Source organism: Streptomyces sp. NPDC025833 (genome assembly GCF_055558055.1).
Genome location: NZ_JBVHNF010000011.1, coordinates 282,849 through 338,260, shown reverse-complemented (window position 1 = coordinate 338,260; position 55,412 = coordinate 282,849). Strand labels below are relative to the sequence as shown.

Genomic DNA, 55,412 nt, shown 5'->3' with positions numbered 1-55,412 from the left:
GCGGTGTTGAGGGGCGTCCGCCACAGCGAATGCTCTTATCGCTGCGGATGCGGGCGCGCTCCTTGCGTTGGGCGACGAGCACGTCGGGGTGGCGGGCGTTGGTGTCGTGCCAGCGCAAGTAGCAGTGCAGGGACTGGGTTTGGGCAGGGTGGCCGCGGTAGTGTGAGTTGGCCAGGGGGACGGCGCAGTCGTCCGCGTGCACTCGCCAACGGGTGCCCGGCCGCAACGACTCCGACGACACGTCGAGCGGGCCCGCGAGCTGTCCCCGCACGCGCACGCCACCGTCTCGCGAGGGCGATGGTGACCTGCTTGCCCGCGTAGGATCATCGCGGACACCAACGAGCCGGCGGGCCGTACGGTTGTCCGCGCCCGCAGGGGCGCGCGTAGTCGGGAGAGCGCCTCGGACGGCTATCGCCGCGCGCTCGCCGCGCACCAGGAGGTGGCCCCGGTGCCGCGGGTGGGCCCGCATATCGCGGAGGCGATGGAGTGGCAGACCGTTGTGATGCGGGAGCTGTCCCGCCGGGCGTTCCCCGAGACCGATGTCGTGGTGGGCAGCCCGCCCGGTGGGCGACCTGATCGCGGTTTCAGGCTCATGCGGAGCGGATGGAGAGGGTGGACGGGCTGGGGATTGCCGTCTTCTGGGTGGGGAGGACACCGTCGGCGAAGGTGGCCGCGCTGGTAGAGCTGGCAAGGGCGCTGTCGGTGGGCGAGATGAAAAACATCGCCGGGCCCCGCCGCACCGCGATGACCGTGTGCCTGCTGGCGCAGGTGCTTCGGCGACTGCGACACCGCCACCCTTCACATCCCGCCCGGCCCGTACGACAGCGCGCTTCACCTTCCTGCGGGCGGTGTCTGACAGGCGGGGACAGCCGGGGACTGGCGGCCGATCGAAATGCAGCCGGAACAGGCAATCGCAGGCATCTTCGCTCGACGGGACCGCAGAAGTGCGCGTGCGTAAGGGCGGATCGGCTGGCCTGAGCCAGTCCTACCGGCTGGAGGGAACCACCGGCCCCCGGGCGATCAGGACGTCGGCTTCGCGGCGCCAGCCGAGGGAGGAGTAGAGGCGCTGGCCTTCCCGGCTGGCGATGAGAAGACCGGTACGGGCGCCCTGGGCCACAGCGGTCTCAGTCAGGGCGCTCATCAAGGCGCGGCCCAGGCCGCGTCGCCGGTGCGCCGGGTCCGTCTCGATGCGATCGGCGATCGCATCGGCGCCGACCACGGCGATGGTGCCGCGCGCCGCCACCTCTCCGGAGGAATCATGGAGGGAGGCAACCGTGACTGGTCCCTCCGTGTGGACCTCGCGCTCGTACTCCGCGGTGGGCGCGTGCTGCGGGTGCCTGGTCAGATCGGTCGTCATGAGCCACTCTGACCGGTGGAGCAACTCCAGTCCGGCCGCACTGACGACGGCTTCGACAGTGACTGGGTGCAGTGTGGGTACCGTGAGCCAGGTGGTCTGCCTCGCGGCGGCGACAGTTGCCGCCAGCCGTGCCAAGGACTCGGGCTCCTCGTCCGCTCGCAGCGCGAACACCTCGACCTCGCGGCCGGGTTGGTCGCACTTGGACCGCAGTCCGTCCCCGACGGGCTCGACCGGCATGGCCTCGGGCAGGGAGCGAGCCACGGTCCAGCCTTTCAGCCAGCGTCGTATCAGTTCTGGTTCGATCTTCGTCATCCGGCGATTAGAGCATGACCTCAATCGGTGGACGGGCGCATAACCATCCCCCGTCGGCCGCCGCCCGGTGACGCCGTCCTCCATTTGTCGGTCGGTCGGAAACCGGCAATAGCCTAGGGCCGTGAGATGTCTTTCAGAGGACAGGGACGGACCGCACGTTACCTGACCTGTCGATTACCTTCCGTGAAGGGCTTGGTCGGCAAGCGCCTCCTTCACGACTGCCGATGGCTGTCTCCCGACCGCCGGGCCGCGGATCGCGCGGCCGGTCACCGGTCGCGCGGCTGCGCCTCGCCGGTGTCGTCGGCGGTCGGCCCGGGGTCCGGTACCGGCTCGGCTCGTCAGTACAGGCCGCTCGTGTTCTCCCGGTAGGTATTGTCAAGGATGTCGTCGAGGAACGATCCGAACCCCGACCGGAGACTCAGGCCCTTCCCCGGCTCATAGGCGAACAGGCCGGGACAGACGCCCTCGTCGAGGCTGCTGTCCACGAAGAGGGCGTACGAGAAGCGGTCGGGCTTGGCCCCGCCGCTCGGTGGCTGGCGCACCACGCGGTGAGCCACCGCGGCCACGGGTGTGGCGGTGCGCCGGGTCAGGATCTCCATCGCGCAGCCGAAGTTCACGATGAAGGTGCCGGGAAGCGGGTCGATGGGGTGCCAGGCACCGTCCCGGTCCACTTCGAGTCCGCCCTCGGTGGAGCGCAGCACTGTCACCCAGCCCGAGTCCTTGTGGATGTTCAGGCCCCGCGCGGCCACTTCCGGGCGGAAGTGGTTGAACGTCAGGGTGTGCGTGCCCCGGGGGGTCAGGCTGTGTCCGGTGGCCTCGTCCCAGAGGGCGCGCGGCAGGTCGAGGCGGGCGAGCACCGCGCGCTGGACGCCGACCGCGAAGTCGCGCATGTGCTGGGCCTGCCGCGCGAGTTCGGCCGGATAGACCTGGTCCCACCAGGCACTCTCGAGGAAGAACTGTTCGGTCTGGTCGGCGTCGCGGCAGAAGTAGCCCTGGTGGCGGCCGAGTCGCTCGGCCGTCCAGAGGCGAAAGCCCCGGTAGGGGTCCGGGCGCTCTCCGGCGGGGTCGGCCGGGTCGCGGGCGGGCAAGTAGAAGGAGCGGGCGAAGCGGTCCCCGGCCGACAGGTCCAGGCCGGCGGGCCGGCGCACGTAGAAGAAGCCGTCCCGCAGGGCGCGCCGGAAACCGTCCTCTGCGGTGAAGCACAGCTCGCCGTCACGCAGTTCGGCCAGCTGCCAGCCGTGCAGCGGGAGGCTGTGCGGTTGTTCTGCGGCCATGTTCATACCCGGGAGTGGAAGTCGTAGCCAAGCCTGCCCGCCTTCTCCACCGAGAAGGCGCGGAAGCTCTGGTACTCGCGCAGCCTGCCCTCGGTGTCGTACTGGTAGAGAGGCATGTCGTAGCGGGGCCCCATGTAGACCGTGAACGAGGAGCGGTGTGCCGCGCCCGCGTCCGGGCGCAGTTCCGGCACCCGGTGGTAGACGGCCGTCACCGGCCTGGGGAGCTTCCTGGTGAGGATGCGGAAGGCGTCGCCGAGGTTGACGGTGAAGTGGCCGGGGCGTTCGCGCACCGGCAGCCAGCGGCCCTCGTGGAGGATCTCGTAGCCGGGCTGGTCGGTGCAGATGGTGGTGATGAAACCGCTGTCGGAGTGCTCGACGATCCCGGCGCGGTCGCTCAGGTCCGCACGGTAGTGGTTGACCGTCGTGTAGCACAGGCCGGTGCCCCGCGCGGCGCCGCCGGTGATGAGGTCGCGGTCGGCCTCGGGCACCCCCGCCGCGTCGAACGCGCCGCAGAGGACATCCAGGGTCAGCCGCCGCATGCGCCGCAGCACCGCGGTGACCTCGTCCGGCAGGTACTCCTGCCACAGGGAACTCTCCACCTGGAGCTGCTCGACCTGGTCGGGCCGGTCCTCGTAGCCCAGTTTGGAGGCGGGGTGGCCGTGCTCGCGGTGGCCCCGGTGGCGGTCGGCCGGGTCACCGGTCGTCGGCTGGTAGAAGGTGCGGCAGAAGTCGAGGCCGGCGCGGACGTCGAGGTCCGCGGGGACGGCGACGTGGAAAGCGCCGAGGTTGAGAGCCCGTTCGGTGTCGTCCGCGGAGGCGAACCGCAGGGTGCCCGCGGTCACCTCGGCGATCGGGAGGACGAGATGCGCTTCGTCCTGCCGCTTCGTCCGCTGTGCCTGCCGTGTCTGTGTCGTGTCCGTCATAGTGTGACTCCTGTCTGGTCGGTTACGACCGGTGCCGTGCTGGTGTCCCGGTCACAGCGAGCCGTCGTTGTCATACGTCCGGCTCACCTCCTGGGCGGCGAAGTCCGCGACCGACTGCACGGGGTGTGCCGTGCCGTCGTCGAGCCGGTAGACGGTGTCGTCGAGGGCCGAGTCGAGGAACACCACGTACGAGAGGCGGTCGGCCCGGCCCGCCGGGCGTTCGGTGGAGACCACGCCGTGCACGTTCGCGCGCACCGGTCGCGGCAGGGCGGAGGTGAGGACCTCCAGGGTGCTGCCGAAGTTCACGATGAAGTGGCCCGGTTCCGGGTCGACGGCGCCCAGCTCTCCGTCGATGAGCGCGAGGAGGCCCGGTTCGAAGGAGCGGAGCAGGGTGATCCACCCGGAGTCGCGGTGGAACTTGCAGCCGCGGGTCTCCTTCTGCGACCGGAAGTGGTTGAAGGCGAGCATCTGGTGACCGCCGTTGCCGGCGAGGCCGCCGGACACCTTGTTCCAGAGGTGCTGCGGCACGTCCAGGTACCGCAGCACCGCGCGCAGGACGGTGACGCCGAGGCCGGTCATCCGGTGGCCGAGTCCGGTGACCTCCGGCGGCAGCAGTGACCAGTTCGCTCGCTCGATGTAGAAGTTCTCCCACTGGTCGTGCTCGCGGTCGAAGTAGCCCTGGTAGGTGCCGGGGACGTCGACGTGGCGGTAGCCCCGGTAGGCGTCCAGTCCGTCGCCGGCCGGGTCCTCGTAGAAGTGCGCGGAGAACCGGTCCCCGGGGCCGGTGTCGAGGCCCTCGGGTATCCGCAGCAGGAAGAAGCCCATGGCCAGGGCGCGGTCGAAGCCGCCTTCGGACTCGAAGCGCAGTTCGTCCCCGTCGACCCAGGAGCGCTCGAGGTCCACCGGCGGGTAGGCGGCCCGGGCCTGCCGCTCGCCGGGCATGGGCGGCAGGGTGACCGGGGTCCGGGCGGTGGTGGGGTGGAAGGGGGCCCGCTCGGCACGGGAGTTGGCGGTGGTCATGGGGTCGGCTCCCTCGGGGATGCGGGGTCGCTCGGAGTGCCCGGGTCGGGCGGCGCGCCGAGGTCTGGCCGGATCGTGACGGTTCCCGGGGCGGCCGGGCGCGGCATGGACGCATGGTGCTTCAGCCGCAGGTCGGTGCCTTGCGTGGCGACCGTGTAACGGCCGTACAGCTCGGCCAGGACGACGGACTGCATCCGTACCGAGAACAGCCGGCCGGGGCACTTGCGGGGGTTGCGGTCAGCGTTGATCATGCTGAACGAGTTGATCTCGTACCGGCTGCGGGAGAGCAGCGAGGGCAGTGTCTCGCGGTCGGAGCGGACGATGGCCTTGATGTTGGCCGGGGCGAAGCGGTGCGGCTCGGGGAAGACGGCGGGGTCGCGGTTGGCCTGCCGCCGGTCCAGCCACATCATGGTGTCCGGCGGGAGGGTCACCTCGACGCCCCGGTGGCGCAGGGTGGTCGGCACGGTCGTACGGCGCCACAGCGCACTGGGGTTGCTGCCGCCGAGGCGTATGGCCTCCAGGACGGCGAGGTCGATGACGGACAGGGCCTTGTCCGTGCGTGCGGAGGTGTCTGCCGGCCGGTGCCCGGCCGGGCACCGGGCTCCGGTGCCCGGCCCCGTGCCCTGGCTGGCCTCCGCCACCACCGCGTCCTTGACCCGGGGGGTGGCCTCCACGTAGCCGATCGCCCACATCAGGCTGAGTGCTGTCGTGTCGTACGTGGCGACGATGACCGTGCCCAGTTCCTTGATCCGCGCGGCGTCGAGCGCAGCCACCGACCGCCGGGTGAAGGGCAGTTCCCACAGGGCGAAGTGGCGCCGGATCACGTTGTGCTCGGGTGCGTCGGCCAAGGCGTCGAAATTGTCGTTGAGGAGGTCGGACACGAACGGCACGATGACGTCGGCCTCGCGCATCGCCGCCGGGTTGTCGTTGCTGATGACGTCGGAGGCGAGGTCGAAGAAGCCGCGCACCACGCGGCCGTAGTCGGCGGAGTCCAGATACTCGGGCAGGGGCCGCTGCCTGAGGTCGAGGACGCCGGGGATCATGCTGTCCACGTACGCCGTCAGGGACAGCGTGAAGTCGTCGAGCGGGACGGGCCGGCCGGCCGCGCGGCCCAGGTGGTCCGCGGTGTACCGCCGGACGGCGGGTTCCAGGCCCCGCACGAACGTGTCGTTGCCGAGGGAGCGCTCGATCGCGGCCCGCTTGCCGGGGCGGCCCGGGTGGTCATGGGGCAGGGAGCCCATGAAGTCGCCGAACAGCCGGCTGTTCGCGTCGGTGGAGGGCGCGAGGACGCCGTCGGCGACGAGCGGCTCGTTGGTGATCTGGTAGACGGCGAGCCTCCGGCCCATCCAGAACGTGCACAGTCCCCCGCTCTCCTCGGCACGGGCGCTGACACCGGAGGCACGGAAGTAGTGCGAGGCGGGCTCCCCGCGCACCACGGTCGCCTCGTGGAACGCCGGAGCATGGCCGTGCAGCCGGCTCGGTCCGTCGTGGTGGGCGATGACGCCCGGGAAGGGCGCGCCCGGGGCCTGCGGCAGGGCGACGGTCCTGCCCGGGCGCGGGGCGGCGAGGCGGTCCGCCGGAACGCTCATGCCGTACCGCCTCCGCCCGGGCCGGCGGCCTTGGTGATGCCGAAGTCGGTGTGCCGGTCGGACCAGGTCCGCTCGTTGAACTCGCGCAGGAACTCCTCGGAGCTGCGCACCGGCGCGGCCGAGCCGTCCCGGCGCACCTGGTAGAGGTCGCCCGTGGCGGGCGGGTTGGCGAAGGCCGCGAAGGAGAAGCGGTCCGCTTCGCCGGGGGCCGGGGCGCACCGCCGCACCTGGTGCAGGATGGCTCGCACCGGGCGGTCGAGGGCCGCGGTGAGCAATTCGAAGGCGCCGCCGAAGTTCACCACGAAGTGGCCGGGCACGGGGTCTACGGGCACCCAGGCGCCGTCGACGGAGGCTTCCAGGCCGGGCTCCTCGTTGTAGAGCACGGTGACGAATCCGGTGTCCTTGTGCGGGGCGCAGCCCGGCTGGGCGCGCTCCGGCCGGTAGTGGTTCGCCGCGAACCAGTGGGTGCCGAGGCCGTCGACCGCGCCACCGGTGATCTCGCTCCACAGCGACGGTACGATGCCCAGTTCGGTCATCGCCTCGCGCAGCACCAGGAGCGTCAGCGCGCTCATGTCCTCGGCCATGGCGAGCAGTTCACGTGGAAAGTGCCGGGCGCGCCCGGGGCCGTCGATGAGCACGTGCTCGGTCTGGAAGTGCTCCCGGTCGAAGTAGACACCCGGCACGTCCTTGAAACCGCGGTACGCCCGGGTGGCTGCCGGTCCCTCGTCCGGCGTCCGGTGGAACTCGCGGCACAGGGTGATGCCCGGGCCCGGGTCGAAACCGGCGGGCACGGCGAGGACGAAGCAGCCGTCCCGCAGCGCCCGGGACAGGCCGTCGGGGGCGTCGAAGCGCAGACCGGTGCTTGTCACGGCGGCCCGCTGGAGGGTCATGGTGTCGACGGTCATCGGCGCACGCCCTTCGCGGTGGAGCGGTCATCGGGCCGTTCCGGCGCCATGGCGTCGGTCGGTGTGTGCGATGCGTCCGGCGTGTGCGGCACGTCCGTACCGGCGTAGATCTCGTGGTCGTTCTCGTCGATGAGTTGGCGCGAGCCGCAGACACGTTCGAGGCCGCTGCCGTGCAGGTAGCGGTAGATGCCCTCGTCCTCGCCGGGCAGGCAGCCGCTGGAGCTGAAGTGCCCGAAGCTGGACCGGTCGTCCTGCTGGCGGGCGACCCTGTGCATGATGGCGGCCACCGGCATGCGGCTGCCCGCGGTCAGGATCTCCATGGACAGGCCGAAGTTGACGACAAAACAGCCGGGGTCGGGTGCGACCGTCTCCCAGTGGTCCTCGCGGCTGACCTCGAGGCCGGGGGCGGTCGTCCGCAGCAGGGTGAGGAACCCGTCGTCTTTGTGGGAACTCAGCCCGATGTCCGGATGGGCGGGACGGTAGTGATTGAACGTCAGATGGTACGAGCCGGCGGCATGCGTGCAACCGCCGGTCGCCCGCCGCCACTCCCGCTCCGGTATGCCCACCGCGGAGAGGACGGAACACAGGGCCTGGCGCGAAAGCCGGGTGAGCGACTCGCCCAGGGCCGCAATCTCCGGCGGATACACGGCGTCCCAGAACCGGCGTTCGAGCAGGAACTGCTCGATCTGATTGATCCGCTGGTGGAAACCGAGCAGCGGATCACCGAAGCGGTCGCTGCCGATGTCGCGGAACCGGCCGTACGGCCCGACAGCCGGCCCCTCGTGGAACTGACGTGCGAACGCGTCGCCCGCCGCCACGTCGAGCCCGTCCGGGATCTCCAGGAGGAAAACGCCGTCCTGGAACGCCCTCTCGCGCGCCTCGGAAGAGCTGAATTCCAGCATCCCGCCGACCGTGCGAGCCTTTTCGAGACGTGCCTCACCGCGTACGGGACGGTCGGGTGAACGCTTCTCGTAGACGTCCTGGTATATCTTTCCCCGCCGTATCTCGGGTACCAGGTCACGCGTCTCTGCTGTCATGTTCACCGGCCTTTCAGGTGGAGGGACACCACGGCAAGTTCACGCAGCTCTCTCGGGGCCCCCGGGTGTTCGCCCTTGGATATTTCGGACAGGGTGCTGAACGATCCGGGGTACACCATGACCGGCAGCCCCTGTTCCTTGAGGCAGGCGAATATGGCGAACTCTTCCAGGAAGTAGTCGCTGGACATCCGGACGCGTTTTTCCCAATCACCCTCGCTGATTCCATCGGCTCGCTTCCGATGGTAGGCGTGACCGAATGATTCGACCGAGGACCGGAACGCTTCGTTCTCCTTGAAGAACGCCCGCAAGTTGTCGTGGAACTCGACATATCTCTCACCGGCCTGCACTTCGTCACAGGTCAGGACCGTGAAGTCGGTGCTCGCGCGGTACTCGTCGAACACCTCCGCAGAGGCCTGAACGAAGCTTCGGCCGAGCTCCAGCGCCCGTTCCGCGGCGCGGTCGGCAGCCAATCCCTGGGTCGACTCCAGGGTGAGCCGATGAATACTGTCACCGATGAGCACGGTGCATCGCCCGAACCTCCGGGAGATCCACTTGACCATGCTCGCGAGTTTAGGGGGAGTGAAGTTGCTGTTCTCCAGGCTTACACCGAGAAAACAGGTGTCGTGCTGCTCGAAGGTGCTTCTGCTCGACTCCGGAGAAACCGAGGCGATCTCCGCCTTGTAGCGCGTTCTGCGGGTGGGTGCTGCCCGGTTTTCCGCAGTAGCGGTCACCTGCGCGTTTAACGACATAACATCCGCCTGATCCGTGGGGGGGGGTGCGGGAATCACGTTCGTCTGCCGCCTGAAAATTACTAGCAGCAGGTTCAACGGGTAGCCAAGGCCCCGGGTGGGGATCAGGCCTCTGTGTCGCACGGCCGCTTTCCCCGGGCGTTTCACGGCAACTGACCAGGCACTTGTTCGATGTAGCTGACACGAACCCGGACCGGCCCCACGGAGGACGCCCTTTCAGGCACGCCGGCCACATTCGGCGAGCCGCGCGGTGGTGCCCGTCCGTCCGCGGGGCGCCGGACGCGCGCCGCTCAACTGGGAGTTCACCGTGGCGGGTGCCGGGAGCGGGACGCCACGCCGACGGGAGCGGCACGTACCCGGCGCGACCGCGGCATGACCGTTCGCAGTCGCGCTCGTGATGGCCGAATGCTTCTCGCACTGCGCGCAAAGGCCCACGTACTCGTTCTTCGACCTGTATTCCTCACATACGCTGACTTGCCCCTTACTCCGGTTCGAGCGGGGGCGGGTTGGCAAGTGCCAGGAGGTCGGTTACGGTGAAGCTGTTCCACCGCTCGTCGAGGCGAGGGCCCATGTGCGTCAGCCATGCGGCGGCCCCGAAGACGTAGCGGATCGGACTTCCCGTGGGGAGCCGTTTGCCGTCGGCCCCACTTCTTCCTCTCCCGTGGCGGCGCTCCGCGTCCGGAACGCTCCTCTGCCGCGACTCCTCCCCCCTGACCACCGGCGTCTCGTGCCGCCGCACGTCCGTGCGGCGGCGGTAAGGACCGCCCCGAAGAGGGCCGACCATGAGGAGAAGAGGACGATCGTGAGCAAGAGCACGACCTTGGGGGACGGCGTCGGCGGCGTAGCAGCGCCGTTCCACACCACCCGGCGCTGGGCGCTCGTCGCCATGTCCGTGGGTGTGTTCTGCATCCAGCTCGACTCGTTCGGCCTGAATCTCGCCCTGCCGCAGATCGGCCGTGACTTGCACGCGGGCGGAGACGGCCTGCAGTGGGTGATCAGCGCGTACCTGCTGTCCACCGGCACGCTGATGCTCGGAGCGGGACGGCTCGGTGACCTGTTCGGCCGGCGGCGGCTCCTGGTTGCGGGACTCGTCATGTTCGGCGTGTCCTCGCTGGCCTGTGCGCTCGCCCCGACCCTGGCCGTCCTCGTGGGCGCCCGGGTGGCCCAGGGCGCGGGGGCCGCGATGATCATGCCGGTGGGGCTGTCCCTGCTGACCAACGTCTACCCGGCTGAGCTGCGGGGTCGTGCCACGGGTTGGGCCCTCGGCATCGGCGGGATCGCCACCGCCTGCGGTCCGTTCATCGGCGGCGTCCTGACCGAGTCCGTCTCCTGGCGTGCCGTGTTCTGGCTCAACGTCCCGCTCGCCGTACTCGGCGCGGTCTGCGCCTCGCGTACGGCAGAGAGCTACGACACCAGCGCGCCCCGCAGCGTCGACTGGAGGGGCCTGGCCGCCGCCACGGCCGCGCTCGCCGCGCTCTGCGTCGTCATCGACCGCGGACCGCGCTGGCCGTGGCCCGCCCTGCTGGCGGGTGCGGCCATCACGGCGGTCCTGCTGATGCTGTTCGTACGGCGTGAGCGGGCCGCCTCCCACCCTCTGGTGGAGCTGTCCCTGTTCCGCAATGGCCCGTACATGGCGCTGACCCTGGCCGGTGCCGCGGTCAACACCACGACCGTGATGTTCCTGTTCGTCGTTCCCCTGACGCTCCAGGGCCAGTGGGAGCTGTCGGTCGTCCTCGCGGGCACCGCGTTCCTCGCCCCCGCGTTGACCATGGCCCTCGCCGGGCCGATCGCCGGGCGGGTGCCGCCGCGAGCCGCGGTACGGCTGATGGCGGGCTGTCTGTGCGGGGGGGCGCTGGTTCTGGCGTGTCTCGCCCGGGCCTCTTCCCTCTCCTTGTACGTGGCCGTGGCCACCGTGGGCGGTGCGGTTCTCGGAGTGGCCAACTCGCTGACGCTCATCGCCACCCAGGCGGTGATCCGCCCGGAGCGGGCCGGAGAGGCGTCCGGGGTCACCAAAACCGTCATCACCGTGGCCGCCGGCCTCGGTGTCGGACTGGCCGGGGCCGTCACCGACCAGGACCACGGGGTGGGTTCGGAAGCGGCCGCCGACACGGCGCTTCTGATCACCGCGGCGGGTTGTCTGGCGGCGTGCCTGGTCCTCACGGTGTGGAGCAGCCTACGGGAGGGCGTGGTGCGGGCCGGGTCGGGGAAGTCGGAGGGCTGACCCGGTGCCGTGGACGGTCCCTCGCGCGGTCGTCACCGGCCTGGGGAATCCGTGGCGCCGGCCTCAGGCCTGCCCGCCCGCGAAGCGACGGCCCTCCAGCGGTCGCCGGGGCCCGGACCGCAGCCCAGCACACCGGTGCGGCGGCGGTGGTCCCGTATCGGTGAACGGACACCGGACACCGGGCGCCGTTGCCGGGTAGCGTCGGCCCTCGACCGGCTCAGCGGACGGAGTCCGGCGGACACGGTGAGTACCAGGGATGGCAGGCGATTCTTCGGTGCAGGGCGGCGGGATGCCGTGGCGCGCACTGCTCGCGTCATCGGCCGCCGCGGACGGCGCGGTGTGTGCGCGGACTGGTCCGGTCGTACGGCGCGTACGCCGCTGACGCGCCCCCGGCGCCGACGGGTCTCCCCGTCGGCCCGGACATCTACCGGCGCGTCCACGCGAACTGGGCCGGGGAGATCCGCCCACAACCCGACATCAGCAAGGTCCCCACCCATACTGACTTCGGCTTGTCAGGGTGAGGCCGGTTCGTCGAGGGCCAGGCCAGGCCGGTTCCGGCTATGAAGCCGTCGAGGGTGTCTGGCCGGTACTGCAGGCGCTTGAGTCTGTTGCGTACAAGTGCTTCGAGTCGGTCCAGGGCGACGACGGCGAGGTTGGCCAGGCTGCGCTTGCGCTCGAACTTGGCTTGCCCCTCCAGCTGCCGCCGAGTCGACCCACTGGAGATCGCCGACGCCGTAACCGTGCCGAGAACGCCTACCCTTGCACCGAGTAACGCCGCAAGTCCCTGGTCCACACGCGGGATTGTCCACCGGATGCGTAGTCCTGAAAGCGGGTCCTGCCGTCAGGTGGTCGGGACCCCGGTTCTCCGTATTCGCGAGCGAGGGTTTCGGCCGCCAGCGTTGGTGACCCGCTCCAGGTCACCACAGCCCGTCTCGCGTCCGAGGCTGGAGGAGGCTGGAGCCGATGTGCCCCTGGTAACCACACACAGTCACCGGCAGGGCGGGTCCCACGAGGAACTGGCGACAGTCGAATAGGCGAGCCCACCAGTATCAACCCCCGTGAGTCCCTCGAGTTCACGCAAACTGAGGGGTTCTCGGTGGGAACTCAAGGGTCTGTCGCCTTGATGTCAGAGGCCCTGCTCCTGCCCCCGATCGCCATGCCCCCGGCAGTCCCGCTGCGCACCCGCGTCGCCCCGCTTACCGACGGCCGCATCGGGTTGACCCTGTTGACCACCCTCCTCGTCTACACCGGCCTGTACACCGTCTACTCCTTCATCGGCGAGAGCCTCGATCGCGCCACCGGCGGCAGCGGCATTACCCTCGCCGCGCTGCTGTGCGTGTGGGGCCTGGCTGCCACCGCGGGAACCCTTGGCTCGGGCGGCCTGATCGACCGCTTCGGCAGCCGCCGCATCATCAATGCCGCGATCACCGTCGCCGCAATCGACTTCGCACTGCTGCCGTGGATGAGCGCACACCTGACCTCCACCATCGCGACACTCCTGGTCTGGGGCGTGTGCGGATGGGGACTCCTCGCACCGCAGACCCACCGCCTGATCACCACCCTGCCGGCAGCGGCACCTCTGCTCACCGGCCTTGCCTCAGCCACGGTCTAAATCGGTGTCTCGGTCGCGCCCCTGGTCGGGCAAGCTGGGATGGCGCGGTTCGGCGCCCACTGGCTAGGCGTTGTCGGTGCCGTCTTCATCGCGCTCGGCCTCGGTGCGGCTGAAGCGGCGCACGCCGTCATCCGTCGACGTGCGCCGCAGAACGCACCCTCAGCACAGACGCAGCCACTGCCGTCGTCGAAGTAGCGCTCTGCCTCAACACCCCGGAAAGCAAGGACTGAGCTTTTCAGCGTTGCCGCTCTGTGGTGAGGACGGTGGCGGCGCTTGACGAGAGCCGGTTCGGACCGCAGCGGGCGTGGCGGAAGATCCGCCACGCCTTGAGCTTCGCAACGCTTCGTTCAACTGGCGCCCGGGCTGCCGACAGGGCTCTGTTGACTGTCCGCTGGGTCGGGGTGAGCTGCCCGAGGGGCGGGCGTCTGACCGGTGGGGTCGCCCAGGGGCCGGCTCCGATGTAGGCGCGGTCGGCGAGGACGGAAACGCCCTGGCGTTCGCAGATCCGGATGATGCGGTGGGTGCGGGCCGCGGTGAGGTCGTGGGTGCGGCCGGGCAGGGCGGGCGAGATCCACAGCAGGTTGCCCGAGGGGTCGGCGACGACCTGCACGTCCGGTCCGTGCCGGCGGTGCTTCTGGGAGAAGTCAGCCCGGCTGTCGCCGACGCGGTCGCACTCGGCGAGTGTGCCGTCGAGCAGGACGTGGTCGGGGTCGCCCCCGCAGGATCCGCAGCAGTCCGGGCGCCCGGTGGGACAGGTGGCCGATGACGGCGGTGGCATAGGCGTGAGCGGTGCCGACGGATATGCCGAAGCCCGCGGCGATCTGCATGAGCGGGTCGTGCCGAATGACGCCGGCCTGGACAAATCCCTCCGTTGCGACCGCATCATGATCAAACGGTAAGGGGAGAGTCCCCCCATTACCTTCTTGATCGGCCCCGCAATGGGGTTCCCGGCCTCCGGGCCCGGCATGACTGGTCCCCCCTGTTGACCATGATCTGGGGGGTGGTGTCACCGGTTCCGGAGGCACTGGTAGACCGCTGATTAGGGGCATGACCACCGGTTCCCCCGAGGGACTTGGGAGGCTCTTCGTCATGTGGATGCCGGCAGCTGGTGCCGCAGGTGAGGCCGGGACGCTCGACCGGAGGACGCACGTGATCGACACCAGTGACATCGGCGCCTTCCTCGGCCTGGACGTCGGCAAGGGCGAACACCACGCCACCGCCGTCACCCCGGCCGGGAAGAAAGCCTTCGACAAGCGGCTGCCCAACAGCGAACCCAAGCTGCGGGAACTCTTCGAGAAGCTGCAGGCCAAGCACGGCACCGTGCTCGTGGTCGTCGACCAGCCCGCCTCCATCGGCGCCCTGCCCCTGACCGTCGCCCGGAACGCGGGTTGCCAGGTGGCCTATCTGCCAGGTCTGACCATGCGGCGGATCGCCGATCTCTACCCCGGCGAGGCCAAGACCGACGCCCGCGACGCGTTCATCATCGCGGACGCCGCCCGCGCGATGCCGCACACGCTCCGCGCCCTCGAGCTGGAAGACGAGACCGTCGCCGAGCTGGAGATGATTGTGGGCTTCGACGACGACCTCGCCGGTGAGGCGACCCGCATCAGCAACCGGCTGCGAGGCCTGCTCACCCAGATCCATCCCTCGCTGGAGCGGGTCCTGGGCCCGCGCATCCAGCACCCGGCCGTGCTGCTGATGCTCGACCAGTTCGGCTCGCCCGCCCAGTTGAGGAAGGCCGGGCGCCGCAGGCTGGTCAATCTGATACGGGCCAAAGCCCCGCGGATGGCCGAGCGTCTGGTCGACGACGTCTTCACTGCGCTCGACGAACAGACCGTCGTCGTTCCTGGCACCGACGCTGCCGCGCTGATCGTCCCCAGCCTCGCCAACCAGCTGAAATCCGTGCTCGACCAGCGCAAACTCCTTGCCGCCCGGATCGAGGAACTGCTGGAGGCCCCCCCTCTTTCCAAGGTCCTGACCTCCATGCCCGGGATCGGGGTCAGGACCGGAGCCAGGATCCTCATCGACGTCGGCGACGGCAGCAGTTTTCCCTCCGCCGCCCACCTCGCGGCCTACGCAGGACTCGCCCCGGCGACCCGAAGCTCCGGATCCTCGATCCGGGGCGAACAACCCTCCCGGCGAGGAAACAAGCAGCTCAAGCGGGCCTTCTTCCTTTCCGCGTTCGCGGCCCTGGCCGACCCCGCCTCCCGCGCCTACTACGACAAGAAGATCGCCCAGGGAAAGCACCACACCCAAGCCCTCCTCTGCCTCGCAAGACGCCGAGCCGACGTCCTCTTCGCGATGCTCCGCGACGGCACCTTCTACGACCCCCAACCCGCCCCCACGGGTTGACGAAACCCATAGGGGCCCCCCCGGGGAACGGGAGTTGGCCTCGATATCGGGCATACGGACGGTCCCGCCCCTGCCGGACTGGTGGCTGCGCCGACAAAGTGATCGTGTGCATGACCTGCTGCGGTATCGGTGGCCCCGGCGCGGACCGAGGGACGTCGACGATCAGGGCAGCGTTCTGCGGGAAGTGGTGGCCCTGCTTCCCGCGCTGGTCGGCCGGGTCAGGCAAGTCCATCACGGCAGCTCACAGGGGGACGGCTGTCCGGGCCGACGAGGCGCCCGTGATCCTTCTCTCGCGCGATCCGCCGAATTCCCCCGGGCGGTGACCCCGGAAAGTGGCGTGCTCGGTCTGCCCGCCGTAATTGGAGTAGACCACTCCGTCGGCGCACGGTCGGTAGAGCAGCCAGGGGCGGCCGGCTCGGCGAACCCGGGGCCAGCGAGGCCCTGGTCGCCGACCGTGCAGCATCCTGGCCGCCGATGAGCAGCTGGCACCCGATTGCGGAGCCTCGGGCGTCTGCCCGGGGCCTAGCTGGGAAGCCTGGCGCCAGGAGAACGCCGACCGCGCGCCTCGGTGTGTGGTTCGGCACTCGGGCGGATGATGTTGTCCCGGCGGCCGTGACGGCTTTCCGGAGGACAGCTGCGGTCGTTCGCATCCCAACCCCACGGGGCCGGGTTACCACTTCCTTACAGAACCAGGCGTGTCTGCCGCCTGGATACACTGCCCGCCGGGAGGATCTTTTCCTCTGGCTGTGCCGGGTCGGTCGGCAGGCGGCTTGATGTGAAGGAGCCCGAGAGTGGATGCCCCACATGCGGTGGGCGGGCCCGCGCCGATGGAGCCCGGGAGGGCAGCGTTGGAGGTGAGCCCGTTGCCCGGTCGTTCCGGGATACGCGCTCGCGGTGAGATCAGCGCCCTCACTCGCCCGTCTTGGGAGCAGGCCCTGTCCGAGCTGGCCCGGCGGCACGCGGGCGTGTCGTACGTGGAGCTGTCGGATGTGGCTTTCATCGACGTGGCCGGGGTGACCGCGCTCGCGGTCACTGCCATGAACCTGTCCGACGGTAGGGTTGTGGTCGAGGATCCCCCGCCGCAGCTGCCGCGGGTTTTGGAGATGTTCTGGCCGGGCGTGGACCGGATTGAGGTGGCTCTGTGATGAGCACGGTGACCACTCACGAGGGGTTCGTGCACCCTGCCCTGTTCTACCGCACCGAGCAGGAGTACACGCAGCAGACGGTGTCCTTCCTGCGCGAGGGTCTGACCAGGCGCGAGCCGATGGCCGTGGCAGTGCCCGGTCCCAACCTGGAGCTGATCAAGGTAGGTCTGGGCGGGGACGCCGAGGACATCCTGTTCCTGGACATGGCCGAGGCCGGCCGCAACCCGGGGCGAATCATCCCCAAGGTGCTGCGCGGATTCGCCGACGCCCACCTGAAGGGGCGCGTGCGGATCATCGGCGAGCCGATCTGGGCCGGGCGCAGCGCGGTGGAGTACCCGGCGTGCGCGCAGCACGAGGCGCTGATCAACGCCGCGTTCGAGGGTCGGGCGGTGACGATCCTGTGCCCCTACGACGAGGTGCGGCTGGATCCGCAGGTGATCGCCGATGCGCGGGTCACCCACCCGACCCTCATCAGCGGGGAGGGCCGTGAGTCGGTCAGCGACACGTACGACTGGCAGGCGGTTGTCGACCGGTACAACCAGGTGCTGGCGCCTCTACCGGACGCCGCAGCGTCCTCTTACGGTGCTGAGGACCTTCCGGCGATCCGCCAGTTCGCTCTCGCTCAGGCGACGCGGCTGGGCCTGGCGGGGGAGCGGCTGATGGATGTGGAGCTGGCGGTCGCGGAGCTGACGACCAACAGCGTGGTCCACGGCGGAGGCCGCGGGACACTCGCGGTCTGGGCCGAGCAGGGGCAGCTGGTGTGTGAGGTCCGCGATGCGGGCCGACTGACCGATCCACTGGCCGGTCGCCGCCCTCCGGAGCCCGGCCAACTGGGTGGCCGGGGCCTGATGCTGGTCCACTACGTGGCCGACCTTGTGCGGCTGCACACCGGCGATGACGGCACGACTGTGCGCTTCTACCTCAGCTTGTGACGGCGCGGGCGGCCACCCTGGCCGGCCCCTGGAATGGCATCCGTACGCGCTACCAAGGTGGATCATCTTGGGGTGATGCGTGGCCATGAACTCACCCATCAGAAGTGGGAGTTGCTCGCTCCGCTGATACCTCGGGCCACGGCAGGCCGGCCCCGGGTGGCAGACCGGCAGGTCATCAACGGAATGGTCTACAAGATCCGCACCGGGATCTCCTGGCGTGACCTGCCCGAACGCCACGGACCGTGGCAGATGGTCTACACCCGCTTCCGTCGCTACGCCCTGGACGGCGTGTTCGCCCGGGCCCTGCAGCAGATACAGGCCCAGACCGACGCCACCGGTGACATCGACTGGCTGGTCCAGATCGACTCCACCATCGTCCGCGCTCACCAGCACGCCGCCGCCACCGGCCGAAAAGGTGATCGCGGACAAGGCATACAGCTCCCGCGGCTTCCGCAGCTACCTGCGGCAACGCGGCATCGCGCACACGATCCCCGAAAAGATCGACCAGCAGCGGCACCGACACCCTCGCGGGAGCCGCGGTGGCCGGCCACCAGGCTTCAACCGGGAGATCTACCGCCGCCGCAACCTCGTTGAACGCTGCTTCAACAAGCTCAAGGGCTTCCGCGGCATCGCCACCCGGTACGACAAGACCGCCACTTCCTCCGAAGCAGCGGTCACACTCGCGTCACTTCTGCTCTGGGCAAGATCCGTTTGAAGACGGACCCTAGTGACGGTGGCCCTCCCCTTCGGCTTGCGCTGACCTATTGATCAGAACGGTGCAGGTTCTCATCACCCAGCAGGTGTCTTCACCAGGGTCGCCTGGTCCGCCTCAGCGGTCCTGGCCGCCTCGGCTGCTTCCCGGAAGGTGACGACCACCTCGCCGTTCTCCCGCGCCCATGCGGTGAGCATCCTGATGGGCTCCTCCAGGGTTCGCCCGAGATCGGTCAGGCTGTACTCCACGCGCGGCGGCGCCTCGGCGTATGCCTGCCGCTCGACGAGTCCGTTGGCCTGGAGCCGGCGCAGTGTCTGGGTAAGTACCTTGCGCGAGATGCCACCGCTCAGCTCGACCAGCTCGCCGTGACGCAACGGGCCGTCGGTCAGGGCGAAGAGCGTGACCATCGACCACTTGCTGGCAATGATTTCCATGGCCAGCAGAGCGGGGCAATCGGCGAGGAAGGTGATTCCGGGTCGCAGACTCATACGCGAAGGTTACCTGTAGGTACCTAACGGCCGACTAGCGTCGTCGAGGTGCGCACGCCCCTTACTCGCATCTCGCATGATTGAGGTTTCAGCCGTGTTCGTCTCCCTTGTCGTCGTCACCGTGGTCATGTCGGCGGTCCTCCTGGTATCGGCCGGGGCCAAGTCTCTGCGGACGCGGCACATCACCGAGCAGATGTCCACCCTCGGAGTACCGCAGAGCATGATGGCCTTCCTGATCGGCGCCCAGATCGCGGGCGCGGCCGGTGCGATCGTCGGGCTCTGGTGGGGGCCCATCGGAATCGTCGCCGCAATCGGCCTTACGCTCTACTTCGCCGGGGCGGTCGTCTCCCACCTGCGCGTCGGCGACCACAAGGGCGCACCGCCGGCGGCAGTCCTCACCGTGGCCTCCGTCGCCATGATCGTGCTGCGCGCAGCCACGCTCTGATTCGCTGTGACGACACGGACCAGCGGTCACATCCGTTTCCCCGGCACCGGTGACGCCTCGCGGTCGTCAGTCGGCACCGCTGCGCCGAATCGAACCGCGCGCCTCGTGTGACGATGCGTCCTGCACCACGGCCTCGGAAGGGCACGTCCGCCGACCCGTGGGTGCACGTACATCAGTCCGCCTTGTTCGCTGAAGCATTGGAACAGGAACTGGGTAACGAGGTGGGCCGCGGGCCGTCGTCGTGGAGCCGTCCGTACCAAGTCGCCGACCAACAGAGATGACCAGCTTCCGCAGTGCCGGGCGGATCCGGTCCTTGATCACTGGTCCGGAGCTGGCCTTGTTCCACGCCGAGTGGACCCGAGTGAAGATCAGCTCCTCCTCGATCGGGCCTTCTGCTTCGACGACGCGCAGCGCGACGTCGGCCACCACGCCGACGGCATCGGGATCCTGAAGTGCGATGTCGTCGAGCCCGCGGCGGCGGGCGGAGTCGAAGCGGATGTCGACCAGCGGTCCAATTGTGCTGCTGTCGTCGGGAACTTGGCTTCCAGAACGTCCAGAACGTGAGCCATCTGGGCCGTCACCGCCTCGGTGTCGGGCTGTTCGAACACGGTCCGCAGCAGCGCCGCCACCCAGGGCTGGGCCGACTTCGGAATTTGGCTCAGGAGATTCCTCGCGATGGGGTGCCCCGCGCCCGTTCAGGGCGTGGGGGAGGGTGCAGCAGCGCTGCCAGGACGCGCCGGGCAGCGTGGCGCCGATCGCGTCGACGAGGCCGGCGTGGGCATCGGAGACGACGAGCTGGACGCCGGACAGGCCCCGGGCGACGAGCGAGCGCAGGAAAGCCGAGTTAGCCCGCGCCGTCCTCGGCGGTCGCGATGAGTCATCCTTCTCTTGCGCCGTCCTTCCCCTGAACCGGCCACTTCGGTGCTCCGGGCTGCGGCTCGCCGTTGGTCGGGTTGCGGTGTTCTGGGACGTCAGTCCCAGCAGATGCCTCTCTTGTTACGGATGCGGGGAACTACCGGACCTGCTCAGTGCCAGGTGTTGTCGTTTCCGGAGGTCTGGGTCGGGAGCCGGTAGCCGAATTCCTCCCGGAGCTTCGGGGCGGCCGCATCCGAGCGCATCGACAGCGCGAGGAGCGCGGTCAAGCCGAACGTCCAGATGCCCGCGACGATCACTACAGGCGCGATATCAGTGGTCCGGGGGATGAGAGTGCCGAGTACTCCTGCGCCCAGCAGCGCCCAGACCGTCGTGGCCGCGTGTACTTCGGACGCCTGAGTCGCTGTCGCGGTGATCGCGTGCGCGCGGTCGATGGCGGTCACATCCGTTCCGCCGCGGCGTACCCGCACGAGGGTGCGTCGCAGTCGCCGGACCCGGAGCACCGAGATGCAGGGGACGAGGAGCAGGCACAGGAGGCCGAGTCCGGCGCCGCCCAGCTGCACCTGCTTCCAGATGGGAGCCGTGGGCGAGAGCGAGGGGCTCATCACGGCGAGCACGGCGATGACAAGGCTCGCGAGCACAGGGATGCTCGCGCGGTCGAGGTCGATGGCCTCGGCGCGGTCTCGGGCCTTGACCTGCTGCCGCAGCTTCGTGTCCGCATCGCCGAGGAGGAGCCGCGCGTGGCCCTGTTCGCCCAGGGCCTGTGCGGGAAGGCGCTCGCCCGCCGTGCGACGCCACCTCCGGTCGGCGGCGATCAGAGCGAGGACGAGTGGGACACACAGCACGCCCAGGACGAGCAGAGTCATCGCGATCGCCGGCCAGGCGGACGCGGCGAGCAGGACGCCGGCCGTTGCAAGGAGAAGGGAACCGATGACGACGCTGGTTACGACCGCCGGGAAGAACGGCGTGCGGCTGACGGGGCCACGCACCTCGACCGCGTTCCCCAGCGAGGGGGAGCCCTCGGCCGCCGCATACATGTCCGCGAGCGCCAGTTGCTGGAATGTCAGGCCATAGCCGAGAACGATCAGGAAGACGGCGATACCAAGACTCGCAGCGATGAGGGGGCCGCCGAACACCGGCACGAAGGCCGGTGGGTCGTCGGGAAAGCCGAATCTGCCGATGAGCGCGAGGACGGGAAGCAGACCGAACAGCGCCCCGCAGCCCGCAGCGGCCGCGCCCGACACGCGCACCAGGCTGCCGGTGATCAGGACACCGCGGGTAGGCGGCAGCTCGACGCCGCGGTCGCGCCGCTCATCGCCCAGAGGGCCCCGGTTCGCTCTCACGATTCCAGATTCTCACGGCCTGCGGCCGGCCGGGACCCTGCAAGTTCCTGTCCCAGGCAGCGCCCCCGCGGCCTTCTCCTCGCTGCCCTGCTCCTGCCAGACCAACTCCACGTAGTCGCAGGCCCGCAGGAACTGCTCCGGGGCGAGCCGGGTCTTCGGCGACGTCGTCTCCATGACGGCTCCTTGCTGTTCGCTGGCCGGGTGCCCGCTGCGCCCGGCCGGTCGCCCTCCGGTGCGCGCCCGGCTCTGTGGACAGAGACCGCGCTCCGGGACGCGATGCGGGTATGACTCCGGTCACGGACAAATTCCGATTGCAAGGGGCGCTCAAGGAGGAATCGGGCGCAGGTTGTCGGTGGTCATCAGACCGCGGTCAGGGGTGCTTCCTCACGGTGGCCCCGGCCCGTGCGCACAGCCGCACGCGGGCCGGACGATCGCCGACCCGGCCGCGTACGGCCGGAGAAACCCGAGGGAACGATGACTACCGCACCCGAACCGCACACTCCGCCGGCCCCGGCGGCCACCGCTGCGACGGCGGGCCCTACGACAAGCCCCGCGACAAGCCCCGCTCCCAGCCCTGCAACCTCCAGCCGCCGACTGACGGTTGTTGCCGATCAGATCCCCGATTCGCCTGCTCCGGCCGGTTGCAACTCCCCTTCTCCAAGTACTGATGTACCTGGAAAAGCATCCCGGGCCCGGAAGACCGCGGCGATGAAGGCCGGCGCGGACCTCCGCGGCGAGGTCCTGCTCACCCTCGCTCAACTGCGCCTGGCCACACCCCACCAGCTCAAAGCACTGCTGCTGCCCCATCAGCAGGACACCGACCACGTCCGCCGCGCGCTGTGCAACCTGCTCGCCGAATCCCCGGCCCTGGTCAGCCGGACCCACCGCGCCCAGCAGAGCTACTGGTACTGCACCCCGGCGGGTCTCGCCGAAGCCGCCGCCTCCGGTGAGCTCGCGCCGACGACCGGCCGGACCACGGGCAAGCGCATCGCGGTCAGCAAGACGGCCCTGCGGGAGTACGGCCTCGCCCTGGTCGACACCGTCATCGCCTTCCACCAGGCGGAGGTGGCCGACCACGCCGACTGGCGGGTGGAAGTTCGCCACCCCACCCCGGCCGGGAACCTCCTGCCCGACGCCGTGGCGCTCCTGGCCGACGGCTCCAGCGCCTTCGTGGAGATCGACCGCACCATGTCCTACGCCCGCCTGCTCGCCAAGCTGGAGCGCTACGACGCCTACCGCGCACCGAGGACGGCCGGCTGCGCCGTTCTGACCGTCCACCTCCCACCCGCCCACGCCTGACGGCTCCTCGACGCCCCACCGTGCGGGTGCCGACGAGCAGCAGTTGCGCGCGCTCACCGCCGGGGGTCTCGGCGAGGTCTACTTCCGCAGCAGCGGCCGCCGCGCGGGCGGCCTGGAGGTGGAGCTCACCGACATCGACTACCTCGACCTCGGTCTGTAGAGCGGGCCGGTCGGCCGGTGCCTGGGCGGTGCTGCCGGCCCATCAGGCGTAGGGCCGTGCCCGCGGTGGAGTTGGCGGCGGGTCCGGTGCCCAGCGGGCGGCGGTCGGTCATCGCCCGATCCTCGCGGTACGGCCAGAGTTCTTCTCCACTGCCCCGTCGAGGCCGCGGACCGGGTGCGCCGTGCACTGTGACGCGCTTGGCCCGCCGTGTCCGTGTGGTTTTGCGCGTCGTGCCCGTCCGCGGGGGCCGGAAGGGTGCGGCGGGCCGCCGTGACGAGTGCCCGGACGGGTGGGTTGGGGTGTTGGTGAGGGGTGGACTCCGCGTGCGGCGGTCCCGATTGTCGGAGGGGGCGTGTACCCTTCGCCAGCTCATTGTCGGAGGAAGCAGAAGTGGTTTTGCACAACGGTGAACCCCTGGCAAATCACCCGAAGATGACCGGCCGCATGTGCGAGTGTTCACCCAAACCGATGTGATGTCGCTCACGCCTCACAGCGGGAAAATCGGGAACTACCAGCGCCTTTTCCTAGCCGGCCCGCATGAAGGGCGGCAAGTGGCATCTGGGTACTCGTCCCACACGGCGGTAAGGCAAGGCATAGTGGGGGACATCGCCGCCGACATGTGTGACGAGCATCACGAAAGCGTGTTGCTTGTTGCGTACATGTCGGTAGCCGCACGACCGGGCCAAGGAAAGAGCCCCACCTGACGCCGGCCAAAGCATCCCGGTAGGGCTCTTCCTCGCACACCGCGTGCAACGCGGCCGACCTGTCGGTCGGTCAGGCCCCGGCCCTCGGGCCGGGGCTTTCCGCTACCAGGGCCAGTTCAACGCGATCTCGTAGACCGCGCGGACCACAAACCCCAGCCACCGGGCGGCCCGCTCGGGCCGTTCCCGCTTGCTGCAACAACGGCAGTGCCCCTCAGACTCATCCAACTCGGTCATCGGGACCCATCACCACCCCTGCTCCTCAGGAGCTGCGGATTTCGCAGCACCGCGAGGCCCACGGCCTACGTGGACCCCGCGCGGAGACCCACGCGATAGGCCCTGGGGGTAAGAGGTGAGGCGACTTTACCGGAGCGGAACCGCTCCCGTTCCCCGCCAACTACTGCACTAGCAAAAGCGAATTGTCACTCTGTGCCATGCCGAGCGGTCGCATGGCGGCCGGACCCCGAAGCTCAGCGGCCCCTCAAGGCCCCTAGCTGCGTGATGATGTGACAGTACGTCTGATACGCGGTGCCAGTTCCCGACGCCAGCGTGCTGAAGATCACACGGAAACGGCCGTAGCGAGTGAACCTGCGAGTCCCGCGCCGCTGAACACGACGCCAGAATGATCCATTCGCAATTGCATCGAGTTGTGCGCTCTGCCTGCCCTTCGGCGCCTATTCCGCCTGCATCCGGAATCAGTAATTCCAGGTTGCGGGGCCGTACCGGCGGCGGACCGGCACAACCCCGCCCGCGCAGACTAGCGGCCGGCAGACGCCATTGGCGGCGCTACCGCAGACGAAATCCGTCGCGTGCACACGTCATCACCGAGCACCGGCTACACCACACCACCATCGCACCCGCGCCTCGACGTCGGCCTGTGGAGCGGGGCTCCGGGACTGCGCGGCCGAGGCGGCGGCCGCCTCTGGCCCGGGTGGGGTGTGGCTGCCCTGGGTCAGGGGCTGCTGCCAGGGGTTAGGGGGTTCGCGGAGGAGTGCGGCGAGGCCAGTGGCTGTGGCGGCGGGCAGAGAACGGCCGTCCGCCCCGGGGGAGTGCCCGGGGGACCGGCCCGTCTCCGGGAGGCCCGCAGCCCAGAAGGCGGGGATTGCCGAACGCCGGCGCCGTGGCTGCAGGGGCGCCCCGGCCAAGCGGTGAGCACCGAGGTTGTGCGGCTGGCACCGTTCGATCAGGCGTCCGGTCACCCGGCCCGCTGGGTTGTCTCCCCGGCCTGGGCGGGTACCGCGGGCAGGGGGGCGGTGCAGGAGGCGCAGCGTCGGGCCTGGGCCGGGACGGGGCTGAGGCACTCGGGGCAGTCTCGCTTGGGGGCTTGGACGTCGTGGTGGGGAGCGAGGCGCTCGTGCAGCTTGTTGATCGGGAGTACGACGAGGAAGTACAGGGCGCTGGCGATGAGCAGGAAGCTGATCGCTGCGTTGATGAAGGCTCCGTAGGGGAACTTGATGGCCCCTACGGTGAAGGTCTTGCGGGCCATGTCGCCGGTGGCACCGGTTGCCAGCCCCACGAGCGGGGTCAGAAAGGCGCTGACGAAGCCGTTGACGACGGCGGTGAACGCCGCTCCGATGACGATGCCGACTGCCAGGTCGACCACATTGCCGCGCAGGATGAAACTGCGGAAGCCCTTCACTTTTTCACCCCTTCAAGGCCCAAGATCGGCGGGCGGCACCCCGGTTCCTCACCCCGGATGCCCTGCCACGTCTCACCCATGCCTGCTGGGTGGCGGCACCACGGCCACCGCCGGCTCGCCGAGGCCATCCTCTGCATCGGTGTCGTCCGTGTCACCCAGCTCGGGCCCGTGGGCCGTACGGTCCCTCCTGGCCGGGCAGCGCAACCCAGGCCGGCGCGCCCTCGGTGCGGTGCCTGCCTTAGAGCCCACTCTTTCTCCTCGCTGACCGGCCGGGAAGGCCGACGGCAATATGCGATCGACTGCGCAAGTGCTGGCCATAGGCGGACCCGCCGGGCTCGTCGAGCCCGGTGGGCCTGCTTGTAGGGACGCGGCATGGGCTCGACCATCGGGCATCGGCCGCACAGTGCGCGGCGTCATTGCTTGTGTGGTGCCACGACCTTGCTGATCACCGTGCTTTTATGCGCCACCCGATGCGGGACTCTGCCGGTACCTCCCCGTTGACGTGTCGGGCTCGGGTCAGTCGGGCGGGTCGACCTGTGATTGGAGTTGCTGCCAGCAGCGGTGGACGTGCTGCTCAGCCTCTCGTACGGCGGAGGAGCCGTGGTCGGGAAGCGCGGCCGGAGACGATGGGGCCTTGTACGTGTCCGCGTGGGGTGTGCTGCGGTGACGCGGCGGGTGAACAGCGCAGGCGTGTTGTGTTCGGCCGCTCTGGTGGAGGACTGCTGCCCGGGCGACCAGGATGGCGGCGATGACTGCTGCGGCGGTCAGCGCGGCGGCCGCGTGCTGATCGGACATGGCTGTGAGCGTCCTTCGTACGGGTGGTGGTCCGGATGCGGGAGGGCCGGTATCCGTGTCGTACCAGCCCTCCCGTCTCTTCGTGCGCGTCAGCCGGGCCAGGTCCCGGTAAAGCGGCGACCGACGGTGGCGCCGGCGCGGTCGACGGCCGCCTTGACTCCGGCGAAGATTGCGCCCTGGATCGTGGCGGCGAGCAGCACCTCGCGTCAGGAGCGGTCTTCGTCGGTGGCGTCCGGGGCGTCCGGGGCGTCCTCGTCGTGGCCGAATATCTTCCGCGTCTGCTTGAACAGCGCTCCCGCGGCCATGCCGCTGACCGCCCTGAGCGTGAGACCGACCGGCTTGTAAGCGATCCTCGATGCCTTCACCCGGCTCATCCCTTCCGGCGGCGGCAGGTCAGCCACGCCACGGCGGCCACACCCGCCGCGAGCAGCACCGTGCGGTTGCCCCGCGCCGACTGCGCTCCCTGGGCAGTCCTCTGACGCACCGGCTCGGGTACCTTCTCCTGCCACAGCTGACCGGCCTGAGCAGTCCTGGCCCGGGCCTGCCCGGCCACCTGGGCGACCTTGTCCCTGACAGGCTCGGGCAGCCGCTCCTGCGCCTGGTGAGCCAGTTCAGCGGCCTTCGCCTTCAGTTCTCCGGTCTTGAGAGCGGCTTGTTCCTTCAACTCGGCGGCCTTCGCGGCGGCCTGCTCCTTCAACTCGGCGGCCTTGTCCTGGGCGCGCGCCTTGACGTCGGTCTTCGCCGCGAGCGCCTCGACCGTCTCTCCGAGCTCGCTGCGGGTCTGCTCGACCTGCTCGCGCAGTGCCTGGAGGCTGGAGGCGGTGGACTCGTCCTGGGGCGGCTGGGTCATCGGTGTGCGCTCTCCTTGATCTCGGCCACGTTGGCCTGCACGTTCTCGAGCGTCCGCTCTGTCGTGGGTGGCGCGGCCTGGTCGACCTGCTTCTTTCCACTCATGGCCAGCACCGCGGCGATCACACCCAACAGCGGCGTGCCAGCCCTCAGGGACCGGGCCGGGTTGGGGCGTCTGGTCGTCGGCCGACTGGACGGTCATGGCAGACGGCCCTCTGGCCTGCTCCTTCGAACCGGCGGCCTGGGGATCGTTGCCCGCGGCGCCACCTGTCCGCCATCCGCCGCGGCCTGCTGTGCTGGATGGGCGGTCCGGTCCATTGCGCCAGGAGGGGTGGTGCTCGTTCATGCCGCGGCGCAGCGGGCATACGGGGAGGCATGCGTTCAGTCGGCCGGCAGGCACGGCAGCATGTGCGGGCGCCTGCGGCCCTACGGCTCGGAGGTTGACCATGCATCTGGCTGAGCTGCTCGCGGATGCGATGCGCCGGCATCACCTGAGTGCCGAGGCGCTCGCCTACGCCACCGGAATCCGCACCCCACGGATCCGAGCGTTCATCGAAGACGGGAGCGAAGGCCCTGTTCGCCCGACGTCCAAAGAGGTCACAGAACTGGCTACGGCACTGGCCCTGCCGCTGGATGAGGTACTCCAGGTAAGCCAGGAACGCTGTGCTGTAACCACTGTCGGCCGCTGAGCGGGACACATCAGCCAGTTGACCCCACACTCCGGCTGGCGGTTCAGTGCGTGAGGTACCCGGACGAGGGCATGTGCGGCGCCTGCGTTGCGGGCCCATTCCCTCATGACGTGGAACTGCTCGGTGGGGCGCTGCTGTTCGCCGTGCAGGGCGTTGAGAATCACCAGGCCGCCCGTGAGCGGGGGTACGGCCCACTGCATGCGGACCAGGTGCCACTGCGCCCTGTCGGTGTCGATGGGGTGCTTGGCGGCCTGTTCGGCATCCTGCGGGTCGGAGGAAGCTGCAAGCTGGATCTTTCTGCCCAGTACGCGGCTGTACGCGGTGGCTGCGAGGGCGGCGCCGGTCAGGACCGTACGGGAGTCCACTTCGCCCAGCCGGAGCCGGCGATCCTCGCAGTGGTCACCCAGGTGCCTCCCTCGTCGCGAGCCGCACCGTTCAGCCGACCGCGCCCATGAGGGAGCCGACGAATCAGGAGGCCGGCCCGACATCGTGCAGGCTGCGCAGCACTCCGTAGCTGACCACTCGCGGTGTTGGAGACGCGACCAGGTATCCGCCGAAGTTTTCCGCCGCACCATGCGAGCCCAGCGGGGCGGTTCCCCATTGTCCCGGGACACCAATCCGCGGGCCCGGACATGGTGCGCCCAGGCTCCGCCACCGATGGGTTCTCGACCGCTGCTGACCTGGTGTGGCGTCAGGAAGCACCCTGCCGCGGCATGGCATGGCCGTGGTGAAAGCGCGTCGCTGGCTCTTCTCGGGGGTACCGGCACCTGCTGGCCCTGTCGGTGGAACTGCTGCCCGAGCCGACCCTGCGCTTTGTGATCGGTCTGCTGGTCAGACTGATACGCCCGCAAGCATCCCCGCGCCGACGTCGCCGCGAAGATCGACGACGCCGTACGGAAGCGGTGGCAGCCGCTCGTGCGCAAGCGCCGGCGGAAGCAGGCGGCCACCAGCACCGGGATCACGGTGGAGACCCGGGCCCGGTTCGGGTACACCGCGCCGGTCGGCACACGCGCGCATCGCATCGGCCGGCCAGCTGTCCGCCATCTACTGGATCAACCGACCGTGCGCCACCTATCCGTCCTGGACATCGACTGGCTCGGATAGCCCCCTCAACCCCGACGGCCCCGACCGCGCCCGGCGCACCGGACTCAGGACGAACCAGCCTGCTCGCCGCCGCGGGGCCTCACCGCGGTCAAAGTGTGCGCCACCGGCCGCTCCTGTCTGAGGGCCTCCCATCCCTGCGCGGGGCGAGCGAGCGCGGAGATCCCTCACGGGCTTGTCGGCCCGCTTCCGGTGCGGCCACCGACGGCAGACGCACCCCGTCGTGCCGGCAGCGCGGGGATTACTGCCATCGAGGCGTCGGCGTACCGAAAAGCGGCCCCGGAACCCGCGACCAGGGCGGCACCCTGGATCTGCACGAGGACAACGGCCAGATCGTCCTGCGCGAAGTCGGCCTCTTCGACGCCTTCCTCGCCGCATGCCGCCCCGAGGGCCAGCAAATGCGGCAGATAGCCCTGGACGGCACCGTCCTGTTCGGCCACGCCCCGGACGAAGGCGATCTCTTGAAGCCCGAGATCGATCGCGGCCACCTGCGCGACCTGCTCCTGGACTCCCTCACGCCGGGCACCGTCCGGTGGGGCCACACGCTGGCCGCGGTCGACGGCCCCCCCGTCCGGCCCCCGGCACCTGCACTTCACTGACGGCACCACCATCGAAGCCGACCTGGTCATCGGCGCAGACGGGGCCTGGTCCAAGGTGCGCCGCGGCGCCACCGCGACTCCCTGATCCCCACCGGCTGATCCGTCCGGTCCTCAGGGCCCCTGCGGCCGGGGAATCGGCGATCACAGGCCTTGCCATGGGGCAGCGGCACCGCGTCACCCACGCCAAGAGGTAGGGGGGGGCGCTGCCGTCGGGCGGTAGCCAGCGGTGGCCCTTGAGGAGGACGCAGAAGCCCGCGCCGTCGTACGGGTCCAGTCGCGCGCACCAGCTCCCGCTTATCCGCAGCCGGTGGGACCACGGGTGCCCGAGGTGCACGGCAGAGAGAGCGCATCGATCACCACATCCATCCAGACTGTCGTATGAAAGATGAGCCGCATTCGTATTTTCTTGAGCTGGATGCATATTGAGACGATCGTTCGACCTTCCTTAAGGTCGATCGTGTGACGAACGAGAATGAGAGTGCGCAGAGCATGGTGCTGGGGGACGTCGAGGTCATCCGGGTTGTTGAGTGGCACGGACCGTTCCTGCCTGCCTCCGGCATGTTCCCGGGAGTTGCCGCCGATGTGTGGAAGGACAACCGGGACTGGCTGGTACCGGACCACTGGGAGCCGGACAGCGACTTGGTGGTGCTTGCTCTGCAGAGCTGGGTGCTGCGCAGCGCGGGCCGGACCGTTCTCATCGACACCGGAGCGGGGAACGGGCGCGAGCGACCGGGCATGGGGCCGTTCCACCACTCCCGAAGTGATCTCCTCGGCCTCTTGGCTAGGGCCGGCGTCCGCCCGCAGGATGTCGACGTCGTCGTCAACACCCATCTCCACGTCGATCACGTCGGCTGGAACACCGTCGACGAGGACGGGCAGTGGGTACCGGCGTTCCCCAACGCCCAATACCTCATTCCGGCCGCCGACGACTTCCACTACGGTCCGGATAACGCGTACGGGAACGGCGCGCGGGAGGTCGACCGCCTCATATACGAAGACAGCATCGCGCCCATCCACCAGGCCGGACAGGCCGTGCTGTGGGACGGCCTCCACCGGATCGACGAACACCTCACCCTGGAGTCCGCACCCGGTCACACTCCCGGCTCATCCGTACTGCGGCTCGCTTCCGGCAGCGACCGGGCCGTCTTCGTCGGAGATCTGCTGCACAGCCCGGTGCAGATCCTTGAGCCCTGCTGCAACAGCAACGCCTGCCTGGCCCCGGAACAAGCGGTGACCAGTCGCCGTCGGATTCTGGGGAGGGCGGCTGATGAACGGGAGTTGCTCGTTCCCGCGCACTTCGGTGGCGCGAGTGCCCTGGAAGTACGACGGGACAGTGACAGGTTCGCACTCGGCCCATGGGCGACGATGGGCCGGAAGAAGAGTGCGTCCGCCTTCGAATGAGCCGTGGCCTCACCCGCCCACCGCCCCACCGCCTCCGAAACCCTCGACGCCCAGGCGGACGGCGCGACCGTCGCCACCTGCGTCAGCCCGGGAGTCCACGGCTGAGCCGGGTGCATCGGCATCCGGCACGGAACCACCCTGGAAGAGGCGGGGCGGCTGTGCCATGTCACCGTTGCGCCCGTCATGGCTGGCCCTCACACCGCGTCCGGCGAGCAGAGTCGCGTACCTTGCTCGCCGCCACGCCACGGTCGGGGCACCAGGTCCGGGGGAGCGATGACCACACAACCCGCTCCCCTGGGCCGCCTGGCCACGCCTCGAACACGGACCCCACCTGCCGACCGACGACGTCGCGGACCTTGTCGATGAACAGCGGGTCGGTGGACAGCTTGAACGTCTGTGTCCGGTGCGGGGCCAGGGCGAACGCCCGCCAGTCGCACAAGCCGTCCAGTCCCCGCTCGATGAAGCGACGCCGCCAGGTGCGGACCGTGTCCGCAGTGATCCGCAGCCGGCGGGACACCTCCATGATCGAGTGTCCCTCGGGGCCAGCTGATGCTCCTCGCCAGCCTGTGGGCACACAGAAGGCTCCCGGCCTCCGCGGAGCAGCCGCCCACGCCCGATCCGGTCTGGCTGACCGGATCGGGCCTGTGTGCCGGGCCGCTCCCCACGCCGGCTTCAGCACACATTCCGTGATTTACACCCGGGTCACTTGACGTTGACCGCAGACCAGGCCGCCGCGACCGCGTTGTACTCGGCGGAGCCGCTGCCGTACAGGTCCTTGGCCGCGTTGAGGGTGCCGGTGCGGGCGCCCGCGTAGTCGGTGGTGGACGTGAAGTACGTGGTCAGCGCGCGGTACCAGATCGCGATCGCCTTGTCCCGGCCGATGCCGGTGACCGTGGAGCCGTCGTATGTCGGGGAGTTGTAGGACACTCCGTTGATCGTCTTCGCACCGCTGCCCTCGGACAGCAAGTAGAAGAAGTGGTTGGCGACGCCCGACGAGTAGTGCACGTCGAGGTTCTTCACCGAGGACGACCAGTAGTCAGCCGAGCTGCCGTCCTTGGAGGGCTTGTCCTGGTAGCGCAGTGGGCTGCCGTTGCCGCGAAGGTTCAGCTCTTCGCCGATCAGGTAGTCGGGCTTGTCGGTGGACAGGTTGCCCTTCCACTCGACGGCCGTGCCGAGGATGTCGGAAGTGGCCTCGTTCAGGCCGCCGGACTCGCCGGAGTAGTTCAGGCCGGCGGTGGCGCTGGTGACGCCGTGGCTGAACTCGTGGCCGGCCACGTCGAGCGCGGTGAACGGCTTGGCGTTGCTGGTGCCGTCGCCGTAGGTGATGCTGAAGGTCGAGTCGCTCCAGTAGGCGTTGTTGTAGCCGTTGCCGTAGTGGACCTTGCTCAGCTGGCCCTTGCCGTCGTTCTTGATGCCGTTGCGGTTGAAGGTGTCCTTGTAGAAGTCCCAGGTCGTCGCTCCGCCGAACTGCGCGTCGACCCCCACCGTCTGGCGGTTGGACAGGGCGCCGTCGCCCCAGGCGTTGTCGGTGTCGGTGTAGGTGGTGCCGCTGCCGCTGGTCTTGTTGCCCAGGTCGTTGGTGTAGATACCGCCCCGGCTCGGGTCCTTCAGGGTGTAGGTGGTGCCGGAGACTGAAGTGGTGAGCGGGACCGAGCCGACGTAGTAGCCGGTACCGGTGCCGGTGGCCGCAGCGGTGGGCTTGGCCTTTGCGGTCTTCCCGTCCGTCGTGGTGTACCCGGTCGGGGCGAAGGAGGCGATGGTCTCCGTCTGGAACAGGACCGTACCGGTGTGGGCGTCGGTGACGACCAGGCGGTGGCTGGGGGTGCCGTCGGTCTGGGTGCCGTCGACGGCGGTCCGCCAGCCCAGGCGCGGGGAGCCGGACGCGGCGTAGACGACCAGCTCGGGCTTGGCCGCGGTGGCGTCCTTGGCAAGACCCTTGGCGGCGTAGCGTCCTTGGGCGGTCCACGTGCGAGCGGCGGCGAGGGCCTGTGCGCGCGCCTTGTCCGCGGACACCTTCGGCTTGATGCCGGCGAGGTCGATCGCGCCGATGCCGTGCTGGACGGAGCGGATCACGCCGCCGGCGCTCTCGTGGGCGACCAGGTCGCCACCGATGACGGGCAGGCCCTTGTACGTGCGGTGGTAGCGCAGGTGGTGGACGCCGTCGGAGTCGGCAGTCACAGCGACGACCTGCAGCCGCTCATTGGATCCGAGGCCTAGCTTCTCGGCCACGGGGGCGGCCTGGCTCTTGCCGAGCGCAACCTCCTGAGCCGGCGTCAGCCGGACGACGGAGAGCGGTTTGTGGGTGACGGGGGTTCCGTCGGCCGCGAGGGCGACGCTGGTCTGCGCGGCGACGACGAGGGCGGCGGTGAAGGCTATGCCACCAAGGACGGACTTGCTGCTCACAGACGACTCCTTTGCGGGCCACTGATGAGTAGCCCGGTTCGGCCCTTGACGGGGTTCCGTCATGTGGGTGAGTGACCAGAACAGTGACAGCCCGAAAGGTGGCCTGTCAGGTACCCGACAGGCATTCGGCCGATAGAAATAGCTTGCCTTTGCGGCGATTGGAACAAAAGGAAAATTTCACAGAAGTAAAGGCGGCGAACATCCCTAAAAGGGTCCAATAATCGGCCAGTCTGCGCATGAAAGATTGCCGCAATGGTATGGCAACGCTTGCGCAAAGGTGGCAGTTTATGATGCTTCCCTTGCGGCCAGTCAGCCCTTCAACTTGGCCGCTGCTCAGCTCAGTTGGGTGACAGGCAGGTAAAGCCCCTGGTAGATGGGTTTTCGACCAAGAAATCCGTCTCCACCAGAGGCTTGGTGTGCTTGCGCGTTTTTCGCGGTTGGCCGAGCAACGGATCTTGTGGAGGAGTCGCCAGGACTTGAGGGTGGCGACGGCCTGCTCGACCAGGGCTCGGATCTGCGCGTGGGGCCGGTTGACGGCCTTTCGCCCTGCGGAAAGCGTCCCCTGCCGACCCCACTACGGGATGCGGACCGTACTCCCGGCGCGTCCGTGGCCCTTGTCGGCTCAGCAGGTGACGCCGGCCTTGCGCAAGAGCGGCAGTGACGCGGTGTTCACGGACGGCCCGGACATCGGGGCATGCTCGGCGGCGAGCCTTCCTCGCCGAAGGCTCTTCCGCACGCCTGGGCACGCATGCCCGTGCACATGCTGGTGATCACCTTGCGTTCCGTTTCGTCCCGCCTGCTCCGATCAACGTCGAACGGCCTGGCGGCACTCAGACCGCGGGAAGGAGCGGAGAGATTCTTCTCTATGCCTGTTCTCTTTATGCCGTCGTCTTACCGAGGTTTTCGGCTGTCGCTGCTTTTCCCACAGCGCGCCTGCCGCCGCGTCGCGTGATTTGTGCGAGCTCACCCTGAAAAGCCATAGCACCACCCACCTCGTGGAGCCGGATTTCTCGCCGACATGCTCGGCATCAAGTGGGATTAGGTGTCGGCCCGTTGTCGGGCCGGTGGCAGCACTTGACGGCCTGTTGCTCCGCCCGTAAGTTCTCGTGCCCGAGGAGCACCACAACCGAACACGCCGCCATCGATCCTGCGCGGGAGAGCCCGTCCCTTCGGGGACGGCGTCGAAGGAGCAAATCCTCCCCGGAAACTCTCAGGCACCCCTACCGCATAGCGGAGGCGGACTCTGGAAAGCAGACGCCCCACGCGTCTCGCCCACGGTGCAAGCCGCTTCCTTCTACGCGGTGAAGCTCTCAGGCTCATGACAGAGGGGGAGGGCCATCTGGCCGCACGCGCCCGCGCGTGCTCCACCCTCCAGGAGCCTCGATGACTCACCCGTTCCTCACACCCTGGCGTGTCCGCTCTCTCCCGCCACCGGACGCGGGCCCCGGGGCGCCGCGGCATCAGCTGCGGGCACTCACGCCGCCGACCTGCCGTCGGTGAGTCCCGGCGCAACGGCCCGGACACCGGCAACGGCGTGGATGCGCTGATCACGCCGCTCTCAGCCTGCTCTCACGTCGCGTGCAGCCCCGTTCGCAAGGAGCGCCCATGTCCCAGATGTTCCCGTTGTTCTTGTCCTTTCCCGCTGACACGGATCCCGAGTTGTCGGCCGCCGTGGAGAGCGAGGACGACGCACGACTCGCCGCCGAACGGGCCGGAAAGCTGTTCGGCGCAGCGCATTCCCGCGAACGCCGACTCGGGCCCGTCACCGACAATCTCATCGGACACGTCATCGACGACTGCGGCCACATCATCCCGCTGCACCGGCCGGAGGCCCTGCTCGCCCTGGTGCGCCCCTTCCTGGCCGGCTACGACACGAGCGCAGCGTGACCGGACGCGCCGGGCGGCCGCCACGCTCGTGAGCTACTTCTGCCAGCCGACGGTCTCCGGCAGCGGCGTGCCGAATATCGTGGCGCCGACGTTGGCCAGCCCTTTCTTGACGCCGTAGACGGACGGACCGCTGAAGAGGGGCAGGAAGGCGTACTGCGCCAGTTCCTCACGTTCGATGGCGTTGGCGCGGGCGATCTGCTTGGCGGGGTCGGATATCTCGGAGGCGGCGTGGATCTGCTTGTCCAGCTCCGGGGTGCCGGTACCGGTCAGGTTGGAGTCGCTGTCGGTGCCGTAGAACTGGTAGAGGTAGCGCGCGCCGAAGGGGTCCGTGGAACGGTTGCCGGACAGGAAGAGGTCGAAGTCGCGATCGCTGAGGATCTTGGAGAAGTCCGCCTCGTCGGCCTTCTTGATGTCGACGCCGATGCCGACCGGCTTCAGCATCGCGGCGAATGCGTTGGCCGTGGCCTTGTCCAGCGGGTCGTCGCCGAGCAGGGTGTAGCGGACGGTGAGCCTGGTGCCGGCCTTCTCGCGGATGCCGTCCTTGCCGGCCTTCCAGCCGGCGGACTCCAGGGTCTTCCTGGCGTCGCCTGGCGCGTACTTGATCACCGACGAGACGTTGTCCTCGTACCCCTTCTGGAAGCTGTAGAGGAGCGCCGAACCGGGAAGCGGCTCGGAGTAGTCAAGTCCCTGGAACTGAATCTTGGCGATCTGTGTCCGGTCGACGCTCTGCAACAGCGCCTTGCGTACCCGCACGTCCCGAAGGGCGGCGGACTTCGAGTTCACGTACAGCGAGTACTCGAACGGGCTGCCGCCGCGGCGGATTTCCGTGCCGGTGACGCCGCTGACCTGCTTCAGGCCCTCCGCGCTGCCCGTGGTGGCGTAGTCGACCTGGCCGTTCTTGAACGCGTTGGTCGCCGCGGACGAGTCCAGGTTGACGTAGATCCGCTTGTCGAGCTTGCCCTTCTTCCCCCACCATTTCGGGTTCCGGACGAAGGTGAGGTTGCCGCTCTTGGTGTCGAAGGTGCCGACGGTGTACGGACCGGCGCCCCATTCGGGGTGGGCCTTCTTCACGTAGGCGTCGTTGAAGTTGGCAACCGTCGCGGCCTTGGGGTTCAGCAGCGTGGTGAACAGGCTGGACCACCAGGGGTCCACGCCCTTGAAGTCGATGACGGCCTGCTTGTCGTCGGCACCGCGGGTGACCGAGGTGATGCTCCGGTACCCCTCGGTGTTGCTCGCGTTGTAATCCTTGTCGGAGCCGTTGTTGGCCTGCCAGGTGGCCTTGACCGCCCGCCAGTCGATCGGGGTGCCGTCGTTGTAGGCGGCCTTGGGATTGAGGGTGAGGACGACTCGCTGGTTGCCGCCGGTGACACTGACCTTGACGTCGCTGAGGTAGTCCGGGTTGTACTGCACGTCGCCGGTGGGGGAGTAGGTGATGACATCGGGGTTGTACCAGAACCACACCCGGGTGGCGGTGAGGGTGGCATTGGCGTTGAACGGGTTGCCCTGGTCGTCGAAGGTCCCGGGCGTGGTATAGGTCCCTCCGTCCTTGATGTTGTCGTAGGGCTGGGGGTTGTAGTCGACCTTCGCCGACGCCACGGCGGGGGTCGCGCCCTTGGCCGACCCTCCGGCGTCCGGCGCGTCGGCACCGGAGGAACTGCAGGCGGTGGCCGTCAGGGCGAGGGCCAGGGTGAGTACGGAGGCCGGGGCGGTTCTCGGTCGCATGGCGAGTGGATCCATTTCTTCGTGGGGGTGGGACGCCGCACGGCGCGGCGGCGCTGCGGAACAGAGGTCGCGAGGGCGGTCAGCGGGCGTGACAGGCGGAGCGGTGGCCGGAGCCGGACCCCGTGGGGTGCAGGGCCGGACGCTCGGTACGGCACCGCTGCCGCAGTCCGTCGTCGAGCAACCGGTGCAGCGGACACCGGTCGACGAAGACACACCCCTGCGGCAGGCGCGACGCACTGGGCTGCTCGCCCTCCAGCACGATGTGCTCGCGGGCGCGCTCCAGTTGCGGATCGGGTACCGGGATCGCGGACAGCAGGGCCTGTGTGTAAGGGTGCCGGGCGTCCGCGAAGAGTTCCTCGGTGTCACCGATCTCCACGATGTGCCCCAGGTACATGACCGCAATCCGGTCGGACACATGGCGCATCACCGCGAGGTCGTGCGCCACGATCAGGTACGCCAGGCCCAGTTCGCGCTGCAGCCGGGCGAGCAGGTTGATGACGCCGGCCTGGACGGACACGTCGAGGGCGGACACCGGTTCGTCCAGGATCACGATCCGCGGCTCGGTCGCCAACGCCCGTGCGATGCCCACGCGTTGACGCTGACCGCCGGAGAGGGCCGCCGGGAAGCGGTCCGCCACCGAGGCGTCCAGCCCTACCAGGGCGAGGAGTTCGCCCACCCGGGTCCGGATCGCCGCCCGATCCGCGCCCACCGCCTGGAGCGGTTCGGCGAGGAGCTGGAAGACGGGCAGGCGCGGGTCGAGCGATCCCATGGGGTCCTGCATGACGATCTGCACGGCGCGCCGTAGTCTCCGCCTCTGCTCGGCGAAGGCCGGGGCGGCGACGTCCGTGCCCGCGATGTCGATCAGACCGTGCTCTGGTCGCCCGAGCCGCATGATCTCCAGCAGGGTGGTGGTCTTTCCGCTTCCGGACTCGCCGACCAGACCGAGGGTCTCGCCGGCTCGCAGTTCGAAGCTGACGTCGCTGACCGCGTGCAGCGTCCCGACCCGGCGTCTGAGGAGGGCTCCCTTGGTGAGCGGGAACGTCTTGGTCAGGCCGGTGACCCGCAGCACCGTCTCGGCGTCGGCGTCGGCGTCGGCGTCGGCGTCGGCATCGGCGTCCGGGCCGGGCTCGGCCTGCCCTTCGGCCTCCGCCGCCTGCGGGTAGAGCCTGTCGGCCGCCCATGTGCCTTCGGCCAACTCGTCGGCGCGCAGGCAGGCCACCTGCCCGTGCCCGGGGACCGTGGTCAGCTCCGGTTCGTGCGTGCGGCAGGACCCGACAGCCGCGGGACAGCGGTTTGCGAAGGAGCATCCTGCCGGGAGCTCTATCAGTGACGGTGGTTCACCCGCGATCGGCACCAGCGGGCGGCCCGCCCGCGCCTCCGGCCGGGGGACCGCCCCAAGGAGTCCGATGGTGTACGGCATGGTCGGCCGCGCGAACAGCTCCCGGGCGCTCGCCTGTTCCACGATCCGGCCCGCGTACATCACGGCGACGTCGTCGGCGTATCCGGCGACCACCCCCAGATCGTGGGTGATCAGCACCAAGGCCGCACCGGTCTCGGCCTGGGCCGTTCGTAGGACGCCGAGGATCTGTGCCTGCACCGTCACGTCGAGGGCGGTGGTCGGCTCGTCGGCGACGATGACCGACGGCGAGTTCGCCATCGCCAGGGCGATGACCACGCGTTGGCGCATGCCGCCGGAGAACTCGTGCGGGAACGACCGCGCGTTGCGCCGTGGGTCCGGGATGCCAACCAGGTCCAGGAGTTCGACCGCGCGGGTCCACGCGGCCTGCTTCGTGAGCTTCTGATGGACGCGCAGAGCGTCGGACAGCTGACGGCCGACGGAGAAGATGGGGGTCAGCGCGGACAGCGGATCCTGGAAGACCATGCCGATGTCGTTGCCGCGTACGGCGGACAGCCGTCGGTCGTCGAGCCCGACCAGGTCACGGCCGCCCAGCAGCACTCGGCCCGACACGTTCGCGGACCCGGGCAACAGTCCCATGATGCCCATCGCCGTCGCGGACTTGCCCGATCCGGACTCGCCCACGATGCCCAGCGTGCGCCCGCGGTGGACGTCGAAGCTGACGTCCCGTACGGCTCGTACCGGACCGGCCTCGGAGGGGAAGGAGACGTTCAGGTCCCGCACCGACAGCACCGGCGTCGGCGTGGCGGGTTCCGCTTGCGGATGCGTGCCTGGGGCCGTCAGCGTCATCGCCGGCCCCCCGCGGCGCCGGTGACGGACGTCGGGTCGAGCGCGTCCCGCAGCCCGTCCCCGATCAGGGTCATGGACACCGTCAGCAGCACCACCAGGGCGGCCGGGTAGCCGAACAGCCACGGCGCGCTGGTGATCGTGCCGGAGCCGTCGGCGAGCATCGTGCCCAGCGACACGTCCGGGGGCTGCACTCCGAAGCCGAGGAAGGACAGGGCGGTCTCACTGAGCACGGTGGCGACCACTCCCAGGGTCAGGTTGACGACGAGCAGGGAACCGAGGTTGGGGATGATGTGCCGCAGGACGATCCGCCAGGGCCTCACCCCCATGAACTCCGCGGCCAGGACGTACTCCCTCTCGCGCAGCGAGGTGGAGACCGACCAGACGACCCGTGCCGTGGACATCCAGCCGAACACGGTGAGGACCAGGATGAGCACGCGCCAGTCGCCGGCGAGGTGATGCGAGACCAGGGCCAGGATCAGGAACGACGGCACGACGAGCAGGAAGTGGATGACCATCAGGGTCAGCTTCTCGACACGACCGCCGAAGTACGCGGCCCCCGCACCGATCACCGCGGCGAGCGCGATCGTCAGCACGGAGACACTGACCGCGATCACCAGGGAGCGCTGGAGGCCGTGCACGGCCTCGGCGTAGACATCGTTGCCACCCTGGTTGGTGCCGAAGTAGTGCGTCCCGCCGGGCGGTTGGGTGAGCGCCGTGAAGTCCACGTCGGTGTAGGCGAAGTGCGTGAACAGGCCGCCGAACACGCTGAACAGGACCAGCAGGGCGAAGAACGCCACGCCCAGCAGGGCCGGGCGGTTGCGGGCGAACCTCCGCACGTACAGGCGTCCGCCGCCCGTACCCGGCGATGTGGCGCGGTCCACCGTACGAGGACCGGACGGCTCGGGCAGGGGCGTAACCGTGGTCACCACGTCAGCTCACCCGCACCCGAGGGTCGAGCAGGACGACCGCGACATCGGCCAGGACCGCGCCGACCGCCGTCATGGCGGCTCCGAAGGCCGCGACGGCGACGGCTCCGTGCACGTCGTTCTTCGCGATGGTCTGGACGAAGTACTGACCCATGCCGTTCCATCCGAAGACCGTCTCCGTGATCACCGCGCCGGTGAAGATCGCCGGGATGCTGAAGGCCACTGACGTGGCGGTCGGGATCAGCGAGGCGCGCAGCGCGTGCCGGCGGATCGCCTGGGCGCGTGTCAGGCCGGTGGCGCGGGCGGTGCGCACGTAGTCCGAGTTGATGCTGTCCAACAACAGCGAGCGCTGGGTCAGGTGATAGCCGACGTAGCCCAGCAGCGTCAGGCTCAGCGTCGGCAGGACGAGGTGCTGGAACCGGTCGGCGACGGTCGGCCACAGACCGCTGACCGTGGGGGACTTCTCCCCGGCGACGTAAAGGAAACGCCACCCGAGGTGCTGGTTCAGCCAGATTCCGGCCAGGACGACCGCCAGCGCCGCCACGGCCGTCGGTACGTTGAACAGGAATACAGAGACAAGCTGGCTGACGCGGTCCCACCAGCCGTACTGCCGGGAGGCGGTGAACACGCTGAGTGCCACACCGGCCACCACCGACAGCAGCGTAGCCGCGGTGACCAGCTGGCCACTGACCACGACCCGGAAGCCGATCTCGGAGTTGACCGGCGCGCCGACCGGGGACTTCCCCCAGTCGAAGCGCAGGACCACACCGGTGAACCAGTGCCACCACCGGTCGGCGAGCGGGACCCGTGGGTCCAGGTTGTACGGCGCCAGGGCGCGGCCGATCTGGTCCTCCGTGCGGACGGGGCGCAGCCCGCGGTAGTTGGACCTCGGGTCGAGGAACCACGCGGCCAGCAGGTACGTCGCGTTGGTGGCGACCACGATCATGGCCAGCCATCCCGCGGCCTTGCGTGTCACATGACGGATCACGTGCCCGCCTTACTGCCGGAGGAATGCGTTGCGGCGGGGGTGACCGCACACGGGACCGGCCGGGGTGTGCCGGATCTGAGCATGACTGTTTTGCCTTCTGCCGGACATGAACACACCGCTCTCGTCCAGGCGGTGCGTGCTGCTGTTCCGCGGCCCTCGTGCCCCGTCCGGGCGAGCGGGCCGACCAGGAGATTGTTCGACGGTGATCACGTCCTCCGCCAGACTTCCCGGCAGCCTGCCATGTATTTGCAATGCCCATGACACACAGCCTGCGGACCTACGACTGTCGGCGGCCGGCGGGGGCTCCGCCGGGATCGTCGGCCAGCACGATCGAGGTCCTGGGAACCGGGTCGCGTCGCGGTCGCCGCCGTGAGCCGAAGACCAGCCAGAAAAAGGTCCAGTGCGCTGAGGACGCCCGGGGAGACGTCCACGCTGATGCGTCCCCGTCTGGCGCCGGGGTGGCGAGCGTCCGGCCGGCGGAGATTTTTCCCCACGGCAGCCGGCCGCTCCGGATGCCGTGGGTGGTCAGCCGTGCCGACACGTGTGATGCCGGTGCGTCACCCGGACGCCACCCCGGCCCGGCGTCCGCCGCCCGTCTCAGATCCGCCAGGAACGCAGCGTCTCGGCGACCGCGTAGACGCTCAGGCGAGCGTCCCGGACCTTCCGGACGAGGTCGGAGAGGGCGCCGTACGGCGGGTCGATGCCCTCACCGGACTGGTCCATGTACTGAGCGGCCACGAAGGCGGCGAAAAGGCTGTTCCGGTGGGGGAGCGGTTCCAGGCGGACGATCGTGTGCAAGAGCGCGGCCGCGCGCCAGGCGCTGTCGGGGTCGGCCGTCTCCAGCGTCGGCAGCTTGGTCTTGTGCCGTGCGACGGCCGCCACCAGCGCCGAATAGTCCGTGACCGTCACGTCCTCGTGTCCGAGTGCCGCCTCCTGGACGTCGAGCAGCCAGGAGACGTCGATGTGGAGAACCATCAGGCAGCCGCAGCCCCGCCGGCACGCTCGGAAGGGGGAACCTCGTCGGGGAACGCCTCGTCGAACTCGCCGCGGAGCCTGTCGGCCCAGGCGGCGGCGCCCGCGACGAACCGCCTGCGGTGCATCTCCCGCACACCGAGGTCGTGCAGGTACTGCTTCAGGCTCTTGCCCTCCGCCGCCGCGGCGGCGCGGACGCCTTCCATTTCCTCGTCGGAGAAGGTCACGTTCAGCGATGGCATGCCTTGATGGTACCTAGTTGGTACCAAGCCTGCCAGGCGGATCCTCCCGATCGCCGGAACGGCCCGCCGCGGGGGTCGCCCGTACGGGAATCCCGGCGTGCGGTCCCGGGCCGGGGGAGCACTGGCTTACGTGGCGCGTGTGCCGCCGCCCCGGCGGATGCGCCCCAACAGGTCCCGGTGGTAAGCCGCGAGGCGTCCCGCCGGGACCGGCGCCGGCCCCCCGGCGAGGGTGTACCAGGTGTCACTGCCCGAGTGCTGCACGGCGACGCGCACACTGACGCCGTCGGGCCGCAGGATGGTCGCCACGGTGAGGTCGCCGGTGAGGACGCCGGCCTCCTCGGTCATGGCCCCGCCGGGGCCCGCCGTGACGCGGTCGACGTAACCGTTGACGCCGGGAGGGTTGTTCATGGGGCGCAGGCTGCCATCCCCCTGGCCGGTGAGCCCCGCACCGCGCGGTCGCCGGCCGCGCACGTCCCCGTGCGGGGGTGCTCGGGATGCATCGGGCGGGCGCCACTCGGCCTCGTCCCGAGGACCGGTAACGCTCACCCGAACAAGGGGAACCTGTCCGCCGCCGGGCCCAGGGCCGCGCGTTCGCCGTCGGTGAGTGCGGTCCGGCCGGTGCCCACGCGCGCGTAGTGCGCGTCGCTCCACTCCGGCAGGCCGGGCCGGCCGAGCGAACCGTCGAGGGTGGCGCGCACCGCGGCGAGTCCCTCGGGTGAGGCCGGCGGGGCGAGCGGGAGTCCGGCGGTGAGGTCGAGCTGGTGGACGGTCGCCTCCACCGCGAGCGTGGTGAGCGGGTCGCCGGCGGTCAGCACCTGCCCCTGCGTGGTCACCCGCAGCGCCGGGTCGGTCGCCCGCGCCGCGTGCACGGTCGCCGCCAGGGTCTCCACGTACCACTGCCCGAGCCGGCCGAAGTCGAGGAACATGCTGCCGTTCACCCGCACCCAGCGCCGTCCGTTCGCCGCCCCGGCGGTGTCCGGCCGCCAGTCCCGCCAGTACGTCACCGCGTCCCGGTCGGCGGGCTCGTCCGTCGGTGAGTGCAGGGCCACCGGGGCGCGCTGGGCGTCCTGGAGGCGGTGGAAGACGAGGTCGCGGACCGCCACCCGGTACAGGCCGTCGGCAGCCACGACTCCTCGTCCCCCAGCGCGGCGACGGTCGCCCCGGCGGTCTCGTACGCGGCGCGCAGCGTCCGCGCCGGACCCGTCGTGTCCCGCGTCGTCATGCGTTCCTCCTGCCCCCGCGCGCGCCCCCTTCCCGAACCGCGAGCTCCCGGGCAGGTCTTGCCCGTCCCCGGAAGGGCGTACGCGGCCGGGCGGGCGGGGCCGGCGCCGGGGCGCCGGATACGGGTCCGGGGCGCGTCCGGGGACGGGACCGCGGGTGCCGGCGGGCGCCCGGCGTCCGGTGGGCGGATCAGGCCAGGGCGCGCTCCGCGACCTGCCGCGCCCTGGTGGCCGCGGCCTCGAAGGCGCGTTCGCGGGACGCCTCGGCCAGCGGGATCAGCTCGGTCATCGCCGGGTTCTGGGTGGCCAGGGTCAGCTCCGGCACGATGAAGTCCAGGTCCAGACCGAGACCGCCGACGAGGACGGCCGTCAGGTAGTTCTGCACGTAGTCGGAGCCCTCGCGCGGCGTGCCCGGCGCGTAGGAACCGCCCCGGCTGGCGACGACGGTGACCGGGGTGCCCTTGGCGGACGGGGCCTCGCCCGCGGTGCGGCTCATCAGGATCACGTTGTCCAGCCACGCCTTGAGGGTCGACGGGATCGTGTAGTTGTACATCGGGGCGCCGATCAGGACCGCGTCGGCCCGCTCCAGCTCCTCGATCAGCCGGATGCGCTCGGCGAACGCGGCGGTCTGCTCCGGCGTGCGGAGGGACTCGGGCGCGAACCCGGCGAGGTGCGCGTCGGCGGTGATGTGCGGGACGGGCTCGGCCGCCAGGTCGCGGTAGACGACGGTGCCCTCCGGGTGGCTCTCCTCCCAGTGCCGGCGGAAGGCCTCCGTCACGGCGCGGGAAGCCGACGCCTCGGCCGGGAAGACGGACGAATCGATGTGCAGCAACGTGGCCATGGTGGTCTCCGTGAATGCGGTGGGTGCGGTGGGTGCTTCGGGTGCCGTACGTGGCCGTACGCCCGTCCGGGGAAAAAGGGGACGACGGACGGCCGGCCGCCGAGACGAACTGGCTGACGTTTCGTACTGAACTATTTTTAACATACTCACTTACTTTTCCTCACCCGCCTACGGTGGGGTAGTACCCTGATCCCATGGCGGCGGAGCAGAACCACGACAGTGCGGCGTGCAAACGGGTGGACGACGGCATCACCCGCGTCTTCCAGCTGCTCGGCAAGCGCTGGAGCGGCCCGATCGTGGCCGTCCTGGTGGAGCAGCCGGCGTACTTCACCGACCTCAGGCGGGCCATCCCCGGAATCAGCGAACGCATGCTCTCCGACCGCCTCACCGAACTGGGCGCGGCCGGCCTCGTCCTGCGCGAGGTCGACGAGGGCCCCCCGCTGCGCGTCTCCTACCGCCTGACCGACGCCGGCGCGGCCCTGGAGCCGGCGCTGCGTGCACTGGCGGAGTGGGCCAAGCACCACCTGCCGGAGAGCGCCGGGTGCCCCGGCGCGGCCCTGGAGCGACAGGGCTAGCCGGGACCCGGACCCACAGACCGGACACGACCCTGGGTGTCTGGGCGGGACGCGACGGTGCCGGCGTCCGCCGGGCGTCGCCTGACCGGCCCGCACCGGGCGGGAGTCGACGCTGAACCGCGGGTCAGTCGACGGGCCAGGTGTGCACCGGGGCGTTCAGGTGCATGTAGTCGATGTACACCTGGGTCATCCGGCGCAGCGCCTCGTGCCGGCCCGTGTGGGTCACGGCGTCGATGTGGTGGAACATCTCCTTCTGCCACACCGCCCCGTTGCGCGCCGTCACACAGCGCTGCTCGATGACGCCGAGCAGCGGCTCCCGCCACGCCGCGTCCATGCCGGAGTGCTCCAGCCCGCGGTGCGCCAGCGGCAGCAGCCGCCGCAGCACCAGTTCCGGCACCGGGACCTCGCCCATCCCGGGCCAGTACACCCGCGCCTCGATACCGTGCCGCGCGGCGGCGTGCAGGTTGTCCTCGGCGGCCGAGAAGGACATCCGCGACCACACCGGCCGGTCCTCCTCCACCAGGGCCCGGGTGAGCCCGTAGTAGAAGGCGCCGTTGGCGAGGGTGTCGGCGACGGTCGGGCCGGCGGGCAGCACCCGGTTCTCCACCCGGATGTGCGGCCGGTCGCCGGAGACGGCGTAGACCGGCCGGTTCCAGCGGTAGATCGTGCCGTTGTGCAGGGTGAGTTCGGCCAGTCCGGGGATGTCGCCGCGGTCCAGCGTGTCCACCGGGTCCTCCTCGTCGCACAGCGGTAGCAGGGCCGGGAAGTAGCGCAGGTTCTCCTCGAACAGGTCGAAGACGCTGTTGATCCAGCGCTCCCCGAACCACACCCGCGGCCGTACCCCCTGCACCTTGATCTCCTCCGGGCGGGTGTCGGTGGCCTGCTCGAACAGCGGGATCCGCGTCTCGTGCCACAGCTCCTTGCCGAACAGGAAGGGCGAGTTGGCCGCCACCGCGACCTGCACGCCCGCGATCGCCTGCGCCGCGTTCCAGTACCCGGCGAACTCCTCGGGCGACACCTGGAGATGGAACTGCGTGCTGGTGCACGCGGCCTCCGGGGTGATCGTGTCCGCGTACGTCCGCAGCCGGTCGGCGCCGTCGATCTCGATGTGCAGGTCCTCGCCGCGGGCGGCGAAGACCTGGTCGTTGAGCAGCCGGTAGCGGGGATTCTCCGACAGCGCGCCCTCGCCGATCTGCTCCTGCCCGAGCGTGGGCAGGATGCCCACCGTGATCAGGCGCGCGCCGACCGTCCGGGCCCGTTCGTCGGCGTGGTTCAGCGCGGCCCGGATCTCCCCCTCCCAGGCATCCGGGCCGCCCGCGACCAGCCGCCGGGGCGGAACGTTGATCTCCAGGTTGAACCGGCCCAGCTCGGTGGACCACGCGGGGTCGGAGATCGCGTCCAGCACGTCGGTGTTTCGCATCGCCGGCTCGGCCTCGTCGTCCACCAGGTTCAGCTCGATCTCCAGGCCGACCTGCGGACGCTCCGACTCGAAGTGCGCCTCGCGCAGCATCTGCGCGAACGCGTCGAGGCACTCCTGCATCTTGATCCGGTACCGGCGGCGGTCCTCGCGGGTGAAGACGAGCGCCGGGACGTCACGCCCCATCGAGCCTCCAGGGTCCTCGGCGGACACCTCTCCACCCAGCGTCGCATCATCGCGCGGAGCCCACCAAGCGGATGCCCGGGCCCGCCCCCGCGCCGCGTCAGGCGCCCTCACCGGGGATCACCGGGCGGGTAGGGTTCCGCGGGTCCGCAACCGGAGCCCGGCCAAGGAGCCGCAGTGACCACGTCCTCCGCCCGCCCCTCCCGCCGCCGCCTGCTGGCCGGCGGCACCGGCCTGGCCCTCGCCGCGTCCGCCGCGTCGCTCGCCGCGGCGTCCCCGGCCGCCGCGGCCGAGCCGGCGTCCAGCGCGCTCTTCGCCCTCAAGCCGCCGCACCTGCTGGAGGCCGAGACGCTGGTGGAGTACCTACGGCTGCGCGCCGACCAGTGGAGCCACAACCGCTACGACGCCGCCGGGGCCAACCTGGGGAGAACCACGGTCCAGTGGGGCCGCCCGGGACACCCGGAGGAGTTCGAGAACCTCTCCCAGTGCGCCTCGTTCCTGACACTGCTGCTCCAGCGCGCCTACGGCACCGGCACCGCCTACGGCTGGGCCACCAGGGAGTACTTCGACCGGTACTTCCCGCGCAAGGACGGCAAGACCCGGGAGCCGTCCTCCCTGCCCACCGCGGAGGACCTCCAGGCGGGCTTCCTCAACGCGTCGGACGTCCCGCACATCGACCCCGTGACCAAGCCGGTCAACCTGCGCCCCGGCGACCTCGTCGCCTGGGACAGGAACCCGGCGGAGAGGACCGCCCCCTACACGGGACACGCGGTGCTGATCCGCGCCTACCTGGGCACCTACCCCTCCTCGGTGGACAGCCAGCTGAACATACCCGGCGTCGTCCCGCACCTCTTCCAGGTCGTCGACTGCACCAGCAACCCGCACGGCGGCCCCTCACTGACGAGCCAGTCCAGCATCGACCGCTACCGGGCCTACCCGGACACCCGCGCCGTCCTCACCGACGCGCCCACCGTCACCTACGAGGAGAAGGACGGGGTCGGCTACGGGCACATGGTCCTCTACGCCGACCCGGACACCTCCGTCTTCGCCGGCTACCGCTGGAGCCTCAACTCCTCGGCGCCGACCTCCGCGGTCGCCCAGCCCGTCGCGGACAAGAGCCAGATCGCCGCGGGCCGCGTCAACGCGTTCGTGGTGTAGGGCACTCCCGCGCCGCACCGGCCGTCGTCGGGTGGTCCCCCGGTGGCGGCTGTTGCGAAGATGGGCCCATGACCATCCCCCGCGGCGCCCGCAGGCCCACCATCGCCGACGTGGCCGAGGCGGCGTCGGTGTCCCGGACGACGGTGTCCCACGCCCTCAACGGCATCGGCAAGGTGGACCCGCGCACCCGTGAGCGCGTCAAGAGCGTCGCCGCCGCACTGGGCTACCGGCCCAACCTGCGCGCCCAGCGGCTGCGCCGCGGCGAGGCCCGGGCCATCGCGCTCACCTCCTCCATGCCGTTCGCGGTGGCCGGCGGCCCGTCCCGGCTCGGCTTCTACATGGAAGTGGCCGCCGCGGCCGCCGAACGCGCCCTGGTCCACGAGTACGCGCTGGTGCTGATCCCGCCCGTGCAGTCCGCGTCCGCGCTCTACACCGTCGACGTCGACGGCGCCATCGTGGTCGAACCCGCGGCGGACGACGCCGCCGTGGCCCAACTGCGCGAGCGCGGGCTGCCCTACGTCACGCTGGGCCGCCCCACCGCACCCGACGACGACGCGCCCTACGTCGACCTGCACGGCGGCCGGGTCGCCGAACTGCTCCTGGACCACCTGCGCGACCAGGGCGCCCGCCGTCCCGCACTCGTCGTCGGCGCCGGCACCCGCCACTCCTCGGTCGACGCCCGCGCCGCCTACGCACGTGCGGCGGCCGCCCACGGCTGGCCGCCGGTCGTCGCCACCGCACCCGAGGACGGCGGGGAACAGGCGGGGTACGACCGGTGCACCGCGCTGCTCGCCGAGCACCCCGGCACCGACGCGCTGTGCGTACTCGTCGACGCCTTCGCCGTCGGCGCGGTCCGGGCGCTGCGCGACGCGGGCCGCCGCGTCCCCGACGACGTCATGGTCGTCACCCGGTACGACGGCCTGCGCGCCCGCACCTGCGAACCCCCGCTCACCGCGGTCGACCTGCGCCTGGACCGGGCCGCGGCGGACGCGGTGGAGCTGCTGCTGGGGCGGCTCGGAACCCGGCCGGCCGAGGACGGGGGCGGAGGCGAGGGCGAGCCGGGGGCCGGGTCCGGGCACGGCGGGCCCGCACCGGAACCGCGGCTCGTCGTCCGCGCGTCGTCCCTGCGGCGGAGCTAGAGAGGCCCTTCCGGACCCGGCCGGCTCGGGCCGGGGCGTCCGGGTTCCCGGAGGCGGTCCGGCGTCGGCCCTGGACACCGCTGCACCGCCGGGGGACGAGCCGCCGGGTCTGCCCGAGGGGCCGCCCGGAGTGGCCGGTCGACCCGGCGTCCGCGGCCCGCGGCCCGCGCGAACTCGCCGCGTCCTCAACCTCGTTCACCGCATCCTGGTCGGGACCGGTTGAAGAGATACGGATGGCTTCGCTCACCGGGCCGTGACCTCAGGCGGGTCGGCCGCCCGTGCCGGCAGCAGGGTTTTCCCCTCCCCGGCGCCGGCCGGCCGCGGGCCGGGGGGTCCTGGCTGCGCGGGGGCGTCGCCGGAACCCCCGGCCGGTTCCGGCGCGGGTCAGCCGCCGGCCATCAGGACCACCCCGGACACCAGGGCGAACGCGAGCACGAAGGCCCGCATCCGCTTCGCGTCGACGCGCTGGTGCACCAGGCGGCTCAGCCATGCGCCCGCCGCGAGCGCGGGCAGCAGCAGCGCCGCCCAGCCGAGATCCGTCGCGCGCCCCCGGCCCCCCGCGAACAGCAGGGCCAGGGAGGCGATTTCACCGGTCAGGAAGCAGAGCGCGACGGTCGCGCGCAACTCGGCGGGCGGCCGGTGCTGGTAGACGAGGGCGAGCGGCGGACCACCGACCCCGGTCGCCGTCTCGGTCAGCCCGGTGACGACCCCCGCACCCACGTAGGCCGCGCGCCCCGGCACGAAGCCGGGCACGACCAGGCTCACCACCGCCGCCAGCACCGTCGCGGCGCCGACGACCGCCCCGAGGTCGCCCTCCGGCACCACCCACAGCAGCGCGAGCCCGCCCGGGGTCGCCGTCAGCCGGGCGGCCGTGATCCAGCCCGCCCCGCGCAGATCGATGCTGTGCCGCTCCCGCCAGGCGACGTACAGATTCAGCGGGATCATCGAAGTCAGCACGAACACCGGCAGCAGTCCGGGGTCGAGCAGTCCCACCACCGGTGCCACGATCAGCGCGAAGCCCAGCCCGCTGGCGCCCTGCACGAACGCCGCCGCCGCCACGGTCGGGACCAGCACGGCGAGCGTCTCCCCGGTCACGCCCGGCCCCCCGTGGGACCGAGCGCCGGGGACGGCGAGGCGGCCGGCGCCGGGCACGCCCGGGCCGGCCCCGCCTCCCGCCACGCCCGGACCGACGTCGGGTGGGTCCGGATCACCCCGGCCCGCCCCACCACCCGCGGGGCCAGCTCCGCGGCGCGGCGGACCAGGGCCGGCCCGTCCCAGTCCGGCGGCCAGCCCTGCCACAACCGCAGCCGCCCGGCGACGAACACGGCCGTGAGCTGGTCCCGGTTGCCGCGCCGGACCAGCTCCCAGGGCAGGTCCCAGGAGGGCTGCATCTCGGGCCCGCTGACGTCCACGAGCAGGAAGTCGGCGGCCCGGCCCGCCGCGACGCGCCCGGTGCGCCGGCCGAGGCCGACCGCGTCCGCGCCGCCCGCGCCGGCCCGCTCCAGCCAGGTCCAGCCGGCCCCGCAGGACGAGTCGCCGCCGGCCAGGCCGTAGGTGAGCCGCTGGGCGGACTCGGCCGCGTCCGCGAGCCGGAAGCCGTCCCCGCGGGTGCCGTCCGTGCCCAGGCCGAATCTGACGCCGCGCTCGGCGAAGGCGGTGGCCGGGGCGACCGCGTTGCCCTTCCAGGCGCTGGCCACCGGGTTGTAGCTCACCGCCGCGCCGGTGTCGGCGAGCAGGGTGACCTCGGCCGGGGTGAGCAGCGTCGTGTGCGCGGCCAGCAACTGGGGTCCGAGCGCGCCCACGTGGTGCAGGTACTCCAGCGGCCGCATCCCGTGCGCGACGAGGGAGCGCTCGACGCCGACGAGGTGTTCGTTCACGTGGATCTGGACGACGGTCCCCGCGGCGGCGGCCAGCCGTGCCGTCGCCGCCAGCGTCCCCGCCGTCGCGGCCTCCGGGACGGACACGGCGAGCGAGGGACGGACCAGGCCGTCGTCGCCGTAGCGGGCCAGATGCCGTTCGGCGGCGGCGAGCACGGCACGCGGATCGGCGTCCCCGCCCGTGCCGTCCGCGGTGTCGTTGCAGACGAGCCCCAGCACGCAGCGGATGCCCGCGTCCCGTGTCGCCGAGGCGATCACGTCGACGTCCACCGGGGCGCGGGTGCCGGCCTCGGCGACCGTGGTGAAGCCGCCGCGCAGCGACTCCAGCGCGGCCAGCTTCGCGGCGACGTACGCCGACTCCTCGTCCAGCGCCCGCTCCAGCGGCACCCACACCCTGCGGAAGATTTCCGAGGGCTCCCCGTAGGCCAGCGGGCCGCCGAAACTCTGCGTCAGGTGGTGGTGGGCGTCGACGAAGCCCGGCATCAGGACATGACCGGGCAGCCACAGGGGCGTCAGCGACGGGTGGGCGCGGACGAGCCGTTCGGCCGGTCCGACGGCGTGGAACACGCCGTCGCGGACCACCATCCGTCAGTATGGAGGGGCGGACCGGGGGTTGGTCAAGGGGGCGGCCGCCACCGGTCCACCGCGCGGCGACGCGTGCGGCGCCGGTCCGGCCGCCGCTCCTCACCCGGCCGGCCCCTCCCGGCTGGCCCGCGCGCGCCCGGAGCCGGAACGTCGGAACAGGGCCGGCGATCCGGACACGCCCGCCGGCGCCCCGCGGACCGGCACGCCGCCTCGGCCGCCCGAACGGCGGCGGGCCGACCGGCAGGGACGGGGAACGGTCAATCCATGCGCTCGGTCCGTTCCCCGCCCCGCCGGGTGCCGTCGGCCGGCCGGACATCACCGTCTCGCGGATGCCACCGGCCCGTCAGGTGCGCCGCCCCGCCGGGTGCCCCGGTCCTCTCGGCCTCGACGGCGCCGGCGGGGCCACCCTGCGGCGCCTTCTCGCGAGGGGCTGCGGGGCGACGAGTACCGCGGTTTGGTCGCCCCGGGTGTAGTGCCCTGAGAGGTCGGGGACGCGGCTGGCGGGTGGCACGACGGCGCGCCCGGCGTCATGAAGCCGCCCTCCGGTCGCCTCGTCCGTGGTCGCGGCCTGCGCCGCCCTCTCCCCACCGGTCCCGAACCGGACGTCGCCGTCCACCTGCTGGGCGAGCGGCCTCCCCAAGTCCGAGGCGCGCCGGCTGCGCCGGCCCGGCTTCCGGCTGCCCGCGGACGACCGCGAGTCCCGGTCCGTCCTACGCGAGGCGTGGGAGCGGTCCGCCACCGAACGCGTCGAGCTCGCCAGCGGCGGAGGCCGGTCAAGGACGGGCACGGCGCTGGCCTGCCTGGCGGTCCTGGACGGCGTCCCCGCCAAGGACGCGGTGGCGTACGTGCGCCGGCACTACGACGGCCGCGCCGTCGAGACGCCCTGGCAGAAGCGGTACGTAGCGGCGCGGCGCGGACGTGCCACCGGTGCCGGTAACACCGGCCCGGTATCTCTCCCGGGCCGGTTCCGGCCAGTCCCGTGACCGGGGCAGGACGTCGACGAGCGGACCGCCGCACGCTGCGGCCCCGGGGCGGTGAACGGTGCGCGGTCCCCGGTCTCGGGCACGTGTGACGGCCCTCGCGCTCAACGGCGGTGAAGGGTCGGTACGCGGTGGCTCCGGGTCGCTCCCGCCATGAGGACGAAGGAGACCCCGCGCGTCAGCAGCGCCATGACGTTGACCCGCGCCGGATCAGGGACCGCCGGACGGGACCGGCGGGGTGGCCGCGTGCTGGGCCGCGGTGGTGAGCGCTGCAGGGCGTGCGCGCCCCGAATGGCCACGGCCGACTCGCCGCTCGCGCTCTCGGTGCGGACGATGAGTGTGCTCGTCCGTGCAAGGCGCGAAGGATGCTACATGCCTCCGAGGTTTCCTGGCGACTTTCGTCGCTTCGGTCACCGAGCCGTCAACGTTGACACGCGGCTGCCCCCCGGGCTGCTCGTCCTGGCAGGTTGCGGCGGTGGCGGTCAGAGCACCGGTCCGTCGCCTCGGCCCGGACCGGGCGGCCCCGGTCGAACAACACGGACAAGACGAAGCAAGAGGCCGCCCAGGACGTGCACGTCGACTTCCCGGACTCCGTCGGACAAGTCGTCGAGACCGGATTCCTGGCAATGGAGGATCTAGAGCCCGGCTACAGGGAGCGGTCCACCGCCTCGGGCGGACAGCCGCAAGGGGCTCACCTGACGGCCCGTCTCGCCCGGGCCCAGCGGTACCGACATGTGTGCGGAGGCGCAGTGGGCAGCAAGGCCGTCGTAGGGGGTGGACGGTTCGTCATCGAGCCATGCCGCGGTGGTTCAGGCCGCCCGAGAAGCTGAGCGGCGCAGCGCTGAGCTGCGCGTGGTGCACGCCTTCAGCTGGCCGGTCGATCACATGTACGCGCCACTGGACCCCGCCCCGCTCAACACGCTGGCGCACGAAGCCGGACAGGACGCCCGGCGTGTGGCGCCCGGGGTGTAGGTCGGCGATGCCGTGATGATCGGCGGTGCGGTGTCGGTGCTGGTGGCCGAGTCGCGCGCCGCGGACCTCGTGGTCGTCGGCCGCCGGGACATCGGGGGCTTCATCATGTCCGGCCTCTCCGCCTGCCGCCCGTCCAGCGCCGTGTCTGGCCCGGTGCGGCAGGAGGTGGGTGGTCCGGTGGCGTCTACCGCGCACCAGCCGAAGGGATGGGAGTGCGCCCGTTTCCCGCCGGGCTACGAACGGGCGGTGTTCAGATGGGGAAGCTGAAGAGCCAGCTCTGGAAGCGGTTGTTCTGGGTCTGGGGCCTCAGGTACACGTTTCCGTCGTTGTCCGAGTCCAGGGCGAGGGAGACGTTGAGGAGTGCGTTGGTACGGGCGGCGGTGTTGAAATCCCAGGTCTGGGGGGCGTAGCCCGGGTTGGCGCATTCCATGGCACGGACCGTCGTGTCGCTGATGCGGGTGACGCACAGCCCGGTGGCCACGTTCTTGAACGTCCAGAGGTTGACGTGGTTGACGGTGGTGGTTTTCCACTGCTGGTATGGATTGTCGTGGGTGCAGGACTTTGTGTAGACCTTGCCCTGCAAGTCGGAGTCCAGGCAGAGGCCGGTCTGTTCGTTGTGGATGCTCTGCGGATACCCGTCCCTCGGGTCGGAGGCGGCGCTCGCGGGAGCCGCGAACATACCGACCGTCAGAGCTGCCAGGGTGCCGGCCGTGGCCAGTCGTGCTCTCATGAGTGACCTTTCTGGGGTGGTGTGCGGCCGGGCCGTTGCCCGGCCGCCGCGATGAGGACGGTGAGGTATCAGGCCAGGTAGAAGAGCCAGCTCTGGTAGCGGTTGCCGTTGGTGGCCTGCCGCAGATAGACCTTGCCGTTGGTATCCGAGTCCAAGACCACCGGGAGTGTCGGGCTGTTGGCGTTCTCCAACAGCTGCATGCCCGACCTGCCGATCAGCGCCCACTCCATGGGGTAGTAACGGTTCGAGGTGCATACCATCGTGCGCACCGAGGTGCTGTTGACGGCCGTCAGGCATAGACCCGTCTGCACGTTGCGGAGTTGCATGTGCGTCGACCCACTTGGGTCCGACGGCACCCACTGCTGGTAGGGATTGTCCGAGCGGCACTCCTTGGTGTAGACGTTCCCGGCGGTGTCAGAGTCGAGGCAGAGCCCGGTCTGCTCGTTGACCACGACGTTGGCGCGGCCGAGGACGGGTTCGGCGGCCTGTGCCGACGGCGCCAGGGCGACGCTTGCGCATACGGCGGCCAGGACTGTCACGATGCCGGATCGCACTCTCATGGACGGCCTCTCTTTCGTCCGGCAGGTGCCGGAAGCGTGCTGTGCGGTGGGCTTGCAGCCAACCGCACAGCAGCGTGCGCGGGCCATGAAGTTCTCCTGACAGAAGTGCTGTTTCCCATTTCTGCCGGTCGGCCCCGGCGCGGGATCGATGCGCCTTCTCCGTGGCTCACCGGGTGGGAGCCGCTCTGCCTGCCCGGTCTACGACGCGCGCTCGGCGGGTTCTCGTCCGAGCGCCGGTCCGCCCCGCCCCGCTGGATGTCGAGCACCCCGGCTCTCGCCCGCGACGCGGAAGGCTGGCACCTGCGCCTGACCCGATAGAGCGGCAGGCCCCCATGGACGCACAGGCCCGGCCGGGGACCGTGAGGGCCTCCGCCCGGGTCCCCGGGCTTCCCGGCGGAACCGTAGGCGACCACCCTTCACGACCGCACTTCTTCACACGTTCAGCTTCGGCCGGCGGCCACGCGGCCGGGGCTGTCTCCTGCCCAGGGCCCAGGGTGCGTGACCGGGGCGGAGTACGCGGCATTGCAACAGTGGTGGGCGGCTACGAGCACCTGGATCTGGACGAGATCGAGTTCGCACCCGTGGAGACCGCGGGCGAGCGGCTGCCGCTGCTCACCCTTCAAGAGACGCACGCCCTGCTGCACTGGCTCGCCGACTGGAATGAACGCCCCCAACTGTTCATCTGGACGAAAACAGCCGACGAGTTCCTCGACGATGTCGCCGCCTACTGCCGACGAATCTCCGGCTCAGGTCAGTAGAGGGAGGCTGTCAGATCTGAGTTCACACCGTGGCGCATGGTTTGGACGGTCTGTGCAGCGTTGTCGTCGCCGATCTGCCGGTAAATCGACAGGGCGCTGTCCATGGCGGCCAATGCGCTCCGCGTCTCGCCCAGTTCGTGGTGGGCCCGGCCGAGCGCGGTGTACATCTGAGCCTGCCATTGCGGGATGTTCGATGCGGGCTCCCAAGCGATAGCCGGCGCAAGTGTGTCGACCACCTCCCGCCACCGTCCCTGCGCGAGATGCAGCAGGCCGATGTCGCGTGCCGCCGACACCCGTGTCATCCCCGCGATCACGGGTGACGGTGCGGTGGCTGGGTCAGATGCCAGTGCGAGCCTTTGCCGGTAGGCCCGCAGGGCCTGGTCGGGCTTCCCTGTCCGCTCCAGTGCCCTGCCCAGGGTGGACAGCGCATGCATCACCATGCCTTCACGGTCGTTCACCATGCGGAACCCCCGCATCGCCCGGGCGGCCAGCGGCAGCGCACCATGGGCGTCCCCGGCCTTCAACAGTGCCACTGCCAAGTACGAGTCG

Annotated in this window: 45 protein-coding genes, 14 pseudogenes and 2 riboswitches (1 of these 61 only partly in view); of the genes and pseudogenes, 19 read left to right on the top strand and 40 right to left on the bottom strand. The window is 70.4% G+C overall.

What is annotated here, in order from left to right:
- Positions 1-985 precede the first annotated feature (985 nt).
- The 8 genes from ACZ4K2_RS21815 to ACZ4K2_RS21780 form a co-directional block, all read right to left on the bottom strand.
- Entirely contained in the window at positions 986-1,669 is a 684-nt protein-coding gene (locus tag ACZ4K2_RS21815) for a GNAT family N-acetyltransferase (protein WP_467475613.1), read from the bottom strand.
- A gap of 338 nt (positions 1,670-2,007) precedes the next feature.
- Positions 2,008-2,949, bottom strand: a complete 942-nt coding sequence (locus ACZ4K2_RS21810; protein ID WP_467475612.1) for a 2OG-Fe(II) oxygenase family protein — start codon at positions 2,947-2,949, stop codon at positions 2,008-2,010.
- A complete protein-coding gene (locus ACZ4K2_RS21805; RefSeq protein ID WP_467475611.1) occupies positions 2,946-3,866 on the bottom strand; it encodes a 2OG-Fe(II) oxygenase family protein in 921 nt (306 codons plus the stop codon). The genes ACZ4K2_RS21810 and ACZ4K2_RS21805 overlap by 4 nt, the downstream gene beginning before the upstream one ends.
- Positions 3,867-3,917: 51 nt before the next feature.
- A complete protein-coding gene (locus ACZ4K2_RS21800; protein ID WP_467475610.1) occupies positions 3,918-4,886 on the bottom strand; it encodes a 2OG-Fe(II) oxygenase family protein in 969 nt (322 codons plus the stop codon).
- Complete coding sequence (locus ACZ4K2_RS21795; RefSeq protein ID WP_467475609.1) at positions 4,883-6,475, bottom strand: cytochrome P450; 1,593 nt, start codon at positions 6,473-6,475, stop codon at positions 4,883-4,885. The genes ACZ4K2_RS21800 and ACZ4K2_RS21795 overlap by 4 nt, the downstream gene beginning before the upstream one ends.
- Complete coding sequence (locus ACZ4K2_RS21790) at positions 6,472-7,380, bottom strand: 2OG-Fe(II) oxygenase family protein (RefSeq protein ID WP_467475608.1); 909 nt, start codon at positions 7,378-7,380, stop codon at positions 6,472-6,474. Before ACZ4K2_RS21790 ends, ACZ4K2_RS21795 begins: the two co-directional genes overlap by 4 nt.
- Positions 7,377-8,282, bottom strand: coding sequence for a 2OG-Fe(II) oxygenase family protein (locus ACZ4K2_RS21785; protein WP_467769963.1), 906 nt, complete (start codon positions 8,280-8,282; stop codon positions 7,377-7,379). Before ACZ4K2_RS21785 ends, ACZ4K2_RS21790 begins: the two co-directional genes overlap by 4 nt.
- Positions 8,283-8,419: 137 nt before the next feature.
- Positions 8,420-9,166: a tRNA-dependent cyclodipeptide synthase gene (locus ACZ4K2_RS21780; protein ID WP_467769962.1), complete on the bottom strand. Its 747-nt coding sequence runs from the start codon at positions 9,164-9,166 to the stop codon at positions 8,420-8,422.
- 802 nt (positions 9,167-9,968) lie between these two features.
- Between ACZ4K2_RS21780 and ACZ4K2_RS21775 the strand changes: the two genes are divergently transcribed.
- The gene (locus ACZ4K2_RS21775; protein ID WP_467475605.1) at positions 9,969-11,387 is read left to right on the top strand and encodes an MFS transporter; all 1,419 of its coding nucleotides are present in this window, start codon (positions 9,969-9,971) and stop codon (positions 11,385-11,387) included.
- A gap of 544 nt (positions 11,388-11,931) precedes the next feature.
- On the opposite strand, the pseudogene ACZ4K2_RS21770 reads toward ACZ4K2_RS21775, so the two are convergent.
- A pseudogene (locus ACZ4K2_RS21770) lies at positions 11,932-12,057 on the bottom strand (IS630 family transposase); the annotation flags it as partial.
- A gap of 453 nt (positions 12,058-12,510) precedes the next feature.
- On the opposite strand from ACZ4K2_RS21770, the gene ACZ4K2_RS21765 reads away from it, so the two are divergent.
- Entirely contained in the window at positions 12,511-12,999 is a 489-nt protein-coding gene (locus ACZ4K2_RS21765) for an MFS transporter (RefSeq protein ID WP_467475604.1), read from the top strand.
- A gap of 235 nt (positions 13,000-13,234) precedes the next feature.
- On the opposite strand, the pseudogene ACZ4K2_RS21760 reads toward ACZ4K2_RS21765, so the two are convergent.
- A pseudogene (locus ACZ4K2_RS21760) lies at positions 13,235-13,841 on the bottom strand (transposase family protein); the annotation flags it as partial.
- A gap of 253 nt (positions 13,842-14,094) precedes the next feature.
- Here ACZ4K2_RS21760 and ACZ4K2_RS21755 point away from each other — a divergent pair.
- The 4 genes and pseudogenes from ACZ4K2_RS21755 to ACZ4K2_RS21740 all read left to right on the top strand — a co-directional run bounded on the left by ACZ4K2_RS21755 (position 14,095) and on the right by ACZ4K2_RS21740 (position 18,143).
- Complete coding sequence (locus ACZ4K2_RS21755) at positions 14,095-15,351, top strand: IS110 family RNA-guided transposase (RefSeq protein ID WP_467475643.1); 1,257 nt, start codon at positions 14,095-14,097, stop codon at positions 15,349-15,351.
- An 827-nt stretch (positions 15,352-16,178) separates the two neighbouring features.
- On the top strand, positions 16,179-16,496 hold the full coding sequence (locus ACZ4K2_RS21750) for an STAS domain-containing protein (protein WP_467475642.1): 318 nt from the start codon (positions 16,179-16,181) through the stop codon (positions 16,494-16,496).
- Positions 16,496-17,428: an anti-sigma factor RsbA family regulatory protein gene (locus ACZ4K2_RS21745; RefSeq protein WP_467475603.1), complete on the top strand. Its 933-nt coding sequence runs from the start codon at positions 16,496-16,498 to the stop codon at positions 17,426-17,428. The genes ACZ4K2_RS21750 and ACZ4K2_RS21745 overlap by 1 nt, the downstream gene beginning before the upstream one ends.
- 33 nt (positions 17,429-17,461) lie before the next feature.
- A pseudogene (locus ACZ4K2_RS21740) lies at positions 17,462-18,143 on the top strand (transposase).
- Between the two features lie 74 nt (positions 18,144-18,217).
- Here the strand turns inward: ACZ4K2_RS21740 and ACZ4K2_RS21735 are convergent.
- Positions 18,218-18,628 (bottom strand): winged helix-turn-helix transcriptional regulator, encoded by a 411-nt coding sequence (locus ACZ4K2_RS21735; protein WP_467475602.1) that lies wholly within the window; start codon positions 18,626-18,628, stop codon positions 18,218-18,220.
- A 94-nt stretch (positions 18,629-18,722) separates the two neighbouring features.
- Here ACZ4K2_RS21735 and ACZ4K2_RS21730 point away from each other — a divergent pair, with 94 nt between their 5' ends.
- Positions 18,723-19,073 carry a DoxX family protein gene (locus ACZ4K2_RS21730; protein WP_467769961.1) on the top strand — a complete coding sequence of 117 codons (351 nt, stop codon included), beginning with the start codon at positions 18,723-18,725 and terminating at the stop codon, positions 19,071-19,073.
- Positions 19,074-19,139: 66 nt separating this feature from the next.
- Here ACZ4K2_RS21730 and ACZ4K2_RS21725 read toward each other — a convergent pair whose 3' ends face one another.
- The 4 genes and pseudogenes from ACZ4K2_RS21725 to ACZ4K2_RS21710 all read right to left on the bottom strand — a co-directional run bounded on the left by ACZ4K2_RS21725 (position 19,140) and on the right by ACZ4K2_RS21710 (position 21,463).
- Positions 19,140-19,499, bottom strand: coding sequence for a DUF3320 domain-containing protein (locus tag ACZ4K2_RS21725; RefSeq protein WP_467475600.1), 360 nt, complete (start codon positions 19,497-19,499; stop codon positions 19,140-19,142).
- Positions 19,500-19,582: 83 nt separating this feature from the next.
- Positions 19,583-19,947 (bottom strand): annotated as a pseudogene (locus ACZ4K2_RS21720) (transposase); the annotation flags it as partial.
- A 151-nt stretch (positions 19,948-20,098) separates the two neighbouring features.
- Entirely contained in the window at positions 20,099-21,289 is a 1,191-nt protein-coding gene (locus tag ACZ4K2_RS21715) for a hypothetical protein (RefSeq protein ID WP_467475599.1), read from the bottom strand.
- A 12-nt stretch (positions 21,290-21,301) separates the two neighbouring features.
- A complete protein-coding gene (locus ACZ4K2_RS21710; RefSeq protein WP_467475598.1) occupies positions 21,302-21,463 on the bottom strand; it encodes a hypothetical protein in 162 nt (53 codons plus the stop codon).
- Positions 21,464-21,997: 534 nt separating this feature from the next.
- Between ACZ4K2_RS21710 and ACZ4K2_RS21705 the strand changes: the two genes are divergently transcribed.
- Positions 21,998-22,588: a replication-relaxation family protein gene (locus tag ACZ4K2_RS21705; protein ID WP_467475597.1), complete on the top strand. Its 591-nt coding sequence runs from the start codon at positions 21,998-22,000 to the stop codon at positions 22,586-22,588.
- 2,056 nt (positions 22,589-24,644) lie between these two features.
- Here the strand turns inward: ACZ4K2_RS21705 and mscL are convergent.
- The 5 genes and pseudogenes from mscL to ACZ4K2_RS21680 all read right to left on the bottom strand — a co-directional run.
- Positions 24,645-25,088, bottom strand: a complete 444-nt coding sequence (mscL, locus tag ACZ4K2_RS21700; RefSeq protein WP_467475596.1) for a large conductance mechanosensitive channel protein MscL — start codon at positions 25,086-25,088, stop codon at positions 24,645-24,647.
- A 516-nt stretch (positions 25,089-25,604) separates the two neighbouring features.
- Entirely contained in the window at positions 25,605-25,883 is a 279-nt protein-coding gene (locus tag ACZ4K2_RS21695; RefSeq protein ID WP_467475595.1) for a hypothetical protein, read from the bottom strand.
- Between the two features lie 89 nt (positions 25,884-25,972).
- Positions 25,973-26,248: pseudogene (locus ACZ4K2_RS21690) on the bottom strand (DUF4235 domain-containing protein).
- 5 nt (positions 26,249-26,253) lie between these two features.
- The gene (locus ACZ4K2_RS21685) at positions 26,254-26,733 is read right to left on the bottom strand and encodes a DUF3618 domain-containing protein (RefSeq protein WP_467475594.1); all 480 of its coding nucleotides are present in this window, start codon (positions 26,731-26,733) and stop codon (positions 26,254-26,256) included.
- Positions 26,730-26,873, bottom strand: a pseudogene (locus ACZ4K2_RS21680) (phage holin family protein); the annotation flags it as partial. The pseudogene ACZ4K2_RS21680 and the gene ACZ4K2_RS21685, both read right to left, overlap by 4 nt.
- Positions 26,874-27,178: 305 nt before the next feature.
- Here ACZ4K2_RS21680 and ACZ4K2_RS21675 point away from each other — a divergent pair.
- Positions 27,179-27,421, top strand: coding sequence for an XRE family transcriptional regulator (locus ACZ4K2_RS21675; protein WP_467475641.1), 243 nt, complete (start codon positions 27,179-27,181; stop codon positions 27,419-27,421).
- An 83-nt stretch (positions 27,422-27,504) separates the two neighbouring features.
- On the opposite strand, the pseudogene ACZ4K2_RS21670 reads toward ACZ4K2_RS21675, so the two are convergent.
- Positions 27,505-27,943 (bottom strand): annotated as a pseudogene (locus ACZ4K2_RS21670) (hypothetical protein); the annotation flags it as partial.
- Between the two features lie 321 nt (positions 27,944-28,264).
- On the opposite strand from ACZ4K2_RS21670, the pseudogene ACZ4K2_RS21665 reads away from it, so the two are divergent.
- Positions 28,265-28,429 (top strand): annotated as a pseudogene (locus ACZ4K2_RS21665) (telomere-protecting terminal protein Tpg); the annotation flags it as partial.
- 285 nt (positions 28,430-28,714) lie between these two features.
- Positions 28,715-29,185, top strand: a pseudogene (locus ACZ4K2_RS21660) (FAD-dependent oxidoreductase); the annotation flags it as partial.
- 88 nt (positions 29,186-29,273) lie between these two features.
- Here ACZ4K2_RS21660 and ACZ4K2_RS21655 read toward each other — a convergent pair.
- Positions 29,274-29,487, bottom strand: a pseudogene (locus ACZ4K2_RS21655) (cupin domain-containing protein); the annotation flags it as partial.
- 93 nt (positions 29,488-29,580) lie between these two features.
- On the opposite strand from ACZ4K2_RS21655, the gene ACZ4K2_RS21650 reads away from it, so the two are divergent.
- Positions 29,581-30,522, top strand: a complete 942-nt coding sequence (locus tag ACZ4K2_RS21650) for an MBL fold metallo-hydrolase (RefSeq protein ID WP_467475593.1) — start codon at positions 29,581-29,583, stop codon at positions 30,520-30,522.
- A gap of 337 nt (positions 30,523-30,859) precedes the next feature.
- On the opposite strand, the pseudogene ACZ4K2_RS21645 reads toward ACZ4K2_RS21650, so the two are convergent.
- The 3 genes and pseudogenes from ACZ4K2_RS21645 to ACZ4K2_RS21635 form a co-directional block, all read right to left on the bottom strand.
- Positions 30,860-31,060 (bottom strand): annotated as a pseudogene (locus ACZ4K2_RS21645) (helix-turn-helix domain-containing protein); the annotation flags it as partial.
- Positions 31,061-31,224: 164 nt separating this feature from the next.
- Positions 31,225-32,925 (bottom strand): M4 family metallopeptidase, encoded by a 1,701-nt coding sequence (locus ACZ4K2_RS21640; RefSeq protein WP_467475592.1) that lies wholly within the window; start codon positions 32,923-32,925, stop codon positions 31,225-31,227.
- Between the two features lie 433 nt (positions 32,926-33,358).
- Positions 33,359-33,623 (bottom strand): annotated as a pseudogene (locus ACZ4K2_RS21635) (transposase family protein); the annotation flags it as partial.
- Positions 33,624-34,067: 444 nt separating this feature from the next.
- A riboswitch (glycine riboswitch) is annotated at positions 34,068-34,161 on the top strand.
- Between the two features lie 5 nt (positions 34,162-34,166).
- Positions 34,167-34,252: riboswitch (glycine riboswitch) on the top strand.
- A gap of 416 nt (positions 34,253-34,668) precedes the next feature.
- Here ACZ4K2_RS21635 and ACZ4K2_RS21630 point away from each other — a divergent pair.
- A pseudogene (locus ACZ4K2_RS21630) lies at positions 34,669-34,812 on the top strand (alpha/beta hydrolase); the annotation flags it as partial.
- Positions 34,813-34,845: 33 nt separating this feature from the next.
- Here ACZ4K2_RS21630 and ACZ4K2_RS21625 read toward each other — a convergent pair.
- From ACZ4K2_RS21625 to ACZ4K2_RS21585, 9 genes are all read right to left on the bottom strand, one after another.
- Positions 34,846-36,534 (bottom strand): ABC transporter family substrate-binding protein, encoded by a 1,689-nt coding sequence (locus ACZ4K2_RS21625; protein WP_467475591.1) that lies wholly within the window; start codon positions 36,532-36,534, stop codon positions 34,846-34,848.
- A gap of 79 nt (positions 36,535-36,613) precedes the next feature.
- Positions 36,614-38,740, bottom strand: a complete 2,127-nt coding sequence (locus ACZ4K2_RS21620; protein WP_467475590.1) for a dipeptide ABC transporter ATP-binding protein — start codon at positions 38,738-38,740, stop codon at positions 36,614-36,616.
- Positions 38,737-39,648, bottom strand: coding sequence for an ABC transporter permease (locus tag ACZ4K2_RS21615; RefSeq protein ID WP_467475640.1), 912 nt, complete (start codon positions 39,646-39,648; stop codon positions 38,737-38,739). The genes ACZ4K2_RS21620 and ACZ4K2_RS21615 overlap by 4 nt, the downstream gene beginning before the upstream one ends.
- A gap of 22 nt (positions 39,649-39,670) precedes the next feature.
- Positions 39,671-40,654: an ABC transporter permease gene (locus ACZ4K2_RS21610; protein WP_467475589.1), complete on the bottom strand. Its 984-nt coding sequence runs from the start codon at positions 40,652-40,654 to the stop codon at positions 39,671-39,673.
- A gap of 597 nt (positions 40,655-41,251) precedes the next feature.
- Positions 41,252-41,629 (bottom strand): toxin Doc, encoded by a 378-nt coding sequence (locus tag ACZ4K2_RS21605; protein WP_467475588.1) that lies wholly within the window; start codon positions 41,627-41,629, stop codon positions 41,252-41,254.
- On the bottom strand, positions 41,629-41,868 hold the full coding sequence (locus ACZ4K2_RS21600) for a hypothetical protein (protein WP_467475587.1): 240 nt from the start codon (positions 41,866-41,868) through the stop codon (positions 41,629-41,631). The genes ACZ4K2_RS21605 and ACZ4K2_RS21600 overlap by 1 nt, the downstream gene beginning before the upstream one ends.
- 126 nt (positions 41,869-41,994) lie before the next feature.
- Positions 41,995-42,276 (bottom strand): hypothetical protein, encoded by a 282-nt coding sequence (locus ACZ4K2_RS21595; RefSeq protein ID WP_467475586.1) that lies wholly within the window; start codon positions 42,274-42,276, stop codon positions 41,995-41,997.
- Between the two features lie 134 nt (positions 42,277-42,410).
- Complete coding sequence (locus ACZ4K2_RS21590; protein ID WP_467475585.1) at positions 42,411-42,995, bottom strand: maleylpyruvate isomerase N-terminal domain-containing protein; 585 nt, start codon at positions 42,993-42,995, stop codon at positions 42,411-42,413.
- A 283-nt stretch (positions 42,996-43,278) separates the two neighbouring features.
- The gene (locus tag ACZ4K2_RS21585) at positions 43,279-43,929 is read right to left on the bottom strand and encodes an FMN-dependent NADH-azoreductase (RefSeq protein ID WP_467475584.1); all 651 of its coding nucleotides are present in this window, start codon (positions 43,927-43,929) and stop codon (positions 43,279-43,281) included.
- Between the two features lie 194 nt (positions 43,930-44,123).
- On the opposite strand from ACZ4K2_RS21585, the gene ACZ4K2_RS21580 reads away from it, so the two are divergent.
- Positions 44,124-44,504: a winged helix-turn-helix transcriptional regulator gene (locus ACZ4K2_RS21580; RefSeq protein WP_467475583.1), complete on the top strand. Its 381-nt coding sequence runs from the start codon at positions 44,124-44,126 to the stop codon at positions 44,502-44,504.
- Between the two features lie 124 nt (positions 44,505-44,628).
- Here ACZ4K2_RS21580 and ACZ4K2_RS21575 read toward each other — a convergent pair whose 3' ends face one another.
- Positions 44,629-46,107 carry a glutamate-cysteine ligase family protein gene (locus ACZ4K2_RS21575; RefSeq protein WP_467475582.1) on the bottom strand — a complete coding sequence of 493 codons (1,479 nt, stop codon included), beginning with the start codon at positions 46,105-46,107 and terminating at the stop codon, positions 44,629-44,631.
- Positions 46,108-46,281: 174 nt separating this feature from the next.
- On the opposite strand from ACZ4K2_RS21575, the gene ACZ4K2_RS21570 reads away from it, so the two are divergent.
- Positions 46,282-47,262 carry a hypothetical protein gene (locus ACZ4K2_RS21570; RefSeq protein WP_467475581.1) on the top strand — a complete coding sequence of 327 codons (981 nt, stop codon included), beginning with the start codon at positions 46,282-46,284 and terminating at the stop codon, positions 47,260-47,262.
- A gap of 68 nt (positions 47,263-47,330) precedes the next feature.
- On the top strand, positions 47,331-48,401 hold the full coding sequence (locus ACZ4K2_RS21565) for a LacI family DNA-binding transcriptional regulator (protein WP_467475580.1): 1,071 nt from the start codon (positions 47,331-47,333) through the stop codon (positions 48,399-48,401).
- A 384-nt stretch (positions 48,402-48,785) separates the two neighbouring features.
- Here the strand turns inward: ACZ4K2_RS21565 and ACZ4K2_RS21560 are convergent, their stop codons facing one another.
- Entirely contained in the window at positions 48,786-49,496 is a 711-nt protein-coding gene (locus ACZ4K2_RS21560) for a sulfite exporter TauE/SafE family protein (protein ID WP_467475579.1), read from the bottom strand.
- A complete protein-coding gene (locus ACZ4K2_RS21555) occupies positions 49,493-50,863 on the bottom strand; it encodes an amidohydrolase family protein (protein ID WP_467475578.1) in 1,371 nt (456 codons plus the stop codon). The genes ACZ4K2_RS21560 and ACZ4K2_RS21555 overlap by 4 nt, the downstream gene beginning before the upstream one ends.
- 529 nt (positions 50,864-51,392) lie before the next feature.
- Between ACZ4K2_RS21555 and ACZ4K2_RS21550 the strand changes: the two are divergent.
- Together ACZ4K2_RS21550 and ACZ4K2_RS21545 are read left to right on the top strand one after the other, a co-directional pair.
- A pseudogene (locus ACZ4K2_RS21550) lies at positions 51,393-51,846 on the top strand (protein-tyrosine phosphatase family protein).
- A 771-nt stretch (positions 51,847-52,617) separates the two neighbouring features.
- Positions 52,618-52,815, top strand: coding sequence for a universal stress protein (locus ACZ4K2_RS21545; protein ID WP_467475577.1), 198 nt, complete (start codon positions 52,618-52,620; stop codon positions 52,813-52,815).
- 250 nt (positions 52,816-53,065) lie between these two features.
- Here the strand turns inward: ACZ4K2_RS21545 and ACZ4K2_RS21540 are convergent, their stop codons facing one another.
- Complete coding sequence (locus ACZ4K2_RS21540) at positions 53,066-53,545, bottom strand: RICIN domain-containing protein (protein WP_467475576.1); 480 nt, start codon at positions 53,543-53,545, stop codon at positions 53,066-53,068.
- 68 nt (positions 53,546-53,613) lie between these two features.
- Entirely contained in the window at positions 53,614-54,084 is a 471-nt protein-coding gene (locus tag ACZ4K2_RS21535; RefSeq protein ID WP_467475575.1) for an RICIN domain-containing protein, read from the bottom strand.
- A 554-nt stretch (positions 54,085-54,638) separates the two neighbouring features.
- Between ACZ4K2_RS21535 and ACZ4K2_RS21530 the strand changes: the two genes are divergently transcribed.
- Positions 54,639-54,863 carry a DUF6417 family protein gene (locus tag ACZ4K2_RS21530; protein ID WP_467475574.1) on the top strand — a complete coding sequence of 75 codons (225 nt, stop codon included), beginning with the start codon at positions 54,639-54,641 and terminating at the stop codon, positions 54,861-54,863.
- Here the strand turns inward: ACZ4K2_RS21530 and ACZ4K2_RS21525 are convergent.
- Positions 54,857-55,412: the 3' portion of a helix-turn-helix domain-containing protein gene (locus tag ACZ4K2_RS21525; RefSeq protein ID WP_467475573.1), read on the bottom strand. 1,847 nt of this gene lie beyond the right edge of the window; only the last 556 of its 2,403 coding nucleotides appear in the window; the start codon falls outside the window, past its right edge — the gene reads right to left on this strand; the stop codon is at positions 54,857-54,859. The two genes, ACZ4K2_RS21530 and ACZ4K2_RS21525, sit on opposite strands and share 7 nt — an antisense overlap.

Bases quoted from the DNA above. Each gene is read 5' to 3' on its own strand.
- ACZ4K2_RS21600 (WP_467475587.1), bottom strand. From the start codon at position 41,868: ATGCCATCGCTGAACGTGACCTTCTCCGACGAGGAAATGGAAGGCGTC.
- ACZ4K2_RS21795 (WP_467475609.1), bottom strand. From the start codon at position 6,475: ATGAGCGTTCCGGCGGACCGCCTCGCCGCCCCGCGCCCGGGCAGGACC.
- ACZ4K2_RS21595 (WP_467475586.1), bottom strand. From the start codon at position 42,276: ATGAACAACCCTCCCGGCGTCAACGGTTACGTCGACCGCGTCACGGCG.
- ACZ4K2_RS21745 (WP_467475603.1), top strand. From the start codon at position 16,496: ATGAGCACGGTGACCACTCACGAGGGGTTCGTGCACCCTGCCCTGTTC.
- ACZ4K2_RS21785 (WP_467769963.1), bottom strand. From the start codon at position 8,282: ATGCTGGAATTCAGCTCTTCCGAGGCGCGCGAGAGGGCGTTCCAGGAC.
- ACZ4K2_RS21755 (WP_467475643.1), top strand. From the start codon at position 14,095: ATGCCGGCAGCTGGTGCCGCAGGTGAGGCCGGGACGCTCGACCGGAGG.
- ACZ4K2_RS21540 (WP_467475576.1), bottom strand. From the start codon at position 53,545: ATGAGAGCACGACTGGCCACGGCCGGCACCCTGGCAGCTCTGACGGTC.
- ACZ4K2_RS21780 (WP_467769962.1), bottom strand. From the start codon at position 9,166: ATGTCGTTAAACGCGCAGGTGACCGCTACTGCGGAAAACCGGGCAGCA.
- ACZ4K2_RS21565 (WP_467475580.1), top strand. From the start codon at position 47,331: ATGACCATCCCCCGCGGCGCCCGCAGGCCCACCATCGCCGACGTGGCC.
- ACZ4K2_RS21625 (WP_467475591.1), bottom strand. From the start codon at position 36,534: ATGCGACCGAGAACCGCCCCGGCCTCCGTACTCACCCTGGCCCTCGCC.
- ACZ4K2_RS21555 (WP_467475578.1), bottom strand. From the start codon at position 50,863: ATGGTGGTCCGCGACGGCGTGTTCCACGCCGTCGGACCGGCCGAACGG.
- ACZ4K2_RS21800 (WP_467475610.1), bottom strand. From the start codon at position 4,886: ATGACCACCGCCAACTCCCGTGCCGAGCGGGCCCCCTTCCACCCCACC.
- ACZ4K2_RS21620 (WP_467475590.1), bottom strand. From the start codon at position 38,740: ATGACGCTGACGGCCCCAGGCACGCATCCGCAAGCGGAACCCGCCACG.
- ACZ4K2_RS21585 (WP_467475584.1), bottom strand. From the start codon at position 43,929: ATGGCCACGTTGCTGCACATCGATTCGTCCGTCTTCCCGGCCGAGGCG.
- ACZ4K2_RS21750 (WP_467475642.1), top strand. From the start codon at position 16,179: ATGGAGCCCGGGAGGGCAGCGTTGGAGGTGAGCCCGTTGCCCGGTCGT.
- ACZ4K2_RS21805 (WP_467475611.1), bottom strand. From the start codon at position 3,866: ATGACGGACACGACACAGACACGGCAGGCACAGCGGACGAAGCGGCAG.
- ACZ4K2_RS21790 (WP_467475608.1), bottom strand. From the start codon at position 7,380: ATGACCGTCGACACCATGACCCTCCAGCGGGCCGCCGTGACAAGCACC.
- ACZ4K2_RS21575 (WP_467475582.1), bottom strand. From the start codon at position 46,107: ATGGGGCGTGACGTCCCGGCGCTCGTCTTCACCCGCGAGGACCGCCGC.
- ACZ4K2_RS21810 (WP_467475612.1), bottom strand. From the start codon at position 2,949: ATGAACATGGCCGCAGAACAACCGCACAGCCTCCCGCTGCACGGCTGG.
- ACZ4K2_RS21605 (WP_467475588.1), bottom strand. From the start codon at position 41,629: ATGGTTCTCCACATCGACGTCTCCTGGCTGCTCGACGTCCAGGAGGCG.
- ACZ4K2_RS21695 (WP_467475595.1), bottom strand. From the start codon at position 25,883: ATGTCCGATCAGCACGCGGCCGCCGCGCTGACCGCCGCAGCAGTCATC.
- ACZ4K2_RS21705 (WP_467475597.1), top strand. From the start codon at position 21,998: ATGAAGGCCGGCGCGGACCTCCGCGGCGAGGTCCTGCTCACCCTCGCT.
- ACZ4K2_RS21735 (WP_467475602.1), bottom strand. From the start codon at position 18,628: ATGAGTCTGCGACCCGGAATCACCTTCCTCGCCGATTGCCCCGCTCTG.
- ACZ4K2_RS21815 (WP_467475613.1), bottom strand. From the start codon at position 1,669: ATGACGAAGATCGAACCAGAACTGATACGACGCTGGCTGAAAGGCTGG.
- ACZ4K2_RS21685 (WP_467475594.1), bottom strand. From the start codon at position 26,733: ATGACCCAGCCGCCCCAGGACGAGTCCACCGCCTCCAGCCTCCAGGCA.
- ACZ4K2_RS21710 (WP_467475598.1), bottom strand. From the start codon at position 21,463: ATGGAGACGACGTCGCCGAAGACCCGGCTCGCCCCGGAGCAGTTCCTG.
- ACZ4K2_RS21765 (WP_467475604.1), top strand. From the start codon at position 12,511: ATGTCAGAGGCCCTGCTCCTGCCCCCGATCGCCATGCCCCCGGCAGTC.
- ACZ4K2_RS21580 (WP_467475583.1), top strand. From the start codon at position 44,124: ATGGCGGCGGAGCAGAACCACGACAGTGCGGCGTGCAAACGGGTGGAC.
- ACZ4K2_RS21675 (WP_467475641.1), top strand. From the start codon at position 27,179: ATGCATCTGGCTGAGCTGCTCGCGGATGCGATGCGCCGGCATCACCTG.